This is a genomic window from Citrobacter sp. Cb031 (assembly GCF_030336725.1).
Lineage (GTDB): Bacteria > Pseudomonadota > Gammaproteobacteria > Enterobacterales > Enterobacteriaceae > Citrobacter > Citrobacter braakii.
This window is the reverse complement of sequence record NZ_JAOWDA010000008.1, coordinates 1-57,671: the sequence shown is the minus strand read 5'-3', so window position 1 is coordinate 57,671 and position 57,671 is coordinate 1. Positions and strand designations below refer to the sequence as shown.

Here is a 57,671-nt window from a genome sequence, read left to right as displayed (position 1 = left end):
CTGATTCTGGTGTTCCACCTGACGCGTCCATGGACCTTCTGGAAACTGATGTTCCACTACAGCTTCACTTCGGTGATGTCGATGGGGGTCATGTTGTTCCAGTTGTACATGGTGGTGCTGGTGCTGTGGCTGGCAAAAATCTTTGAAAAAGAGGTGATTGCTCTGCAACAGCGCTGGCTGCCGCGATTAGGGATCGTACAGAAAATGCTGACGTTGATTGCGCCGTTTCATCGCGCGCTGGAGACGTTAATGCTGGTGCTGGCGGTCCTGCTCGGGGCGTACACCGGTTTTCTGCTGTCGGCGCTGAAATCCTACCCGTTCCTGAATAACCCGATCCTGCCGGTGCTGTTCCTGTTCTCCGGGATCTCCTCCGGCGCGGCGGTGGCGCTGATCGCCATGGCGTTACGTCATCGTAGCAATCCGCACAGTACCGAAGCGCACTTTGTGCATCGCATGGAAGTCCCGGTGGTATGGCTGGAGATCTTCCTGCTGGCGGCGTTTTTCGTCGGTCTGGCGCTGGGCGATGACGGCAAAATGCGCGCGCTGGCGGCGGCACTGGGCGGTGGATTCTGGACCTGGTGGTTCTGGCTGGGCGTGGCCGGGCTTGGGCTGATACTGCCGATGCTGCTAAAACCTTGGGCCAACCGCAGTTCGACGTTTCATGGCGTGCTGGCAGTGTGCGGTGCCAGCCTGACCGGCGTACTGCTGCTGCGCTTTTTTATTCTCTATGCGGGTCAGCTAACCGTTGCGTAAGGTGATATCTGGACGTTCTCCTTCCTGAAGCCGGTTTTCTGGCACTGTTGTTAAGCCTTGGGGTCAACGTGTTGACCCCGCTTGCCGTGTTGGTGGGTGTCCGCCAGCGCTGGCAAGGCGTAATGCGCCTGGCAAGCGTGGGCATGTGGACGCAGTTTTCGCTGCTGCTGCTGGCCTTTGCCATTCTGATATTCTGCTTTTTGACCAGCGACTTTTCGGTGGTCTACGTTGCTCAGCATAGCTACAGCCTGCTGCCGTGGGGATTAAAACTGGCGGCGGTGTGGGGCGGGCATGAAGGATCGCTGCTGCTGTGGGTGCTGTTTCTTTCCGGCTGGAGCGCGCTGTTCGCCTTGCGCTATCGGCGTGATTCCGACCTGCTGTTTCCGTTAACGCTCAGCGTCCTCGCACTGATAACGGCCCTGCTGCTGCTGTTTGTGGTGGTATGGTCCGATCCGTTCGTGCGTATCTTCCCGCCAGCCATTGAAGGGCGCGACCTTAACCCGATGCTGCAACATCTCGGGTTAATCCTCCATCCGCCGCTGCTGTACCTGGGTTACGGTGGCTTGATGGTGGCGGCAGGTGTGGCGCTGGCCTCGCTGCTGCGCGGTGACTTTAATGCGCAGAGCGCCGGGGTGTGCTGGCGCTGGGCGCTGCCTGGCTGGTGTGCGCTGACGCTGGGGATTATCCTCGGCTCCTGGTGGGCCTACTGTGAGTTGGGCTGGGGCGGCTGGTGGTTCTGGGACCCGGTAGAAAATGCCTCCTTATTACCCTGGCTTTCCGCCAGTGCGCTGCTGCATAGTCTGTTCATCACGCGCCAACGTGGGATCTTCCGCCACTGGTCGCTGCTGCTGGCGATCGTCACGCTGATTTTATCGCTGCTGGGGACGCTGATTGTGCGTTCCGGCATTCTCGTTTCCGTGCACGCTTTTGCGCTGGATAACGTCCGCGCCACGCCGCTGTTTGCGCTGTTTACCGTATTGAGCCTGGCATCGCTCGGGCTATACGCCTGGCGGGGACAGCAAGTCCGCCAGAATGCGCGTTTTGGCGGCTGGTCGCGCGAGATGCTGATTCTGGTCGCGCTATTACTTTTTTGCGCGGTGCTGCTGATTGTGCTGATTGGCACCCTTTACCCGATGATTTACGGGTTGTTCGGCTGGGGGCGGCTCTCCGTGGGCGCACCGTACTTTAACCGTGCTACGCTGCCCTTTGGCCTGCTGATGCTGCTGGTTATCGTGCTGGCGACGATCAGAAGCCGCAAAGTGCCTGTGCGTTGCCAGCTTCCGGCACTGCTGGCGCATGCCGGGGTGCTGGTGTTTGCGGCTGGGATCGTCTTTTCCAGCGGTAGTCGTCAGGAGATAAGCCTGAATCTCAGCCCCGGGCAGCAGGTGGAACTGGCGGGCTATATTTTTCGTTTTGAGCGTCTCGACCTGGAAGCAAAAGGTAACTACACCAGTGAAAAAGCGCAGATCACGCTGTGGCAGAATGAGAAACGCATTGGCAGCCTGCAGCCTGAAAGACGCTTCTATGCCGCGCGCCGTCAACAGATGATGGAGCCGGGGATCCGCTGGAATCTGATGCATGACTGGTATGCGGTAATCGGCGAAAAAACCGGACCGGACCGTTATGCCATGCGCTTGTACGTACAGACCGGCGTGCGCTGGATTTGGGGCGGGGGACTGTTAATGGTCTTTGGTGCGCTGCTGAGCGGATGGCGAGGGAGAAAGCGCGATGCATAAACTAATCAACGCGTTGCCGGATGGCGGCGAACGGGGTGTGAAAACGGTAGGTCGGATAAGCGCAGCGCCATCCGGCAGAACATGTTTACTCTTAGCTATCATTTTGTTTTTCATCGCCTTCGCGACACATGCCCAGGTTGTGGACACATGGACTTTTGCCAACCCGCAACAACAGGAAAAAGCGTTGTCTATTGCCAGTCAACTGCGCTGTCCACAGTGTCAAAACCAAAACTTGCTGGAATCCAATGCGCCGGTAGCAGTCAGTATGCGCCACCAGGTTTATAGCATGGTGGCGGAAGGGAAAAGTGAAGCCGAGATAACGACGTGGATGACCGATCGCTACGGTGATTTTGTGCGCTACAACCCGCCGTTGAATGAGCAAACGCTGCTGCTGTGGGCGTTGCCGTGCCTGCTGTTATTGCTGGTGGGCGTGGTGGTCTGGCGGGTGAGAAGGCGTCAGCGCGTAGAGGAGGATGTGCAATGAGCCAGTCCAACCATTCCCCTGCGCCGTTACGCCCACTCCCCGTGAAGTGGCTGACCGCTGCGACGGTGCTGATGGTTGTGGCCTGCATCGGAGGTTACCTGTTGACGCCAAAATGGCAGGCGGTGCGTCAGGAACAGACGCGGTTGGCGGACCCATTACATGCGTTCACCGATGAAAATGTTCAGGAAAAACAGCTGCTTTTACTGCAATCGCAAATTCGTGCTAATCCACAGGACGGTGTGAAATGGGCGCAACTTGGTGAGTACTATCTTTGGCAAAACGCGTATCATAATGCGCTGCTTGCCTACGAGCAGGCGCTGCGTGTAGGGGGTGAAAATGCTGAGATCTATTCAGCGCTGGCAACGGTATTGTATTACCAGGCCGGGCAGCATATGACACCGCCCACTCGCGAGATGATTGATAAGGCTCTGGCGCTGGACCCGACAGAGGTCACTGCGCTGATGCTGTTAGCCTCAGATGCGTTTATGCAGGCAGACTACGCCCAGGCCATTTCAGTGTGGCAAAAAGTTATGGATTTAAACTCGCCGAGGGTGAACCGGGCACAGCTCATAGACTCTATTAATATGGCGAAGTTGTTGCAGAATCGGCAAAAATAAATTTGTTTCTTTTGTGATTTGTATCATTTGGCCTGTTTAAAAAACAGGCGAACGAACAAATGAGCAAAAAAAACTCACGCCATGACTTCTTCATTTTTGAACATATTAAAATTCTTTTATAACAAAAAGTTATTCATCATTACCCCGACAAAATTGCATTTTTATGCATAAATTCAGCTGAAGGCTCTGTTCCTGGAGGGTTGCGCGAGACAGTACGCAAATGATAATGATAATAAGCGTTAAAAAACTCCATAAACGAACGCAACACAATTCATACCCTTTCAGTATGTACTATTACCACACACCGCATGTGGAATAGCGCTCCATCGAGGAAGTCCGTTGTTATGAAAAATTTGAAAGTCAGCCTGGCATGGCAGATTCTGATCGCTATGGTGCTGGGCATTCTGCTGGGGAGTTACCTGCATTACCATAGTGACAGCCGTGAATGGCTGGTTGTAAACCTGCTGTCACCGGCGGGCGATATCTTTATCCATCTGATCAAAATGATTGTGGTGCCCATTGTTATCTCTACGCTGGTTGTCGGTATCGCCGGGGTCGGTGATGCAAAACAGCTGGGCCGTATTGGCGCCAAAACTATTATCTATTTCGAAGTAATCACCACCGTGGCGATTATCCTGGGTATCACGCTGGCGAATGTGTTCCAGCCAGGTACCGGGGTGGATATGTCGCAACTGGCGACCGTGGATATTTCGAAATATCAAAGCACGACCGCAGAAGTACAGAGCCACGCGCATGGCCTGATGGGGACTATTTTGTCACTGGTGCCAACCAACATCGTCGCATCGATGGCAAAAGGCGATATGCTGCCGATTATCTTCTTCTCGGTGCTGTTCGGTTTAGGTCTGTCTTCACTGCCGGCAACTCACCGCGAGCCGTTGGTTACCGTATTCCGCTCTATTTCCGAAACCATGTTTAAAGTCACTCACATGGTTATGCGCTACGCGCCAGTCGGCGTTTTCGCGCTGATTGCCGTTACCGTCGCGAACTTCGGTTTTGCCTCCTTGTGGCCGCTGGCGAAGCTGGTGCTGTTGGTGCATTTCGCCATTCTGTTCTTCGCGCTGGTGGTGCTGGGGATCGTGGCGCGCATCTGCGGTTTGAGCATCTGGATCCTGATCCGCATTCTGAAAGACGAGCTGATTCTGGCTTACTCTACCGCCAGCTCCGAGAGCGTGCTGCCGCGCATTATTGAGAAGATGGAAGCCTATGGCGCGCCAGCTTCAATCACCAGCTTTGTGGTGCCGACCGGCTACTCATTCAACCTTGATGGTTCAACTCTGTACCAGAGTATCGCCGCTATCTTTATCGCGCAGCTGTACGGTATCGACCTGTCGCTGTGGCAGGAAATCGTGCTGGTGCTGACGCTGATGGTGACCTCAAAAGGGATTGCGGGTGTGCCGGGCGTATCATTCGTGGTGCTGCTGGCTACGCTGGGCAGCGTGGGGATCCCACTGGAAGGCCTGGCGTTTATCGCCGGTGTTGACCGTATCCTCGACATGGCGCGTACCGCGCTGAACGTGGTGGGTAATGCGCTGGCGGTACTGGTTATCGCCAAGTGGGAACACAAATTTGACCGCAAGAAAGCGCTGGCCTATGAGCGCGACGTGCTGGGTAGATTTGATAAGACCGCTAATCAGTAATTCATGACAGCTTGCCGGATAAGCGTAGCGCCATCCGGCAATGCAAATCATTACCCGTTTGTTAACTTATCAAACTCTTCGCAGCCGGTATCGAATCCTTCCATACAGCTCAGATTCAGCCAGTGCAGCGCCTTCTGTTTATTCTTCACGATAAAACCCTGTTCACCGTTTAAGAACATCATCCCTGCCCAGTATTCGGAATAACCGGTGCGGGAAATGGCTGAGCTTCGTTTGAAATACCATGTCGCTTTCTCATCATCAGCGGGTATGCCCACACCGTTGGCGTAAATCAGGCCGAGCAGCATTTGCGCGTCGACGGCGGAGTCATTTTCCAGGTCTTCGGAGGCGTTTTGCAGCAAGGTAATGGCTTTAGGGTAATCGGTACGTCCAGCCTGGGTGTTGACCAGAATCCGCGCCAGGGTAAGTTCTCCCGCTTTACTGCCCGCTTTGGCTGCTTTTTCCGCCAGCGTTTTAGCCTGGGGGTAATCCAGACTGACCGGATTCGTAATTTTGATTTGCGCCAGTAGCGCGCAGGCGTCGGCATCGCCGTTGTCGGCGGCTTTTTGCGCCCAATACTCGGCTTTGCTCAAATCGCCCGAACTGAACCAGGTATCGGCAAGAAAGTACTGTGCGCGACGATCCCCTGCCTCAGCGGCCTGTAAGTACTGGCTTCCTGGCTCAGTATCACTGGCATGGGCAAAGAATGTCATAAAGAACATCAATGCAATGAGTTGTTTCATTTTGAGTTTTATTTAGGGTACGGAATGAACAGTATAAAGAGATCGTATGGATAAAAAAACAGCCTCCGGGCGGAGGCTGTTGCAGAACAGTTACGTAAACGGACTAACCCATCGCGCTTTCGCGCAGGCTGGCTTTCAGCTTGGTGTACTCATCAATGACATACTGCTCGGCAGCGCGCTGATCGGCAATGCGTTCAACGTTAACGGCACAGTACTTGTACTCCGGCGTTTTGGTAATCGGGCTTAAGTTCTCGGTTACCAGCTCATTACATGCGCCAATCCACCACTGGTAGGTCATGTAAATCGCGCCTTTGTTTGGACGATCGCTGACTGCTGCACGGGTAATGACCCGGCCTTTACGCGAGTTAACCCATACCAGCTCTTCATCCTGGATGCCCAGGCGTGCTGCGTCGGCGGTGTTGATCTGGGCATAGCCCGGTTCATCCGCCAGCGCGGCCAGCGCCGCACAGTTACCGGTCATTGAACGGCAAGAGTAGTGGCCGACTTCACGCACCGTAGACAGCACCATCGGGTACTCCTCAGTGAGTTTGTCGATTGGCGCTACCCAGTCGCAGGTAAAGAACTGCGCCAGACCGTTCGGGGTATCGAACTTCTCTTTGAAGAGATAAGACGTACCCTGGTCGGCTTCTGAGGTGTCGCGGCAAGGCCACTGGATATAGCCCAGTTCACCCATTTTCTCGTAAGTGGCACCGTAGAAATCCGGGCACAGATGACGCAACTCATCCCAGATTTCCTGGGTGTTGTTGTAGTGCATCGGGTAGCCCATACGGGTGGCGATTTCACTGATAATCTGCCAGTCCGTTTTCAGATCCCACTTCGGCTCAACGGCTTTAAAGAAGCGCTGGAAGCCACGGTCAGCCGCGGAGAAGACGCCTTCATGCTCGCCCCATGACGTAGACGGTAAAATAACGTCTGCGGCAGCGGCAGTTTTGGTCATGAAGATATCCTGCACGATGACCAGTTCCAGATCCTCAAAGCCTTTGCGCACTGCGGAGAGTTCAGCATCGGTCTGTAATGGATCTTCACCCATAATGTACGCCGCGCGGACTTCGCCATGCGCCGCACGGTGCGGCAGTTCACTGATGCGATAGCCGGTATGTGCAGGCAGACTTTCCACGCCCCAGGCTTTAGCGAACTTCTCGCGGTTAGCCGGATCTTTCACATACTGATAGCCCGGATAGGTATCCGGTAGCGCGCCCATGTCGCATGCGCCCTGAACGTTGTTCTGGCCACGAACCGGGTTAACGCCCACGCTTGGCTTACCGAGGTTGCCGGTCAGCATTGCGAGGCTGGTCAGTGAACGCACGGTTTCCACACCCTGATAGAACTGGGTAACACCCATGCCCCACAGGATGGCCGCGCTTTTTGCCGTGGCGTACATACGGGCAGCCTGACGAATATCCTGTGCGCTAACGCCAGTGACATCTTCGACGGACTCCGGCGTGTAGCCTTCGACAATCTTGCTGTACTCTTCGAATCCTTCGGTACGGGAGGCGACGAACGCCTGGTCGTACAGTTTTTCTTCGATGATGACATGACCCATAGCGTTGAGCAGCGCGATGTTCGAGCCGTTTTTCAACGAGATGTGCATATCGGCAATACGCGCGGTTTCAATTTTGCGCGGATCGCAGACGATAATTTTCGCCCCGTTACGTTTAGCGTTAATCACGTGATTCGCCACGATCGGGTGGGAATCCGCCGGGTTGTACCCGAAGATGAACACTAAATCTGTGTTATCAATTTCATTGATAGCATTACTCATTGCGCCGTTACCGACCGATTGGTGCAGACCTGCAACCGAAGGGCCGTGTCAGACGCGAGCGCAGCAGTCAACGTTATTGGTACCAATAACGGCGCGCGCGAATTTTTGCATTACATAGTTGGTTTCGTTACCCGTACCGCGAGATGAACCGGTCGTCTGAATAGCGTCCGGGCCATACTTCGCTTTGATGGCGCTCAGACGAGTGGCGACGTAATCAAGCGCTTCATCCCAGGAAACGGATTCCAGTTTGCCGCCACGCTGGCGACGGATCATTGGGGTTTTCAGACGAGGGGTCAGGATCTGGGTATCATTGATAAAATCCCAGCCATAGTAGCCCTTCAGACACAAGGTACCCTGGTTGGTTTTCCCCTGCGCCGCTTCAGCCCGGACGATTTTGCCGTTATCGACCACCAGGTTGATTTTGCAACCTGATGCGCAATATGGGCAAACCGTGACGACTTTTTTCATCGGTCTCGCTCCAGTTAATCAAATCACGCATACGCGCTTGTCGCTTGAGTTATGCATCTTTTATGCCATGTTTTTATCAGGGGCATTAGTCGATATTACGGGCGAATTTTGCGCAAAACCCTGACGAAAAACAGGCTGTCGTCATATTTGACGTGACGAATCTCCAATACGTGACGGCCCGGCAGTGTGACCGAGGTTATGTTTCCCACACATCCTTGTGCCTTATCGCTGTCACTCTGTGCAGAATCAATCACACTCATTTAAGTTGGCCAGAAATGGGGAAAAACAATGAAGCCAGCCATACTGGTTGTGGATGATGACATCGCTGTCTGCACACTTTTACAGGATGTGCTGAGCGAACACGTCTTTGCAGTGACCGCATGTCACACCGGGCAGGAGGCGCTGCGCTGCATTGAGACTCAGCCGGAAATCGCTCTGGTATTGCTGGACATGATGTTGCCTGATATTAACGGTCTGATGGTGCTGCAGCAGGTGCAAAAGATGAGACCCGGATTACCGGTGGTGATGCTGACCGGGCTTGGCAGCGAGTCGGATGTGGTTGTCGGGTTGGAAATGGGCGCTGACGACTACATCGGTAAACCGTTCAATGCGCGGGTGCTGGTGGCGCGGGTAAAGGCGGTACTCAGACGCGTCGGCGTGTTAACGGCAGAAAGTGGCAGCCCGCAAACCACGGGGCTTTCTTTTAACGGTTGGCATCTCGATACCGCCGGTTGCCAGTTACATAATCCTCAGCAACTGAAGGTGGAGTTGACGCAGGGGGAATACAGCCTGCTGCTGGCGCTGGCCCAAAACGCCCGCCGGGTACTTAGCCGAGAACAGCTGCTGGAACTGACGCGCAGCGACAGCGTTGAGGTGTTTGACCGCACCATTGACGTGCTAATCATGCGGTTACGGCGAAAAATAGAGCACAACCCGCATCAGCCGATGCTGATCAAAACCCTGCGCGGACTGGGCTATGTGTTTGCCGCCGACGTTCAGCATCATGATAAGGCGGCGTAAACGTCTTATCCGGCTTACAAGGACGCTATATCGGCTTTTAACTCTGCCAACGTTTTCGCGCCGTCTATCGCGTTGGCGCACAGCAAACTGGCCCGTGCGCAGGCGTGTGCCAGCCTGACGCTGTCCGTCAGCGACCAGCGTTCATGACAGCCATACAAAAATCCGGCGCAAAACGCATCTCCCGCCCCGACGCTGCCAACGATCTCCTCCGGCGCCAGGTACTGTGACGGGATCCAGACGCCCGGCAGATCCGGCGCTTCACCCCAGGCGCCTTCCGGACAGTGGATAACCACCCGCTGGCGAACGCCCGCATTCAGCAGTTCGCGCGCAGCGGTGGCGATGTGCGCAATATGCAGCTCCCCGTTGGGCTGGCGGATCTCCAGCCCGCTGAATTCCCCGGCTTCCAGCTCGTTAATTACCAGATAGTCGAGATGGCGCAGAGCTGGCATCACCAACGGCTGATAGCGCGGGTCGCCCTTGCGTGAAACCAGATCCAGTGATGTTTCAAAGCCGTTGTTGCGCATTTGCGCCAGCAGCCGTGCGCTACGCGTGCCGTACTCCTCATCCGGCATGTCCAGACTGTCGAGCAGCAGCAGATAGCCAAGATGGAAGATTTTCATCGAGGTATCCAGTTGCTCAAAAGCGGGTAGATCCAGCAGCCGGTTGGCGCCGGGGGAGTGGAAAAAGGTGCGCTGACCGCTGGGATCGGTCATCACCTGTGACATCGACGTGGGGGCGAAAGTCGTGCGCTGCACATGTTGGCGATTAACATGATACTGCTCCAGCATCGCCATGATGTAGTCGCCGTCGCTATCCTGACCGATTAACCCCACCGCCTGCAGCGGCAGTCCGGTGTGCATTTTCGCCAGCGTCAGCAGTACGTTCAGCGGCGCACCGCCCGTCGCGCGTTCGCTACGGATGATTTCCGCCAGCCAGCCGCGTTCCGGCCACTGCACAATTTGATGCACATGATCGACCAGCATGTTGCCTGCGGCGATAACGCCTCTGCGTTCCATCAGACCCGTCCCGCGCTGCCAAAAATACGCATCTGTTCTGAAACGGTATCGGTAATGGCCTCTTCAATGGCGAGCAGCAGTTCGGCGAATTCGTCGTACAGGGGCTGACGATTCGCTATTCTTGTCTCTACCGCTGACAGCGCCGCCTGCGACATGCCGGTATAGAAGTTGATTTTGTGAATGCCGAGTTCAATTGCGCGCTTGAAATCGTCGTTGCTGATGCCGGAACCGCCGTGCAGTACCAGCGGGATCGCCGCCTGCTGGCGAAGGGCGTCCAGACGCGGAAAGTCGAGCACCGGTTCGCCTTTATATTTGCCGTGTGCATTACCAATGGCGACCGCCAGCGCGTCAATCCCGGTTCTGTCGACGAAATCACGTGCCATCATCGGGTCGGTAAATAGCGACTCGTCGGCATGACCATACAACGCGCCGCCCTCATCGCCTCCCACCGCGCCCAGTTCGGCTTCCACCGATACGCCGACGGCGTGACACATCTTCACCACTTCGCGGGTTTGACGAATATTTTCTTCATACTCCAGCGTGGAGCCATCAAACATCACTGAACTGAAACCTAAGCGCAGTGCCCGAACCACCGACTCAAAGTGCAGGCCGTGGTCAAGGTTCAGCACTACCGGAATGTCATGCCGCGCGGCTTCGAACTTGACCGCTTCGACCAGAGAATCCAACGAGATATATTTAAAATGCACCTCGGCGATGTTGATGATAAACGGCGAACGTTCCTGCTTTGCTGCGGCAAACAGCGCGCGCAGGAAGTGTGAGTCCAGAACGTTAAACGCCCCTAAGGCATAGCGGTGCTCGCGGGCATGGGCAAGGCCATCGGCGAGAGATATCAACGGCATAATGCGCTCCTTGGTTAGCGGAACAGGCGATACTCATTACACAGCACCAGCTGCGCCGGTTCGTCTTCTTCAATGTCGTTATAGCGGGCGATCGGTTGCAGAAAGTGGTTATCGTGGTCGTCGTCATTAACAGAAGAAACCTCGCCGACCAGCACGTCGCCAAAACCTTCTTCCGCCCAGAAGCTGTGATACAGGCCCGGTGGCAGGCAGATGCTTTCACCCGGCGTCAGGCGCAGTTGACTGCCTGCCGCATGGGTTTGCCGACAGCCGTCAATCACCACGCTCACGTCGCTGTCCTCCGTTTGTTCTCGGAGCCCCGCATTCCACAGTTCCACAATTAAATTACCGCCGCCGCGATTGATAATGTCTTCGCGTTTGCGCCAGTGAAAATGCATCGGCGTCACCTGCGCATCGCGAACATGCATGATTTTCTCGGCGTAGCATTTCTCGTAAGGCATTCCTTTGGGCGAGCCATTACGCAGGGTAAACAGCGTTAACCCTTGCGCGGCGAAATTGTTGCCGCCAAACGCGGTGACATCCCAACCGAGCTTAAGGTCGAAAACTTCGCTCCAGGCTGCGGGATCAAGCTTGCGCCATTGGGTCGGCGGGAAACTGGCGAAAGGGGGGAGATGCACGTCGTGCAGAGAGAAAAACTGGCGCGTGTGGCCCAGTATCTCGTTGATAGCGGAACGTTTCATCGGCAGAATCCTCCTTAATATCATGCCGGATGGCGCTGCGCTTATCCGGTCTACAAAATCATACCGATCTTGTAGGTCGGATAAGGCATTTTTGCCGCCATCCGGCGTTGTTGTGGCGGGTTATTTCACCGTCCAACCCTTATAGCTGCCGACGTTGTTTTTATCGATCATCGTCACCGGGATCAGTACGGGCTCTTTCGGGGCGGGTTTCCCCTGCAATATGTCATAGCCGATTTCGACCGCTTTGGCAGCCATCACCTGCGGATCTTGTGCAGGCGTCGCCACAAATAGTGAGTTTTCCCGCTTCAACGCTTCTTCAGCGTCTGGCGATCCGTCTACGCCGACAATAAAGAATTCGCTACGTTGTGCCTGTTTTGCTGCCAGATCGGCACCGATCGCCGTAGGATCGTTAATGGCGAATACGCCGTCGATCTTCGGATTCGCCGCCAGCAGCGCGGTCATGATCTCCAGTCCGCCTTCGCGACTGCCTTTGGCGTTTTGGTTATACGACAGCACCTTGATATCCGGGTGGCGTTTAAACTCGGTCTGGCAGCCTTCCACGCGGTTCTGGACGGCGGAAACCGGCGGCCCGTTGATAATGACGACGTTGCCTTTCCCTTTCAGACGGTCGGTAATGTATTTACAGGCCATTTCACCCGCCTGGGTGTTATCGGAGGTAATGGTCGCATCTGCGCCTTCCGCCGCTACGTCAACGGCAACCACTACAATCCCTGCGTCTTTCGCGCGTTTTACCGCTGGGCCGATGCCTTTGGAGTCGGCGGCGTTAAGAATAATCATGTCGACCTTGGCGGCAATAAAGTTGTCGATTTGCGACACCTGTTGTCCCAGATCGTAGCCGCTGGAAACCAGCGTCACTTTAACGCTATCACCCGCCAGTTTGCGTGCTTCCAGTTCCGCGCCTTTGGTGATCTGCACGAAGAACGGGTTGGCCAGATCGCCCACCGTAACGCCGATCGATTTCAGTTCTTTTGCCTGCACAAACGGAGCTGCAGCAAGCAGTGCGCCAGCACAGAGCGCGGTGACTAAGGGCTTCAATCTCATGCTGTATTCCTCGAAGTAAGATGTTGTTGTTATGCACTTTGATGGTGTCGGGTACGGTATTTGTCGATCAGTACCGCTATGATGATCACCGCCCCTTTGATCACCAGTTGCCAGAAATAGGAGACGCCCATCAGCGTCATGCCGTTATTGAGCGTGGCGATAATCAACGCCCCTACCAGCGTGCCGGTGATGGTACCGATCCCCCCAACAAAGCTGGTACCGCCGAGGATCACCGCCGCGATGGCGTCCAGCTCGTAACCCATGCCTAAGTTGCCGTTGGCGCTGTATAGCCGCGAGGCGCTCATCACCCCGCCAAGACCTGAGAGCACACCGCTCATGCCGTAGACGAACAGCAGCACCAGCCACACTTTGATACCGGTTAAACGAGCGGCCTGCATATTGCCGCCGACCGCATAAATATGAACGCCGAGTGTGGTGCGCCTAAGAATGAACCAGCACATCACCACCACCGCCAGCGCAATGACCACTAGCCACGGAACCGGACCAAGATAGTTGTTACCGATCCACTCAAAGCTGATATTGGAATTGATCACCGTCGTGCCGTCGGCCAGCAGATAGGCCGCGCCGCGCAGCGCCGTATACGTTCCAAGCGTGACGATAAACGGTGGCAGTCCGGCAAAAGCAACCAGCGCGCCGTTAAACAACCCCAGCACCAGACCGAGCATCAACGCCGCCGGAATCGACAGCATGGCAAATTCAGGGATCAGCGAAACGACCATAGCCGCGACGGCGGTGGTGCCGAGAATCGAGCCAACCGAGAGGTCGATCCCGCCGGTCAAAATAATGAAAGTCATGCCAGCCGCCAGCACGATGTTGATCGACGCCTGGCGGGTTATATTCAACAGGTTGCTTTCGGTAAAAAAGTTTGGCGCGATAAAGCCAAATACCGCCACTATCAGGATGAGAATCGGCAAGATGCCGACCGTTTGCATCAGATCGCTCATCAGCAATTTTTTCGCGGAGGCGGATTTCGCCACCTGCTGGGGAGTGGTTGGATTATTCATGGGACACCGCCTGATGATGGGAGTCGTTCACGCCGGTTGCCAGCGTCATAATATTTTCCTGGGTAATACTTTGCCCGTTCAGCTCACCGGCAATGCTGCCTTCCCGCATGACGTACACGCGATCGCTCATACCGACAACTTCCGGCAATTCGCTGGAGATCATCAGGATCGCCACGCCTTTGCGCGCCATGTCGTTCATGATCCGGTAGATCTCGCTTTTGGCGCCAACGTCCACGCCGCGCGTGGGTTCATCGAGGATCAAAATGCGTGGGCCGATCGCGACCCAGCGTGAAATCAGCAGCTTTTGCTGATTACCGCCGGACAGCCCGCCCGCGCGTACCTGGGCGTGCGGAACGCGGATGTTGAGCAACTGGATGGCGTCATCGGAAATAGCCTGCGCCTTTTTGCGATCGAGCATGCCCCAGTTGGCGTCACGTTCCAGCGTCGCCATGGTGATGTTCTCTGCTGCCGCCAACTCTAAAAACAATCCCTGCTCTTTGCGGTTTTCCGTCAGAAAGCCAATGCCGTGGTCAATCGCCTCGCGAGGGGAGTGGATCACCACCGGTTCACCGTCTACTTCAATCATGCCGCCGATGGCTTTACGCACGCCAAAAATCAACTGAGCCAGTTCAGAACGCCCGGCGCCGACTAACCCGGCAAGGCCGACGATCTCCCCGGAGCGCACCAGTAAACTGCACGGCTGGACTTTATGGCCGTCGGTCAGGTGGTGGACGTTGAGGCGCGCTTTACCTAAGGGAATATCGCGCTCTTTGTTGAATAAATCGCTTAACGGTCGGCCCACCATCATGCGCACCAGCTCAGAGGCGTTGAGTTTGTCGCGGGTCAGGCTGCCTACATATTGCCCGTCGCGCAGGACGCTGACGCGGTCCGAGAGTTCATACACCTCCGCCATGCGGTGGCTAATGTAGATAATCGCCATCCCCTCATCGCGTAGGCGCATGATCAGTTCAAACAAGCGGTGGGTTTCACGTGAGGAGAGGGCGGCAGTGGGTTCATCCATCACCAGAATGCGGCTGTTACGGTGCAGGGCGCGGGCGATTTCCACCTGCTGCTGTTCGGCGATGGTCAACGTCATCACGCGATCGCTGGCCTTAAACTGGGCGCCGAGTCGGTCGATGACTTTCTGCGACTGCATCACCATCTCTTTACGCTGGACCAGACCGCCGCGCGACAGCTCGCTGCCAAGAAAGATATTTTCCGCCACCGTCAGGTTCGGCGCGAGCTGCATCTCCTGGTAAATCAGCGTGATGCCTGCGCTGAGCGCGTCTTTTGGCCCGCGAATGTGAAACGGCTGACCGTCGATCAGGATCTCACCGCTGGTGGCGGTATACGCGCCCGCGAGGATCTTCATCAGGGTGCTTTTCCCCGCGCCGTTCTCCCCCATCAAGGCATGAATCTCACCCGGCCAGACCGTTAAATCGACCCCTTTCAGCGCGTAAAATTTACCAAACGCTTTGGCAATGTTGCGCATCTCCAGAACCGGTGTCCTGCTCATAGCGGATCTCCTGTGGGGTGGCCGATATCAGCAGTCCATCACAGGAATGTAAATGCAAAATGTCAGAAGCCGTTCATATTTGTCATATTGCGATTTTTCTTCACGGAGCGTGATATGCCGCAACCAGGACGTCACTTTTTCGCCAGTGCGCGCGGACGATTGCTGTTCTTCAATCTGCTGGTGGTGACGGTCACGCTGATGGTAAGCGGTGTGGCGGTGCTGGGGTTTCAGCATGCCAGTCAAATCCAGGAACAGGTGCAGCAGCAAACCGTTGACGACATGACCGGCAGCATGAACCTGGCCCGGGATACGGCGAACGTGGCGACGGCGGCGGTGCGGCTGTCGCAGGTGGTCGGCGCGCTGGAATACAAAGGTGAAGCGGAGCGGCTGCAGGAGACGCAACGGGCGCTGAAGCATTCGCTGGAACAGCTGGCTACCGCGCCGTTGGCGCAGCAGGAGCCGGCGCTGGTCGAGCGTATTATCCAGCGCAGCCAGGAGCTACAAAGCAGCGTGGAAGGTATGCTGCAGCGCGGGCAACGGCGACATCTGGAACGTAACGCCCTGCTCAGTTCGCTGTATCAGAATCAAAGTTATTTACGCCATCTGCAAAAGCTGACCGGCGCGCAGGATGACGTGCTGCTGGGGCAGATAGACCGCTTAATTGTTGCCGCCATTGAAACACCCACGCCGCGTTCGGTGGTGAAACAACTGGACGGCGTGATGCCCGCGCTGCCTGTGCAAAATAGCAATCCGCTGATTACTAACATCCTCACCGACTTCAACCAGGAGTTGCATAAGCTGGAGCCACTCTCTTCCGCGCTTGAGCAGAGCGATTTGGCGATCAACTGGTATATGTTTCATATCAAAGCGCTGGTGGCGATCCTCAACAGCGATATCAACCGGTATGCTTCGCAGGTGGCGCTGATCTCCGAACAGCGGGTGGCGCAAAGTCATCAGGAACTGCAATCTGGCGCGTTGTTTATTTTGGTGTTTGCGCTGTTGGCGGTGGTGATCACCGGTTTTGCCGGCTGGTATATCTACCGTAACCTCGGTTCTAACCTGACGGCCATTTCGCGGGCGATGACCCGGCTGGCGCACGGTGAATCGGACGTTAGCGTCCCGGCCTTGCAGCGGCGCGATGAGCTGGGCGAGCTGGCCCGCGCCTTTAGCGTCTTCGCCCGTAATACGGCATCGCTGGAGCACACCACCCGACTGCTAAAAGAAAAAACCAGCCAGATGGAAATCGACCGCACCGAGCGCCAGGGGCTGGAGGAAGCGCTGTTGCACAGTCAGAAACTGAAGGCGGTAGGGCAACTGACGGGCGGATTAGCGCATGATTTCAATAACCTGCTGGCGGTCATTATTGGCAGCCTGGATCTGGTGAACCCAGACTCTCCTGACGCGCCACGGGTCAATCGGGCGCTAAAAGCCGCCGAGCGCGGGGCGCTCCTTACCCAGCGGCTGCTGGCCTTTTCGCGCAAACAGTCGTTGCATCCCCATGCGGTGGAGCTGAAAACGCTGCTGGAAAATTTGGGCGAACTGATGCGCCACTCTCTTCCGGCTACGTTGACGCTGGAGATTGAAGCCCAGTCTCCCGCCTGGCCCGCGTGGATTGATGTCAGCCAACTGGAGAACGCCATTATCAATCTGGTGATGAATGCCCGTGACGCCATGGACGGGCAGGCGGGCACGATTAAAATCCGTACCTGGAATCAGCGGGTCACGCGCAGCGATGGGCGTAAGCAGGATATGGTGATGCTGGAAGTTGCCGACCAGGGAAGCGGGATGTCGCAGGAGGTGAAAGCTCAGGTCTTCGAGCCGTTTTTCACCACCAAACAGACCGGCAGCGGTAGCGGGCTGGGGTTGTCGATGGTCTACGGTTTCGTGCGCCAGTCCGGTGGCCGCGTGGAGATTGAAAGCGCCCCTGGGCAGGGAACGACGGTCAGATTGCAGCTTCCTCGCGCGGTTGTGCCGGTGCAGACACCGGTGGAGACAATCGCACAGCACACCCCGACTCGCGGTGAAAAACTGGTGCTGGTTCTCGAAGATGAAGCCGATGTGCGCCAGACGTTATGTGAGCAATTACACCTGCTGGGCTACCTGACGTTAGAGGCCGCCAACGGCGAACAGGCTATGCATATGCTGGCGGCTTCATCCGAGATTGATATTTTTATCAGCGACTTAATGCTGCCCGGCGGTTTAAGCGGTGTGGATGTGATTAATCATGCGCTGGCACATTATCCACAACTGAACATCCTGCTGATTAGCGGCCAGGATTTACGTCCGGCGCATAACCCGGCGCTGCCGGATGTGGCGTTATTGCGTAAGCCCTTCACCCGGGGAGAACTGGCGCAGGCGCTGCGGCATTCGCGTAATTGAGATTCCTCCGCTACCCGCGCAAATACGCTTTGATTACCGTGGGGCGAGTTTCTTGATGAGGCTGGTTTTATGCAACGCTCCGCGACATTCTTACTTTTCACTCTGCTGATGATGACCACCGTATCGGCGCAGGCCGATATTATCGATGACGCCATCGGCAATATTCAGCAGGCGATTAACGACGCCTACAAACCGGACAGCGGGCGGGACTATGACGACTCTCGTGATGAAAGCTGGCAGCGACAGATGAGTGACGATCGTCGCAGGCAGTATGATAATCGCCGCCGCCAGTTTGAAGACCGACGCCGCCAACTGGATGACCGCCAGCGCCAGCTCGATCAGGAACGGCGTCAGTTAGAAGACGAAGAGCGCAGAATGGAAGAAGATTACGATCGTTAGCGCAATCTTTCGCTGGCAAGGTTATAGGGGGCAGAGACCTGTTAACAAGCCTTTAAGTGCGATGTAAACCTACCTCAGCACAATCTCCATTCCGTCATACCCGGCTTCAAGCCCTGTCGGTAGCGGATTCTCCATCATCCACAAATCAAACTGATGACTGATATGCGTCAGGATCACCCGTGGGCAGCGGATAACCTCGTTCAAGGCGATAACGGTATTTACATCGCTGTGATTGCGCGGCGGCTCGGCGCGCGGGGCGTGGCTGCAGTCGATGATAATCACCTGAGGCTGGTTATTGTGGAGAAACTTCAGCGTCTTGTCGGGAAGTCCGGCGGTATCGGAGAGCCACGCCACGCGGCTGTGCGCGGTCTCCAGCAGATAGCCAAACGTCAGCTTTGAATGGTTGAGCGGGAGTGGTGTCACCTGCAACCCTTGCAGGTTAAACACTACGAATGGCGCGACGGTATGGCTAAAATCGAGGATGCCAGGGTGCTTAAACAGATCGTCGCATCCCTGTTCATCCGGCGGACCGTACACCGGGATAGTCGCCCCCACGCCCCAGCGCAGCGGAAACAGCCCCTGCACGTGATCCATATGGTAGTGGGTGAGCAGAAACTGCTGGAAGCTGCCTGCTGGCCAGTCGTCCATCAGATGCGGGATCCCCGCGTCCAGCAGCGTCACCGCATTGTTAAATTTGACCACCCCGCTACAAGGGCGTCGACGGTATTGCGCCTGTAAGCGTGCTCGTTGGCAAGCCGCACAGTCACAGCCAAATGCCGGCACCAGTTGCGCGCCGCCGGTTCCCGTCAGCGTAATGGTCAGACTCATGGCTCCCCCTACAACGGTTTGGTGAAGCGAAAATGGCTCATGGTATAGCCTTCGCGCTGGTAAAAGCGGTGCGCGTCAAGGCGTTGGGTACTTGTCGAAAGCTCGGTTATTTCTGCGCCCGCTTCGCGCGCGGTGGCTTCGGCCCAGGCCAGTAACTGACTACCCACTTTTAGTCCTCGCGCCTGTGGCATCACCACCAGTTCCTGAATCTCGCCAATCCAGTTGGCGTGGTGCAGATGAAACTGCAGGTGCAGACCGATCAAGCCGACGACCTGTCCGTCGAGCAGCGCCAGCTGGTAGTGCATATTGGGATCTTGCAGATTTGCGGCGTAGCCGGCGCTAAAGGCCTGCAGGTCGAATTGGCCCTGTTTCAACTCACAGATAAGCGCGTAAACCGCATCGGTATCGTATAGCGTGGCGCGGCGTAATTCACAGACAGACATGTTTCTTCTCCTTGCGTCCCATCAGTGTGAGCAGTGTATCGACAGACTGTAGCAAACTTCCATCATTGTTCAGGACGTGGCAGTCATACGGCGTGTAGCGTGCCGCACGTTCAAGGCGGGCAGCGATTTCCATTTCGCTCTCCCGTCCACGTGCCTGCAGGCGCTGGCGTAAAATGGCCGGGGAAACCTGTAAGCAAATGGGAAGTAAAGAAGCGCCGTAACGGGCCTGCGCCTGAGACAGATGCGCGCGCGAGCCATTGACCACCACATCAAAACCGGCGTGCAGCCAGAGGTCAATCTCTACGCCGACGCCGTAATAGAAGCCGTTGGCGTGCCAGCTCAGCGCCAGCAGGTTCTGCCTGGCGCGGGTAAAAAACTCTGGTTCGCTGAGGGCAATATGGTTTTCATTCCCTGCGTTGGCGGCGCGGGTGATGTAACGGTGCGCCACCAGCAGTTGCGCAGGTTCCTGCTGGCGAAGTTCTGCCAGTAGACTGTCCTTACCGGAGCCGGACGGCCCCATCAGCCAGATCAGTTTCCCCATAGTCAGAATACCCTTTTGCCCTGACGCCAGACGTGGTCAATATGGATGTGATCGCCTTTGCGATGCGCCAGCACCAGATCCGCGCGTTTACCTTCGGCTACAACGCCACGATCGTCGAGATTTAATGCCCGCGCCGGATTGCGGGTCACCAGACGAATGGCCTGCGGCAGCGTAAAGCGGTTGGCGTCATCGTCTGCCACGCGAAATGCCGCATCGAGCAGGCTGGCGGGGTAGTAGTCGGAGGAGAGAATATCCAGCAGCCCCAGCTCAGCCAGCTTATGCGCCGCCACGTTGCCGGAGTGAGAACCGCCGCGCACGATGTTGGGCGCGCCCATCAGCACGTTCATGCCATGCTGGCGCGAGGCCTCTGCGGCGGCAAAAGTAGTAGGAAATTCGGCGATCACGCTGCCAAGTTGATGCGATTCCAGCACATGATCGCAGGTAGCATCGTCATGGCTCGCCAGCGCTATCTGGCGCTCACGACACATCTGAGCAATCGCTGTGCGGTTGGGTTGCGACCAACGTGCAGCCAGAGCTAACTGTTCTTCTTCGTAGCGGACCATTTGCTCGTCGGTAAGTGAATACTTGCCCTGATAGTACTCGCGGTACTTCTCGCGATTGGCAAACTGACGCTGGCCGGGGGAGTGGTCCATCAGCGATACCAGCGTCACCGGCTCACGACTGACCAGTTTTTCAAACAGCGGTAGGGTGGTGTGATGCGGCAGCTCGCAGCGCAAATGCAGGCGGTGCTCGGCGCGATTGACCCCGCGCTTTTGCGTCTCTTCCACCGCGTTGATCATCTTCTCCAGATTTTCCAGACGGTCACCGCCGTCGCGCACATCGCCAATCGCCACCGCGTCCAGCACGGTGGTAATGCCGCTGGCGACCATCAGCGCGTCGTGGCTGCTCATCGCCGAGTGGGCGGGCCAGTCTACCTTCGGGCGCGGGGTGAAAAACTTGTCGAGATTGTCGGTATGCAGCTCGATAAGCCCTGGCAGCAGCCAGCCGCCTTCTCCGTCCATCGCTTGGGCCAGTTGGCTCTGACTTTCGGCAAAGGCGCGGATCGTTCCGCCCTCAATTTCCAGCGATCCTTGCACCACTTCATCTTCCAGCACCAGCTTTACATTATTGATAATCATGCTGTTGTTCCCATCAGGTGCAGGCGATCCGCGACGCGGTCGCGCACGGTTTGATCGTGAAAAATGCCGACAATTGCCGCGCCGCGGGCTTTCGCTTCTTCAATCAATGCGACGACGGCGGCGCTGTTTTTGGCGTCCAGCGAGGCGGTGGGCTCATCGAGGAGTAGAATCGGGTAATCGACGATAAACCCTCGGGCGATATTGACGCGCTGCTGTTCGCCCCCGGAAAACGTCGACGGCGCCAGATGCCACAGCCGCTCCGGTACGTTCAGGCGGGTAAGCAGGTTAGCCGCTTTGGCTGCGCACTCCTCGCGCGACACGCCGAGATCCAGCAGCGGCTGCATCACCACATCCAGCGCAGAAATCCTTGGGATCACGCGCAAGAACTGGCTGACCCAGCCGATGGTTGAACGGCGAACTTCCAGCACTTTACGCGCCGGAGCCTGCACCAGATCGACCCATTCGCCGCTGTGGCGGATGTGGATGTGTCCTTCATCCGGCAGGTAGTTGGCGTACAGCGAACGCAGCAACGTGGATTTGCCGCTGCCAGAGTGACCGTGCAGCACCACGCATTCGCCGTTTTTAACTTCCAGCGTGGCGTCTTGCAGCACCGGCAGACGCACGCCGTTTTGCTGATGCAGTACAAAGGTTTTACTGACGTTTTCAACGCGGATCGCGTTCATTTTTAGCCTCTTTAAGCATTTTTGCGTTCGATTGCCTGATGGCGCTTCGCTTATCAGGCCTACAACCGATGCCGATCCGTTGGCCGGTCGCGAAGCGCCACCCGGCAAGACAAAATCAGTTTTGCAAAACAGACGACACCAGCAACTGGGTATACGGATGATGCGGGTCGTCGAGTACGCGGTCGGTTAACCCACTTTCCACCACCTGACCCTGCTTCATCACCAGCAAACGGTCGGCCAGCAGGCGCGCTACGCCCAGATCGTGGGTGACAATAACCACTGCCAGATCCAGTTCCACCACCAGGCCGCGCAGCAGGTCCAGCAGTTTGGCCTGTACGGAAACGTCCAGACCGCCGGTGGGCTCGTCCATAAACACCAGTTTGGGATGGGTGACGAGGTTGCGGGCGATCTGCAGGCGCTGCTGCATGCCGCCGGAAAAGGTGGTTGGCAGGTCGTCGATACGCGAGGCCGGGATCTCCACTTCCTCCAGCCAACGCTGCGCGGTGGCACGAATGTCGCCGTAGTGGCGCGCCCCGGTGGCCATCAGGCGTTCGCCGATATTGCCGCCAGCGGAGACCTGACGGCGCAGGCCATCCAGCGGATGCTGATGCACCACGCCCCATTCGGTGCGCAGCAGACGGCGACGGTCGGCCTCGTTCATGCCGTACAGCGAACGGTTCTGATACAAAATCTCACCGCTCTGCGGCGTCAGCCGTGAAGAGATCGATTTCAGCAGCGTGGTTTTGCCTGAACCGGACTCGCCGACGATACCCAGCACTTCGCCAGGCCACAGGTCAAAAGAGACATCGCTGAAGCCCTTGCCCGGCGCGTAGAGATGGGTCAGGTTGTTGACTGAAAGCAGCGGTTGCGTCATTTGCTGAGGGCCTCACTCTGTTGGCGGCAGTAGTCGGTGTCGGAGCAGACAAACATGCGTTTGCCGGTGTCATCGAGCACCACTTCATCGAGATAGCTGTGGGTTGAGCCACAGATGGCGCAAGGCTCATCCCAGCTCTGCACGGTAAACGGGTGATCGTCGAAATCGAGGCTTTCCACGCGGGTGTAAGGTGGAACGGCATAGATGCGTTTTTCGCGGCCTGCGCCAAACAGTTGCAGGGCCGGCATCATGTCCATCTTCGGATTGTCGAATTTTGGAATTGGCGACGGGTCCATGACGTAGCGGTCGTTAACCTTCACCGGATAGGCGTAAGTGGTGGCGATATGGCCGAAGCGGGCGATATCTTCATACAGTTTCACCTGCATGATGCCGTACTCTTCCAGCGCGTGCATGGTGCGGGTTTCCGTTTCGCGCGGCTCGATAAAGCGTAACGGCTCGGGGATCGGGACCTGGAAGATAATGATCTGGTCTTCCACCAGCGGCGTTTCCGGGATGCGGTGGCGGGTCTGGATCAGCGTCGCGTCTTCCGTGCGCTCGGTGGTGTTCACCCCGGTCACGCGTTTAAAGAAGTTGCGAATCGACACGGCGTTAGTGGTGTCATCTGCGCCCTGGTCAATTACCTTCAGCACGTCCGGTTCGCCAATCACGCTGGCGGTGAGCTGAATACCGCCGGTTCCCCAGCCGTAGGGCATCGGCATTTCACGTCCGCCAAACGGCACCTGGTAACCGGGGATCGCCACCGCTTTCAGAATCGCGCGGCGAATCATGCGTTTGGTCTGCTCATCAAGATACGCAAAGTTGTAGCCGGAGAGGTTAGTGGTCACGGGTGGCCTCCTGTTGCAGGCGTTTGAGCAGTTCCAGCTCGGCCTGGAAATCGACGTAATGGGGAAGTTTGAGGTGCGAAACAAAACCCGCCGCCTCGACGTTATCCGCATGCGCCAGCACGAACTCTTCGTCCTGCGCCGGTCCCGTGACCGCTTCATCGTATTCGGCTGCCTGTAGGGCGCGGTCCACCAGCGCCATCGCCATCGCTTTACGTTCGCTCATGCCGAACACCAGCCCGTAGCCGCGGGTAAAATGAGGGGATTCGTTTTCTGGCGCGACAAAACCGTTGACCATTTCACACTCGGTCATCAGCAGTTCACCGACGTTCACCGCAAATCCCAGCTCTTCCGGTACGGTTTCCAGTGCCACATAGCCGCTGCGAATTTCGGCGGCAAACGGGTGATTGCGCCCGTAGCCGCGTTGGGTGGAGTAGGCCAGCGCCAGCAGATATCCCTCATCGCCGCGCATCAGTTGTTGCAGGCGTGAAGCGCGTGAACAGGGGTAAACCGGTGGCGTGCGGGTGATGTCGTCGGGCGTGGCACCATTATCCTCTTCACGCTTTGCCAGTCCCTGGTTGGCCAGCAGGGAAAAGACGTGCGGAGAGGCGTCCTGCGCGTCGTCTGCGCTGCGCAGGGGGGGCGTTTCGCCATTGGCCAGCAGGGTAAAATCCAGCAGGCGATGGGTGTAGTCATAAGTGGGACCTAACAACTGCCCGCCGGGAATATCCTTGTAGACCGCAGAGATTCGGCGCTCAAGGCGCATTTCTGCACTGTTAACCGGTTCGCTGACCGCCACCTTTGCCAGCGTAGTGCGGTAGGCGCGGAGCAAAAAGATGGCTTCGACGTTATCGCCGCTGGCCTGCTTCAGCGCCAGCGCGGCCAGTTCGCGGTCGGCGATGCCGCCTTCGGTCATCACCCGGTCGACGGCCAGGTTCATCTGTTGTTCGATTTGCGCCACGCTCAGTTCAGCAATGGTCTCATTGCCCCGGCGTCGGTTTTCCTGCAGGGCGTGGGCGTTGGCTATCGCCTTTTCGCCCCCTTTGACGGCGACGTACATCAGCACACCTCCACATGGGTAGTTCGCGGAATAGCCAGCAGGCGTTCGCCGCAGGTGAGGATCAGGTCGACCCCCAGCGGGAACGGATGCGGGCGTTCGGTGAGTTCGTGAATCAGGCATTCCGGTAGCTGTGGCGCGATCATGCGCTCTTCAGCGATACCGGCGCCGGTCAGACGCAGCATGCGTCCACCGCTTAAGCCAGAGACCTGCACAATCAGCGTGGCGCTGGTTTCTGGCGCGACGGCGGAACCGGCGGAGAGGGCGTTAAGCTGTTCGCTGCTGATGCGTTCGTCGGCGACGGCAAAGGCCGCCAACTGCGGCTGATCTACCAGCGGCGCGTTGGTGTGAAAACGCAGATTCTGCCGGGCGATATCGTTATCCATCGACGGCGCCAGCCATACCGGCGTGTCGCCATCGACCAGGGTCAGTAGCACGCTGGTGGTTGCCAGGCCCAGTGGCTGCCAGCCGTGTTTCAGTTGATGCAGGGCGACGATCACGCCCGGCTCACTCATGGCCTTCAGCAGGCGACGAAAGCTCTGCTGAGCATCCTGAACGGGTAAATTAAAAGCGGTTTGTAAGGTCATGCGTTATCTCCGCGTACCAGCGTGAAGAAGTCGACCCGGCTGGCGTTGATTTCGGCACGGCGTGCGCTAATCAGCGCATCGCGTTCCGCTTCCAGCGGGGCAATTAAGGTTTCCATTAGGCTCTGGAAATGCGTTTGTTCCTGCAGCAGTGCGTCAATGACCGCACACTGCTCGGCGTGTTGTTTGTTGCGGCCCAGCAGGTAGCTGTAGCCCAGCGTGCCGCTCTTCAGGCGTACCACTGCGCGGGTAAGCGTGGTATCACCGGCAAAGAAGCGGTTGCCGGTGCCGCCCATGCGAGCCTGGAGCTGCATCAGTCCGCTTTCCGGTGCGCGGATAAGTTCATAGTCTGGCGTCAGTTTGAGCGCGTGGATGCGGGCGTTCAGGGCATCGGCATTGCTGTAAGCCAGCGCGCGCATCCAGCGCTGGCGGGTCGCGGTATCGAAATGCATTCAGTGCTCCATAGTGAATTCGATCATGTCGGCGCGGGTCAGGCTGACGGAGTATTCCGCCGCGTGTTCTTCGCCTTCACGGTGGTTCAGGGTGCGCACGCACAGCAGCGGCGCCATATTGGGGATTTCCAGCACTTTGCTCTCTTTAGCCTGTGCGCGGCGGGCGCTGATGCGCGTTTGTGTGCGCAGGAGCGTCAGACCGGACTGTTCGCGCAGGTAGTCGTGCAGTGAGCCGTTGTTAAAGCCCTGCAGCAGCGGCCATAGCGTGAGGTCGGAAAAATAGTGGTCGATCTGGCACAGTGCGATACCGTTTACCCGGCGCAGGGTGCGCAGATGAATCATGTTATCGCCCTCGTTAATGCTGAGCGCATCGGCAATGTGACTGGAGGCCGGGCGCAGCACCGCCAGCAGTTTTTCGCTGGTGGGGTGGCTGCCCTGGTCCAGCAGGTTCTGGCTAAAGCGCGCCTGGGCATTAAGCGGGTAATCGAATGGGCGCATCAGCACCAGTACACCAACGCCCTGGCGACGCTGGACCCAACCACGCTCAACCAACTGGTCAATAGCGCGGCGCAGGGTGTGGCGGTTTACCTCGTAGCGCGCGGCAAGCTGATGCTCGGCGGGCAGATAGTCACCGCAGCGATAATGATGACGAAGCTCCTGCTCAAGTCTCGCGGCAATTTCCTGATAACGCGTTGGATAACTGGTCGGATGTGTAGACAAGTGCATAGCAATCAATGCCTCGCTAATCAGATAAAGTGCTTACGCAAACGCTGGGAAAGGAAATCCAGCAGGCTGACGGTGACGATGATTAACACCATCAGGGCGCAGGTTTGCTGGAACTGAAAGCCGCGAATCGCCTCCCATAAAGTCACGCCAATACCGCCCGCCCCCACCATTCCGACTACCGTGGCCGAGCGAACGTTGGATTCAAAGCGATATAGCGAGTAGGAGATAAGCAGCGGCATGACCTGTGGCAGAACGCCGTACAGAATCTCTTCAATTTTGTTGGCCCCGGTGGCGCGAATGCCTTCTACCGGACCCGGCTCAATGGCTTCTACCGCTTCCGAAAGCAGCTTGGAGAGCACCCCGGTGGTGTGGATAAACAGCGCCATTACCCCGGCGAACGGACCTAAACCCACGGCGACCACGAACAGCATGGCGAAGACCATTTCATTGATGGCGCGGCAGGCGTCCATCAGGCGACGCATCGGCTGGTAAATCCACCACGGTACGAGGTTATCGGCGCACATCAGGCCAAAGGGAATCGACAGCACAACGGCGAGGGCGGTACCCCAGACGGCAATTTGCAGGGTGACGGCCATTTCACCGAGATAGTCCTGCCACTGACTGAAGTCTGGTGGAAAGAAGTCGGCGGCGAAGGTCGCCATATTGCCGGAATCCTGGATCAGCGTGAGCGGAGCCATTTCGGCACCTTTCCACGAGACCACCAGCACGGCGAGAAGAATGGCCCAGCTCAGCAGTGAGAACCAGCTACGTTTGGGCGGGGCGACGGTGATGGTTTGCATGTTTAGCTCCGTGCGTAGGTTTATCGCCGGATGGCAGCGCTTGCGCCTTATCCGGCCTACAGAACATCGTCTGCCCGGTAAGCGAAACGCCACCGGGCATCAGGTTTACTGCACCGCTTTAGTCACGCTGGTCATGGCGCCCAGGGCGGCGGTCAAACGGTCAAGGTCGTCGAGCTGCGCTTTCAGCGCCGAGGTTTTGCTGGTTTTCTCTTCCTCGTTCAACCCTTTGTTGCCCTTCACGCCCTGCATCTCTTTAAACAGTGCCAGTTGGCGAATCGGTACCAGTTGCAGGTCGCTGGAGGCACGGAACGGTGCCCATCCCAGGCGTTCCAGGACGGTTTTTTGTTCCGGCGTTTTGCCGTAATTCATAAAGAAGTCGTACACCTTGTCCTTGGTGGTTTCGGAGAGGTTTTTGCGCCAGACGATCGGATCGCCCGGGATCAGCGGTGACTTCCAGATAACCTTCAGCTCTTTCAATTTTTCCGGCGCGGAGGTTTTCAGCTTGTCGAGGTTTTCGGTGTTGTTGGTGGCGACATCGACCTGTTTGTTGGCGACGGCCAGCGCGTTGGTTTCGTGTCCGGCGTTAACGGTGCGTTTGAAGTCGCTGGCGGAGATGTTGTTTTTGGCGAAGACGTAGTAACCGGGGACGAGGAAGCCTGACGTTGAGTTGGGATCGCCGTTGCCGAATGTCAGATCCTTACGTTTGGCGATCAGATCGTTCAGGTTGTTGATCGGACTGTCTTTGTTAACGATCAACACGCTCCAGTATCCCGGGGAGCCGTCGGCAGCGACGGTTTGGGCAAACACTTGTCCGTTAGCGCGATCCACTGCTTCCATTGCCGAGAGGTTGCCGTACCAGGCGATATCAACTTTGTTAAAACGCATTCCCTGAATGATCCCGGCGTAGTCCGGAGCGAAGAAGGCGTTCACTTTCACGCCCAACGATTTTTCCATGTCCTTCAGGAATGGTTCCCACTGTGGCTTCAGGTTTTGCTGTGATTCGGTCGAAATAATGCCAAAGTTCAGCGCTTTTTCTTGCTCTTCGGCCTGCGCCGGGCTGAACAAGGTGCTGATGCTGAACATGCTGGTAAAGGCCAGCGCGGCAACGGTCTTATAGCTCATGTTGTTTCCTTAATTAGTCTTTGTTCCAGGCTATTTCACTTGCCAGCCTGGCTGCGCCAATAACGCCTGGTTTTTTAGAACTATGCAGCCTGCGCGTTCTGTTCGACGCGGTTCATGCTGCGGTAGAGATGGTCAAAACGATCGTTATCAAAATGCTGGCTGCTGCCATCAAAGAAGACGTTGCCCTGACGAAGCGCGACAATGCGTTCGCAGTAGCGCAGGGCGTAATCCACCTGATGCAGCGTGACGACCACGGTGATGCCGTCGGTCTGGTTAATGTCGCGTAGGGTGTCCATCACGATGCGTGCGGATTCCGGGTCCAGCGAGGCTATCGGCTCGTCGGCAAGGATCACTTTGGCTTGCTGCATCAGCGCGCGGGCAATCGCCACGCGCTGCTGTTGCCCGCCCGAAAGCGTGGAAACGCGCTGGTATGCAAAGTGCGCCATGCCAACGCGGGTCAGCGCCTGTAATGCACGCTGTTTCTGTTCCTGGCTAAACCAGCTAAAACAGGTGCGCCAAAACGGCGTGCTGCCGAGTGCGCCAATAAGGACGTTTTCCAGTACCGTCAGGCGGTTAACCAGATTGAACTGCTGGAAGATGTAGCCGGTGTGGGCGCGGCTTTTGCGGATATCGCGCGCCAGGCGGCCTTCATGTTGAACGGTGCGACCCAGCAGTTCGACGTGGCTACCCGGGGATTTATCACCGACGATCAAACCGCTTAAATGACGTAAAAGGGTGGATTTGCCGGAGCCAGATGGCCCAAGCAGAGCCACCATCTCACCGGAACAGATGTTCAGATCAACCGCATTGAGCGCCTGATGTTGATTGAAGGACTTGGAGAGTTTTTCGACGCGAATAATCGTTTGCATGATGCGGCCTCCCTTAAAAAGTGGCCCCATCGTGGCGGATCAATGTGACGTTTTCGTTAAGGGATGGTTACTTGGTGATGAAGAGTTGAGCGATTTTTGATGACAGTACGGGAGGGCTGGCCTCCCGTTGGATTACTCTGTAGGTTGCTGCTGTTTGACGACGTTGATCATCCACGGTACGCCATACCGATCGCTCACTTTACCGAAACCATGAGCCCAGAAGGTTTCCTGCCAGTCCATTTCGATTTTTCCGTTTGCTGCCAGGTTATCAAACCAGCGTTTGCCTTCGTCGACGTTTTGCGTGTCGAGTACCAGCGTAAAGCCAGAGTAGTGGGCATTTCCGTCGGGGGCGCTATCGCTCATCATGATGTCGCTGCCCGCAACGCGCAGGTTGGCGTGGGCAATGGCGGTATCGGGGAATTTCATGCCTGAAGGGCAACCCTCTTCGCTGTTCTGCGCCGGTTTGGGCATTTCACCGAAGTTGATTTTGTAGAGTAGCTCAGCGCCTAATGTTTTTTGGTAGTAGGCGATAGCATCAGCGCAGTTGCCTGCGAAGGAGATATAGGGACTTAACGGCATAATCTTTACCTCAGGTAAAAGAAACCAGTTAAGTGTAGTTATCGTCTGCAAAAATAAGCCAGGCGGGAAGTATGAGCTTCCCGCCTGGCAGATGAGCTGGCATCGGCCTGATTGACGTAGCGCCATCAGGCAATTTGCATCAGTTCTTTTTCACAAACTCAGATTTCAGCTTCATTGGGCCAAAGCCATCGATTTTGCAATCGATGTTGTGGTCGCCTTCAACCAGACGGATGTTCTTCACTTTGGTCCCGATCTTCAACATGGAAGAGCTACCTTTTACCTTCAGGTCTTTCACTACGGTAACGCTGTCGCCGTCAGCCAGCAGGTTGCCGTTGGCATCTTTAACGATCAGTTCGTCGCTGTCCTGAGCCGGTTCAGCATCGTTCCATTCGTGAGCGCATTCCGGGCAGATGAACATGCCGTTATCTTCGTAAGTGTATTCGGAGTTGCATTGTGGGCAGTGTGGTAATGACATGTGGATTTCCTCAAAAGTCAGCAGGGGCAAATGCGCCCAAAAATGGCAGATTGCCGAAAAAGGCCGCAATTATACATAAAATCCCTGCTTTTGTCGGGACTACTGCGTGATTATGCAAAATGATCTGCTGTAAAGACCCTTTGCTTTTACCTCAATGAAAGTATGGCGGAATATTTTTTAAGGGAAATTGCTACGCTTAGGTATTTAAGATAAGGTGAGGCGAAATATCTGATATTCATAGGTAACGTTGCTTACGGATGCCTAAGCCATTGTGATTGAATAGCATTGACCCCCTTAATTTTAGTAGGGGGATTACGCGGGTATTTTTTAAAACTGAACTACGCTGTTTATCTTTCTTACTTATTACATAAGTGAGAGGCATCCGGCCAGCGGTTATACGCCAAATTTATTTTAATAATATCAGTTGGTTGTTTTGATTTTAATTATTTCTACACGTAATTATAAAAGCCAAAAAATCTATAAATAAAACGATTGGGCTAAATAAAAGTAATGCCATTTGCGTTAAGGAAGAATTTTCCATGCACACACAGACAATATATGAATTAAGTCAGGAAGCGGAACGCTTGCTGATGCTCTCGCTTGAACATCTCAGGCAATTGCAAAAATTGCCTATGACGTCGTTGGATGATGTCGCGCTAAAACAAGGAGAGCATAGCAGACAGGTGGTTCAGCCTCTGCATTTCAGCGCGCGTGGCATGGATGTCCAGCAGGCAACGCTCAATAATGAACTGCGTAAGATTACGCGTCTGGAAATGGTGCTGGCGATTGTCGGTACCATGAAAGCGGGAAAATCGACGACGATTAACGCGATTGTAGGGACCGAAGTTTTACCTAATCGTAATCGTCCCATGACGGCGCTACCAACGTTAATTCGCCATACGCCGGGGCAGAAAGAGCCGGTGTTGCATTTTTCACATGTCACGCCTATCGATGCCTTAATGAAGGTTTTACAGCAGCGCGTGCGCGAGTGCGATCGCCAGCGTCTTACGCAGACCCTGGAAATTGATAAGGATATGAATGTCCTGCTGCAGCATATTGAAAACGGCGTGGCATTTGAGCGGTATTATCTTGGCGCACAGCCTATTTTCCATTGCCTTAAAAGTCTGAATGACCTGGTGCGTTTGTCAAAAGCGCTGGAGGTGGATTTCCCTTTTGCCGCCTATGCCGCGATTGAGCATATTCCGGTAATCGAGGTCGAATTTGTCCATTTGGCCGGTCAGGCGAGCTATCCGGGGCAATTAACCCTGCTGGATACGCCGGGGCCGAATGAGGCCGGGCAACCGCACTTACAGAAGATGCTGAATGAACAGTTGGCGCGGGCTTCTGCGGTACTGGTGGTGATGGATTACACCCAACTGAAATCGATTTCCGATGAAGAAGTACGCCACGCGATCATGGCGGTCGGCAAGTCAGTGCCGCTGTATGCGCTGGTGAACAAATTCGATCAGAAAGACCGCAACAGTGACGATGAAGAGCAGGTGCGGGCGTTAATTTCCGGCACGCTGATGCAAGGCGGGATTGCCCCGGAGCGAATCTATCCGGTTTCTTCGATGTGGGGGTATCTGGCGAACAGGGCGCGTCATGAGCTGATGACTCGCGGGCGGCTGCCGGATCACCAGGTGCAACGTTGGGTACAGGATTTTGCCGAAGCGGCGCTTGGCCGACGCTGGTGCACCAACGATCTTGAGGATACGGAGCACATCCGCCATGCAGCCGATCTGTTGTGGGAGGATTCACTGTTTGAGCAGCCGATCCAGAAAGTGATTCATGCCGCTTACGCCAATGCTTCGCTGTATGCGCTACGCTCAGCGTCGCATAAGTTATTGAACTATGCGCAAAGCGCGCACGAATATCTGGAGTTTCGCGCCCATGGGTTAACGGTTGCCTATGAAAAACTGCGGCTGAACATCACGCATATTGAAGAGGATATGCAGCAGTTAGAAGTGAGTCAGGGGCGGGTGAGTGATGAAGTCAGTCATGAGGTCGAGCTGGCGCTGGAGGCTGCCGCGGCCTATCTCAATGAGCAACAGACTGAGATTCTGTGCGGCATCAACACGTTCTTTATCAAAGAAAATGTCCTGATGATGTCACAACATGGCCAGGGGGCTGGCGTTTCCTCGGCAGAAATGGCCGGAGAAATGCTGGTGTTGCACGATGAAGGGCAGGCGAAAATCGTGCTGGATAAAATGCGCTCGTCCTGTGAAGTTGTCTTGCTGGCAGCGCAGGAAAGCATCAGTCGGGATTTAGCTCTGCGCTTTGAACAGCTTGAGTCGACGCTGTCCCGGGCGCTAAATGACGCCATGCGCCCCATTGAGCAGCGGGTGAAAGAGGAGCTGAACCACGCTGGTTTTCGTGCGCGGATCCGTTTTCCGGCGTTTCATGCGGCGATGTTTAACTTCAACACCCGCCAGTTGTTTAACGAGGCCATTGAGCAGGATATTCCGGCGGAAAATGCGCCGTCAACTGGCGGTGTGGTGCGTGATACCTTCTCTCGCTGGTTGAATCAGCCCAACTGGGGATGGAATGAGTACGTCGAAACAAAAACGCGTTATCTCATTGATATGGGTGCACTGCATAAGAACCTTGTGCACTATGTCACCCAGTTTTGCCAACAAATTCGTAAAGCTTTAGCTGCGCAGGTCGATATTTCCGTTACGGCAGGCATGGCCACGTTTTTTGCTGATTTTTCACTGTGTTTGACGCAATTACAGGCGAGCCTACGTGAGAGTTTGACCCTGCGCCAGCAAAATGAATCTGCGGTGAATGCCTTGAACGAACAACTGCAGCATCGCATTACGACTGCGGCATGGCTTTATGAAGATTCCCGCTTGCTGCGCGACGATATCAATACCCTTTTTGCAACCGAGCACACATGACTAACGTGTTACTGGAAGGCCCCGGGCGGACGCTGGAGTGTGTCTACCCGAAGTTTATGGTCGATCTGGTTCAGGGAGATGAAACCAAACGTTCCGGCGGTTTTCTGCAACAGCAGCAGCGGCTGCGTGCGCGCCTGACGCAGGAGGTGCTATCCCAGACGCAACTGCGAGCATGGGTGTTGGCAGGCGTGTCCAGCGAGCATCTGGTGATGCGTCTAAAACTGGTGGAAAAACTGGCGGGCATGATCGATCCGGGCCATCTGGCGCTGGTACGGATCGCCGAAGGGTTGATGTTTTTACAACAAACCGAACACCCGCGTGGACTCTCCACGCCTGGTCTTCTGCAGCAGATAAATTCACTCGCTGACTGGTTTAGCCAGCGCGGCGCTTATAAAGAGAAGGCGGTGACGCAACGCGGCCTGACGGTGCAAGCGGGCGAACATAGCGAGCAAATTTTTACCCGCTGGCGGGCTGGCGCGTATGACGGCTGGTCGTTACCTGGACGCTGTTTTGTGGCGTTAGAGGAGCTGCGCTGGGGAGCCTTTGGTGACGCCTGCCGGTTAGCAAATGCCGATGTGGTGTCAATGCTAAAAGACAACCTGCGAACGATGGCTGCTCAGGCGCTGGCAGACAGCGTGAATGCGGCCCCGGCCACGCGTCATTACTATCATCATTGGCTCAGCACGCCGGTGGTTGGCGGCTCGGGTGAGCACAACGATATGTTGAGCTGGCTCGGAGACTGGTGCGATGCGCAGCGTCATCCGGTGAGCTGGTCGGTGACGCAGCGTTGGCAAAATGTGGCGTTGGGCATGCCGAGATTGTGTTCGGCGAAGCGGCTGGTTGATGCGATGGTTGAGGAGATTTTTGCACCGTCCCCGCTCATCAATTGAGCAGGAACGGTGAGTGGGATAAAGGCAGGTTTAGTGGTGCAGTGAGTCTGCCGGGGTAGCCACCGTCTCATTGACGACCGGGTTTTTATTAAAACGTTTGGCATACAGCGCGGTGATAATCGGCACCAGAATCGCGGTGACTATCACGCTGGCGGCAACCAGCGCCGTAGCGGATGCGGCAACCGGTTCAAATGCCGGGTTAATCTGGGCGATAATCACCGGGTTTGCCACTGCAGCGCCTGCCGCAGAAGAGGCTGCTACGCCTGCCGTACCGTTCCCGCCACCAATAACGCGGTCAGCAATAATCAGCGGAATACCGGTGATGACGATAACCGCGACGCCCAGCAGAATGCCCAGCAGACCCGTATCAACGATGACGCTCAGATTAATCGTGTTGCCCAGCGCGAAGCCGAAGAACGGGATCAGCACCGGCGTGGCTTTGCTGAAGAAGGAACGCAGATCGTGATCCAGGTTACCCAACGCAAAACCAATCAGGAACGGTAATACCGCGCCGACAAAATGGTGTGGTTCGAAGGAAGCCAGACCCGCGGAGCCGAGGATCACCATGGTCATTAACGGACCGGATTCCAGAGACATCAACACAAATGCGCCAGACTCTTCTTTGGTTCCGTACTGGTTCATCAGGCTGGCGTACAAACCGCCGTTGGTCATGTCCATCGCAGAAACAATCGCCAGTACCGAAAGACCGGCAAAGAACCCGGTTTGAATACCGGTATCAGGAATAAATGAAGCAGCAATCATTGCCACTACCCATGCCACGGCTATTTTAGTTAATACCAGTGTGCCGGATTTGCGTAATACCGTGCCGGTTGCTCGTAAATCAATAGATGCACCGATACAAAAAAACCACACTGCCAGAATCGGCACCGTTCCGCTGATCATTCCTTTGGTAAACGAACCGAAATACGCGCCGGTATCCGGAGCTAACGTATTTAACACTGCGCCTAATAACAGAGGAATCAACATCATTCCGCCAGGGATGCGTTCAATCGTGGCTTTAATTTTCATAAGCGTCCTCATCTCTTGTCGCAGGTAATACACGCGAAAGAAAATAAAAATTAATAAATTCAAATGGTTACTTGTGTTTCTTAACAAAGAAAACAGCTATCTCTTTGTTTTATAAAATCTAACGCGGCATACGTTGAGCGTGTTGCTGCTCCCAGGGATATTGCGTCTGGAATTAGTTTGCATTCATGGGAACATTGATTCAATCAAAATAAAACGATGTTTTAGTTATCTTCATCACATATTCCGAGCAAAAGTTCCTGAGTGCTCTGATTATTAAAAAAGCTGTGATCTTTTTGTGAAGAGATTAGGTGGGTTTTTGCCTAGCAGAATAATAGTGACTGTTGTGATTGTTGGTGCAACAAAGTGATTTATTCTTGTATTTAATTGCCAGAAAATCGCAAGCATTACATGTAAAAAAGTTGACTAAGAATGACCTGATTTACGCATGTTGACGAAATGGAAATCTATATGTGAAGTTGATCACAAATTTAAACACTGTTAGGGTAAAGAGGTCATTAACCGCCCAATCAGGCGTCAACAGGTTCGGTTGTACTGCTCGTTTCTCGTCAGTGTAAGTAAACCTGCTACGCTTGTTACAGGGAATGCGTCTGTGCATTCCCCGCTCAGTGATGACCTTGACGCAGGGGCGTTGAGGGACTCGATCTGTAGCGTGACAGGGCTAAGTCTATGAGGACGAGTATGCTAAAAAGGAAAAAAATAAAACCAATTACGCTGCGCGACGTTACCATCATTGATGACGGTAAACTGCGAAAAGCCATTACCGCGGCGTCGTTAGGTAATGCGATGGAGTGGTTTGATTTTGGTGTTTATGGGTTTGTTGCTTACGCATTAGGTAAAGTGTTCTTCCCGGGGGCTGACCCCAGCGTACAGATGGTTGCTGCTCTTGCCACCTTCTCTGTTCCCTTTCTGATTCGACCGCTTGGCGGATTGTTCTTCGGTATGCTTGGCGATAAATACGGTCGTCAGAAGATCCTCGCTATCACCATTGTGATTATGTCGATAAGTACCTTCTGTATCGGTCTCATTCCCTCGTATGCCTCGATTGGTATCTGGGCGCCGATTCTGCTGTTGCTGTGTAAAATGGCGCAGGGGTTCTCGGTCGGCGGAGAGTATACCGGGGCGTCGATTTTTGTCGCAGAGTACTCGCCAGACCGTAAGCGCGGATTTATGGGCAGCTGGCTGGACTTCGGCTCGATTGCCGGGTTTGTGCTGGGTGCGGGCGTGGTAGTCCTGATCTCAACTATCGTCGGCGAAGAAAACTTCCTTGAGTGGGGCTGGCGTATTCCGTTCTTCCTGGCGCTACCGTTAGGGCTTATTGGCCTGTACCTGCGTCATGCACTGGAAGAGACTCCGGCGTTCCAGCAGCACGTGGATAAACTGGAGCAGGGCGATCGTCAGGGACTGCAGGACGGTCCGAAGGTGTCGTTTAAAGAGATTGCGACCAGGCACTGGCGCAGCCTGCTGGCATGTATTGGTCTGGTGATTGCCACCAACGTCACCTACTACATGCTGCTCACCTATATGCCGAGCTACCTGTCGCATAACCTGCATTACTCTGAAGACCACGGCGTGCTGATTATTATCGCCATCATGATTGGTATGCTGTTTGTGCAGCCGGTGATGGGTCTGCTCAGCGACCGCTTCGGGCGCCGTCCGTTTGTGATTATGGGTAGTATTGCGCTGTTTGTGCTGGCTATTCCGGCATTTATTCTGATTAACAGTAACGTCATCGGCCTGATTTTCGCCGGGTTGCTGATGCTGGCGGTGATCCTCAACTGCTTTACCGGGGTGATGGCGTCAACGTTACCAGCGATGTTCCCGACGCATATTCGCTACAGTGCCCTGGCCGCAGCGTTTAATATCTCGGTATTGGTCGCCGGTCTGACACCGACGTTGGCCGCATGGCTGGTGGAAAGCTCGCAGAATCTGATGATGCCTGCTTATTATCTGATGGTGATTGCGGTGATAGGTTTAATTACCGGCGTGACCATGAAAGAGACGGCTAATCAGCCGCTGAAGGGGGCTACGCCTGCCGCTTCGGATATTCATGAAGCGAAAGAGCTCCTCGGCGAGCACTACGATAATATTGAGCATAAAATCGAAGATATCGATCAGGAAATTGCTGAGCTGCAGCTTAAGCGTACGCGCCTGGTGCAGCAGCATCCGCGGATTGATGAGTAATCATGTGATTTATCATATCAACTTAAGGTTGGCTTAATCTGTGTCAGGCAAACTCTCCTCCAGAGTATTGGAGGAGAGTGTCATGAAAAACCGCATTTATGAAAGTTTGACCACCGTGTGCAGCGTGCTGATCGTCAGCAGCTTTTTGTACGTTTGGGTGAGTTCTTACTGACCTTTCGCTAATTCCACCCAAGCGCGAGTGCCGGTGGTTCCCTGACGATTTTGCAAATAGAAATGCCCGTGATGTAATTGGGTGATACGACTGACAATGCTCAGCCCCAGCCCAATCCCGCCAAAACGGCTGTCCATACGCACAAACGCTTTACTCAGCTCCCCGCATTTACTCTCATCAATGCCTGGGCCTTCATCTTCGACGGCGATAACGGCATCATGCTCTGTATTCAGGCTAATCGTAATATGGGTGCCTTCCGGGCTGTAACGATGCGCGTTCTCCACCAGATTTCGCAGCAGCATTCGTAATAGCGTCGCATCGCCACGTACGACAACGTCCGCCGTGCTTTGCGGTAGGAGCAGCGTCTGCTGACGCTGGTCCAGCATGGTGCTGAGTTCATCGTAGGAGGGCAAAATCACGTCCTCCAGCAGTTTGACTTGCTGGTAGCTCCCGGCCGAGAACGACTGTCCAACGCGGGCGAGTTGCAGCAGTTGCGACACGCTGTCCATCATTTGGTCAAGGCGGGCAATTAACGGTGAAACGTCGACCTTATGGGTTTTGGACAGTAATTCCAGATGCAGGCGAACGCCTGACAGTGGGGTGCGCAGTTCGTGGGCGACATCGGCGGTAAATAAGCGTTCGTTTTCAATGGTGCTCGTCAGCCGCGTCACCAGCTCGTTGAGCGCTGAGACGACCGCCTGGATCTCAACGGTTGAACTGTGAACTTCAATCGGAGCAAGGTTATCGGCTGCCCGCGTTTCTAACTCTTTTTGCAGATCCGCCAGCGGGCGAGTAATACGTCGCACTGCCTGGTAGCAAATCAGCAGCGTCAGGCTGACCATAAAGATACCGGGGACGATCAGGCTGGCGATGGCCTCGCGGATTTCATGCAGGATGTGGCGATCGTTGTTACGATTTTCGCGTAACGCCTGTTCGAATAGCTGTATTTGTTCGGTGCTTTCGTGCCACAGCCAGAAGGTGCTAATCAACTGGAAGACCAGCAGAATAAGACCGATGGTCAGCATCAGGCGATGACGAAGAGGGAGCGGTTTTTTTAGATATTGCAGTAGCTTCACTTAGCTTTCCTCAGTGGCAACCAGCATATAGCCAAATCCCCTGACTGTGCGGATACGTGATTTACCCACTTTGTCCCGCAGGTTGTGAATGTGCACTTCCAGCGTATTGGTCGACGGTTCGTTATCCCAGCTGTAGATGTCGTTATACAGGATCTCCCGGTGTACCGGGCTGCCCGCTTTAAGCATCAGGCGCGACAGGAGTGCGTATTCTTTCGGCGTTAAGATAACTTCTTGTCCATCCATCCACACCTGGCGACGACCGATATTCAGCGTCAGGTTACTGACAATGAGTTCACTTTCACCCTGATTGTTATGACGACGCAGCAGCGCCCGGATGCGGGCATGCAGTTCTTCCAGTGCGAACGGTTTGACCAGATAGTCATCGGCGCCAACGTCCAGCCCGCTGACCCGGTCTTTCACCGTATCGCGGGCGGTGAGGATAAGCACCGGCACGGTGTATTTTTTCTGTCTGATGCGGTTCAGGAAGTGCAGGCCGTCTTCATCCGGTAAGCCCAGGTCCAGAACCACCAGACTGTAATGGCCGGTCTCCAGACACTGCTCCGCGGCACGGGCCGTTGATACGCCGTCGCAGGCATAGCCTTCTGTTTGCGCGGCGAGTATCAGTCCCTGTAATAACAACGTATCGTCTTCAACAATCAGAATTTTCATTCGTTTAGCCTCCCCGGCAGGGTTGCAGAATATCATCTGCTGCCTGATATTTCTGTGTTTGCACGCCTGTTAATCCCAGCAGGGTTGAGAAGAGATTATCCTGTGAGAAGTCCTCTGAGCCTGCCCGTTTTTGCAAACATGTCTGAGAGACTTGATAGCGTTGCTGATAATCTTCTGAGAGCCACAGCAGCATCGGCACATGTTTTTGCGTATCTGGCGCAATCGAATACGGCAGGCCGTGTAAATAGATGCCATTTTCCCCTAAGGATTCACCGTGATCGGAAAGGTAGACCAGGCTGGTGGTGAAATTGTCCTGATGCTCTTTCAGTATATTGATTGCTTTATCAACAATATAGTCGACGTAAAGAATGGTGTTGTCATAGGTATTGACCAACTGTTGCTGTGAACACGTCTGGATTTCGTTGGTGTCACAGGTTGGCGTAAATTTCTTGAACTGCGCAGGATAGCGGTTGTAATAGGTCGGACCGTGGCTGCCGATGGTGTGCAGCACAATCACGCCGTCGCCTTGCAGGTTATTAATGTACTCTTCCAGCCCGTGGAACAGCACGTCATCGTAGCATTCCCCGTCAATACACTGCCCTGGCAGGTTCAGCTTAGTCATATTCTGGTGCGGTACCCGGTCGCATGCCCCTTTGCAGCCGCCGTCGTTATCGTTCCACAGAACGTTAATTCCCGCCCGCTGAATAATGTCGAGCACGCCTTCCTGATGCTGCGCCAGTTCTTCATCGTAGTGCGCACGTGGCATACCCGAGAACATGCAGGGGACAGATACTGCCGTTGCCGTTCCGCAGGATGTGGTGCGGGGGAAATAGACCACATCATCTTTTTCCAGCAACGGGTTGGTCTGGCGCGAATAGCCTGACAGCGAGAAGTTATCGCCGCGTGAGGTCTCGCCGAGCACCACAATCGTCAGGTTCTTACGCTTTTCTTTCACCATCAACGGATTGCGATGGGCGTCTTCGCCAATGCGTACCAGCGGCAGGTGGGCCAGCCTCTGGTGTGAATACCAGGAAGAGGTCGCCACAATGCTGTTGGATGGGCTGAGGGATTTCACCAGTTCTTTATTGTTGCGAAACAGTGAGGCGTAATCTTTGTAGAAGAACGCGGCGACCAGCACGATCAGCAGCGCGGAGATCAGAATATTCGCGCCACGGAACAGTACGCTGCGCATGGCCGGGGCGATCGGTTTGATTCTTACCCAGCAGGCAATGAGCGCGGCGAGAATGCCGCTTACTCCGAGCGTGATGAGCATTTGCGGCGTCAGCAAAGCAAAGGTTTCGGCGGGTGTGGTGTCCATCATATTGGCGATCATCGAGCGGTCAATGATGATGCCGTAGGTCATGATGAAATATTGGGCCGATGCGCCAACCAGAATGAAAACGCAGGCCACCAGGCGATTAAGCCACAGGAATGAGGCCAGCGTCAGCACAATGTTCATGACGCTGAAAGCGACGACCGGCATCGACAAAAACACCAGCAGGTTGCGCACAGAATCCAGGGGCAGTTCTTGCAGCACTTGTTTATAGAACGCAATGTTCAGGAAAGTCGCAAGATAAAATGAGATCAGGAGAAGCCAGCTGATTAGCCCGAGAGTGGGTCTTTTAAACAGGTGCTTTAACATTAAGGGGGGTTCCATCGACTAAGTGCTACAAATCCTCTCAAAGTAAAATTAAGCCAACCTTAAGTTCTTAATGTTGATTTCAGGAATCGCGGGGGGCGGCGTTGGCCCGATGGCCTTACACCATCGGGCAACGACGACTGTTTGCGTTAGTTATTGTTTACCGGAGCATCCAATGGATATGGGTTTTTATGGATCCGATTGTAGTTCAGTGCATACAGCGCGGTGATGATCATCAGTGTGACGAATGACCACATCACCTCTTTGGCACCGGAACCGACAACGGCCCAAATACAGTAAACAAAAGCGATAAAGGTCACCAGTAAGTACATCGGACGCGCTTTACCAAAGTGACCATGGCCGAGCAGCAGCAGCGCGGCGCAGGTGTACAGATACGGCACCAGCGTGAAAATAACGGAGACCGAAGAGACCAGACCAAACTCTTTCGCAGCGTTTGGCGACATGCTGCTGAACTGGAAGATGGTCATCAGAACGCCGACGATAATTAACCCGGCTACCGGCGTACCGGCTTTGTTAACGCGGGCAAAAATCGGTGGGAACAGGCCGTCATCGGCTGCCGCTTTGGCGGTTTGCCCGGCAAGCAGCGTCCAGCCGCCCAAGGAACCAAGGCACCCGGCCGCGGCACAGAAGGAGACAATCGCCCCAGCGGTGTCTCCCAGCGCCATGCGTGCGGCATCACCGAACGGGGAGGCTGAAACACGCAGCGCCGCGTTAGGGATCATACCCATAATCGCCGTGGTGGAGAGCACATAGCAAACGGCGGCAATCAGCACGCCGCCCATGGTGGCGATAGGCACGTTACGTTTGGGATTTTTAACCACACCTGCCGCGACGGAGGCGCTTTCCACGCCGATAAATGACCACAAGGTTACGTTCAGAGTGCTTTGAATCGCACCGAAGGTGTTCATACCGCTGACGTTCCATGCCGCCATATAGGTTTCACCCCGGAACCAGAACCAGCCGAAGACGGCAATACCGACAATTGGCACCAGCGCCAGTACCGTTGCGACGGCCTGTACACGGGTGATCATTTTCGGTCCGACAATGTTCAGCAACACGAAGATCCACAGCACCACGACGCAGGTCAGCGTCAGGACCAGCGGATCTTTTAAGATGGGGAAGAAGTAGCTCAGGTAACCGACGCCAATAACCACCATGGCAATGTTACCAATCCAGCAAGCCAGCCAGTACAGGACGTTGGTCTGGTAGCCCAAAAAAGGACCGAAACAGCGGCGGGCATAAGCGTAAGAACCACCGGGACTGGAGTCTAAGGACGACATTTTCGCGTACACCATCGACAGCGCCAAAGCACCGATAATAGTGACCAACCATCCGTAGATTGCAATCCCGCCAGTTGACGCAAGGTTTGCGGGTAGCAGGAATACACCGGAACCCATAATATTCCCCGACACCATAAGGGTGACGGGGATTAAGCCCACTTTGTGAGCATCAGCATCCGTCGACATATTTAGTAACTCCTGATAAGGATAAATGACGTCTTATCATACCTCTTCAGAAGACTATTTTATGATGGCGGACTGGGGGTATCGCTAATGCTGATATTATTATGGCTTATCGCTAACTGATTAAAAATCAGGCAGCGGATGGCTCCCTATGTTGACTGACGTAATGCAGAGGCGTCATCCCATAGAACTCTTTGAATACGGAAATAAAGTACGAGGTACTGTTATATCCGCACAGTTGAGAGACCTGGGAAATGTTTTTGCCGTCCATCAATAATTGATTGACGGCATAACGCATGCGACACGTGGTAATTATTTGGCTGTAACTTGTATTTTCACTTTTGAGCTTTTTCTTTAACAAACTGGGGCTCAGGCATAAGCAACTGGCAACCATGCTTAAATTCCAGTCTTTATGTATATCGCTCTCAATAATGTGATAAACGCTGTCGCTGATACGACTGCGTAGTATATGCATGAGCAGAGAAATAAACTTTTTGCTGCCGAGAAAGCGTGATAATACCGTGAACAGTAGCGAGCGCGTGCGCACACTTTCACCTTCGTCCATTGTGTCCATTACGCTATATTGGGCAGCCACCCGGAAGACATCCGGCGTCAGACAGACGGCGGTCATCACTGGGTTGGCACTGCGTTGCCAGAGTGGGATCTGTGAAAGGTCTTTATTTAAAAAACGTAGATAGTCTTTAATGATATCACGGCTGATATGTACGACCAGTGCGTTATTAAGTGATGAGAAATCGATAATATTATTATCGCATGCTACCAGCGCCATATGATTAGCTTTTAAGCTGATGGCTTCTTTACCGTTAATCCTTAACCAAACATCCTTCTCCGTTAATACAACAACACAAGCTGCTCTGCTGCAAACCCTCATACCCAAACTCCAGGAATATGAACATAAAACACCGTAGCTCACCATCAGATGAACCATATCGGCTAAATTGAAATTGTATGATGAATCCAGGACCGCATTAAAATAACGTGTCTGAAATTAATTACAATGTTTGGTGGGAATTTTCTTATGTACACTTTTTTTTACGCAAGTGGAAACGTGATATTTGCGTATAAAAAAAGCGCGGGGTGGTCCCGCGCAAAAAGGTATGACAATGTTATTGTTTTGCAGCAATACTCAGGAATTACTCAAGCATGACATGTCTACCTTAAAAATCGGACTATCTATAAAATGACATTATGCTTTCACGCACATGACGTGATATACACCGTCAATAATTTCCGTTCCTTCGGTTTCATGTTCAAATCCAGGGAAGTGGTGGTCCCAGGACTGCAACGAACGTAGATAACTAATCTGCGGGCTATTGGCGTCGCCAAAGTTTTCCCCGGACAGCAGCATTGGAATTCCCGGTGGGTAAGGAATTACGGAATTCGCAGCTATACGACCCGGCAGATTTTCAATGGCCACCATCTCAACGTTATCGCTGACTATCGCGTTATAGGCCTCACGCGGGGTGATTTCAGCAACGGGCAGGCCAGAGTAGGCCGCGTTGAGTCGGCTGCCAGGGTTGTTCTCTTTCAGCCAGGCAAACATGGTGTCGCCCAGATCGTGAATGCCCATGTTGGCGTAAGTGTCAGGATGTTCCTCAACCAGTTCTGGCATCACCTGCGCCAGCGGTGTATTGGCATCGTAATGGTGTTTGAATGAGCACAGGGTATTGATCAGCGTGCCCCATTTCCCACGGGTAATCCCCATTGAGAACAGGAACATAATCTGGAAATCGGTGGTACGGGTCGGCACGATACCGTGGCGGCCAAGCCAGGCGGTGACCAGCGCTGCCGGTACGCCGCTCTCTTCCAGTTCGCCATCATCGCCCATCCCCGGTGCCAGAATACTGACTTTGATTGGGTCCAGCATGCTCCAGTTATCCGGCAGGTCTTTAAACCCGTGCCAGGATTCACCCGGACGCATCACCCAGCAGTTCTGGTCAGTGGTCAGGAGTTGGGTTGGCGCATCGGCAAAGTCATAGGTTTTGCCGGTTTGCGGGTCAGTCACCACTTCTTTGTTCCACGGTTTGAAGAACCAGTCGCCTTCGGCGGAAAATTCTTTGTACAAACGCGCCATAGCCTGACGGAAATCGACCGCTTCGTCGATCACTTCCTGAGTGAGCGACAGACCGCTGTTGCCGTCCATCATGGAGACCGCCACGTCGTTTGATGCGCAGATGGCATACAGCGGAGAGGTGGTGGCGTGCATCATGTACGCTTGGTTAAAGCGGGAGAAGTTCACGGCCCCACGACCTTCACGGACGTGAATGTAAGACGCCTGAGAGAGCGCGTTCAGCAGTTTGTGGGTCGAGTGGGTCGCAAAAACGGTAGGACCGTTATGATCGCCCGGCGCGCCACGCATAGCGTAGTGATCGGCATAAATTGGGTTAAAGCGGGCATAGCCGTACCAGGCCTCATCGAAGTGGATGCGATCGCTGGTTTGCGCGAGCAGGTCCTGGGCCTCTTTGGCGTTGTAGCAAACACCGTCATAAGTACAGTTGGTCACAACGCTGTAAGACGGTTTTTGCCCGGCCTTGCCCTTGGTCAGCGGGCTTTCGCTGATTTTTTTCTGCAATGTTTCAGGTTGCATTTCTTGCGGGTAGATAGGGCCGATAATGCCGTACCGGTTGCGACTTGGCACCATGTACACCGGTTTTGCGCCGGTGAGGATCAACCCCTGCTCGATAGATTTGTGGCAGTTACGATCCAGCACCACGACGTCGTTGTCGGTCATACAAGCCTGCATGATGGTGCGGTTAGAGCCGGAAGTCCCGACCACTACGGACCAGGATCGGTCAGCGCCAAACACGCGGGCGGCATATTTTTCGCTCTCGCCAAATGCGCCGGTATGATCCAGCAGTGAGCCGAGCGATGCGCGTTCAATACCCATGTCGCTACGGAATAAGTTTTCACCGTAGTAATCATGATAAAAACGACCCGCCGGCGTTTTGGTAAATCCGACACCGCCCTGGTGACCAGGCGCCGCCCAGGAGTATTCATGGATGTCGCCGTATTTCATCAGCGCGCTGAACAGTGGCGGCAGAAGCTGCTGGCGGTAACGGGTCATCGCCGCAACGGCACGTCCGGCGATAAAGTCTGCGGTATCTTCCATAATCCAGGCGAATTCATCGACAAGCTCCAGCAGGTCGCGATCCAGCGATGCGGTGGCTTTTTCGCGATCGCCCAGCAGGAAAACGGGAACGTTTTGCTGGCGCTCGTGGAGCTTGCCGATCAATTGCCTGACGTTCAGGTGCTCGTCTTGTTGTTCCATTTGATAGCTAAACATCAGGCAATCAATGGCTTCATTAGCGGCGAGGATTGCGTAACCATCGTCGAATGAGGTGGACTTAATGACGGTAACATTTTGGCGGCTTAATGCGTCAGCCAGACGTTCGACAGCGCTACCGACCCAGGTGTCCTGATGCAGAAACTCACTTTCAACAATTAATACTTTCATCATCTTTTACCCGGTTGTGGAAAGGTTGCAATTTATGGATTGCAGACACACCGTATGAATGTGACGCAGGCAAGTATTATCCTGACAAAATGGGCTGTAAAGCGGGTGATAAATAGTCTGATTTGTGTTTAATTTGTTTTTAAACAAATGCTTATGTTTGCTTATTGGCGATTTTTCACCGCTGTTTATCGACAGGGGGAATATTTTTTTGGCTGATACTGATATCGGCGAACGATAGGGATCGTAGGCTGGAGTAACGCCGGTGGTTTCTGGGCTGCTCAGCCAGCCATTGTTTGCCGGCGCTGCTGGCTCAGTTTGCGGTACTGCTGTGGCGACATGCCGACAAACTTGCTGAAGGTGTCATAAAAACGGCTGCTGGATCGGAATCCCGCGGTCAACGCGACGTCAAGAATGGTTTTATCGGTATCGCTAAGCAATGCGCGGACGTGATTGATCCGCATTGCGGTGATGTACTGCTTCATGGTGAGTTGCATCACGCGCTGGAAAATCCCCATCGCGTAGTTGGCGTTGAGCTTCACGTGTTCCGCGACGTCGTTGATAGTGAGCACCTGATCGTAGTTATCGGCAATAAAACTCAGCATCTGGCTTACGTAAAACTGGGCGTGCCGCGAAACGCTGTTTTTGTGCGTCCGCGAAGTTTTATTGACCAGGATTGGCTGCCAGCCGGAAAGGCTAAACCGCTTGAGCATCAGACCAATTTCATCAATGGCGAGCTGGCGAATTTGCTCGTTCGGGTTGCTCAGCTCCTGTTGCCAGCGTTGAACTTCAAAGGTGCTTAGCTGCTGCGACGCCAGCGATTTGATGACCATGCCATGGGTAACGTGGTTGATCAGTTCGCGATCCAGCGGCCAGGAAAGGAAAAGGTGCATCGGTAAATTGAAGATAGCCATGCTTTGGCAACTGCCCGGACGCGTGAGCTGATGCGGCGTACAGGCCCAGAAAAGCGTAATGTGTCCCTGTTTTATCTGCACCACTTCGTTGTTGATGAGGTACTCAACGTCGCCATCAAACGGCACATTAATCTCCACCTGCCCATGCCAGTGGCTGGCAGGCATAGCATGCGGTGAGCGCAGCTCAATATCCATCCGTTGATATTCTGAGTACAGCGACAATGGGCTGCGGGTTTGCTCTTCATCGCTGCTACACATGTGCGGATCGGGGGGAAGAGGCGATGTCGGTAATGTACTCATGGTTGCTCCATTTCCTGAATTATCAGAATCATGTCATTTGCTGCGCATTAAGGCTGAGAATCAGGACACAAAATCGGACCGATATCATTGAGCATAGTGAGATTTTGGGGCCGCATACTCTGCTTTTTGTGCAATTTTGTCCCATAAACTCAGATCCAGTATGGGACAAAGAGGCGATCTGAGTTTATGGGAATGCTCGCCAGGGAAGTCGGAAGTTTTCATCAATGCGCTGTGCCACCATGACTGTGTTCACTAATGTTCTGGAGAGTCATGATGTCTGCACCCAAAATTACCTTTATCGGCGCCGGTTCCACGATTTTCGTCAAAAATATCCTCGGGGACGTCTTTCATCGCGATGCGCTGAAATCTGCGCATATCGCCTTGATGGACGTCAATCCTACTCGGCTGGAAGAGTCACACATTGTGGTGCGTAAGTTGATGGACTCAGCGGGCGCGTCCGGGCGTATCACCTGCTATACCGATCAAAAAGCGGCATTGCAGGATGCTGATTTTGTGGTGGTCGCTTTCCAGATTGGTGGCTATGAACCTTGTACCGTTACCGATTTTGCGGTGTGTAAACGTCATGGTCTGGAGCAGACGATTGCCGATACGCTGGGGCCAGGCGGCATTATGCGCGCGCTGCGCACTATCCCGCATTTATGGCAGATTTGTGAGGATATGACCGAAGTCTGCCCGCAGGCCACCATGCTTAACTACGTTAACCCGATGGCGATGAACACCTGGGCAATGTATGCGCGCTATCCGCATATTAAGCAGGTTGGATTGTGTCACTCGGTGCAAGGGACTGCGGAGGAGCTGGCCCGCGATTTGAACATCGACCCGGCCTCTTTGCGCTATCGCTGCGCCGGGATCAACCATATGGCGTTTTATCTGGAACTTGAGCGTAAAACGGCTGACGGTGCTTATGTAAATCTCTATCCGGAGCTGCTGGCGGCCTATGAATCTGGTCAGGCGCCGAAACCGAATCTTCACGGTAATACCCGTTGTCAGAACATTGTGCGCTATGAAATGTTCAAAAAGCTGGGCTATTTCGTCACTGAGTCGTCGGAGCATTTCGCGGAATATACGCCGTGGTTTATCAAACCAGGGCGTGAGGATCTGATTGAGCGCTATAAGGTTCCACTGGATGAGTATCCAAAACGCTGTGTGGAACAGCTGGCGAACTGGAACAAAGAGCTGGAAGAGTACAAAACGGCGGCGCGGATCGAGATTAAACCGTCACGTGAATATGCCAGCACTATCATGAACGCTATCTGGACCGGTGAACCGAGCGTAGTGTATGGCAACGTTCGCAATGACCATCTGATCGATAACCTGCCGCAAGGCTGTTGCGTGGAGGTGGCTTGCCTGGTCGATGCGAATGGTATCCAGCCAACGAAGGTGGGTACTCTCCCGTCACATTTGGCGGCCATGATGCAAACCAATATCAATGTTCAGACCCTGCTAACGGAAGCCATTCTGACGGAAAATCGCGATCGCGTTTATCACGCGGCGATGATGGATCCGCATACCGCTGCGGTATTGGGGATTGAGGAGATTTATGCGCTGGTGGACGATCTGATCGCATCTCATGGCGACTGGCTGCCGGCCTGGTTACACCGTTAACACACCATTACGCCGGACAGAGCATCCGGCGTTTAACCTCTGACGTTTCCTCTAACAGAAGGCGGGCACTGGTAACGGCGACCCGATACCCTATGAGCATCTCTCTGAAAACAAAACTCAGTTACGGATTTGGAGCGTTTGGTAAGGATTTCGCCATCGGTATTGTGTACATGTACCTGATGTATTACTACACCGACGTGGTGGGATTATCGGTGGGGCTGGTCGGAACGTTGTTCCTGGCGGCAAGGGTCTGGGATGCGGTAAACGATCCCATCATGGGCTGGATTGTGAACGCCACCCGGTCGCGGTGGGGAAAATTTAAACCCTGGATCTTACTCGGTACGCTGGCGAACTCATTGGTGCTGTTTTTGCTTTTTAGCGCACATTTGTTTGAGGGTACTGCGCAAGTCGTATTTGTGTGCGTGACGTATATATTATGGGGAATGACCTACACCATTATGGATATTCCATTCTGGTCGCTGGTACCAACTATTACGCTGGATAAACGCGAGCGTGAACAACTGGTGCCGTTCCCTCGTTTCTTCGCAAGCCTGGCTGGGTTTGTCACCGCGGGGGTAACGCTGCCCTTTGTGAGCTATGTTGGCGGGGCCGATCGCGGCTTTGGTTTCCAGATGTTTACGCTGGTGCTGATTGCATTCTTTATCGTTTCTACCGTTGTTACGCTGCGTAATGTGCATGAGGTTTATTCGTCAGATAGCGAGGCAACGGCGGACAGCAGTCGTCTTGGGCTGAAAGCGATCGTTGGGCTCATCTATAAAAACGACCAGTTATCCTGCCTGCTAGGCATGGCGCTGGCTTACAATATTGCCGCCAATATCATTGCTGGCTTTGCCATTTACTATTTTACTTATGTGATTGGCGATGCAAGCCTCTTCCCGTACTACATGTCTTACGCAGGAGCGGCAAACCTGCTGACGCTGATTTTCTTTCCTCGATTGGTAAAAGCGTTGTCACGACGAATCTTGTGGGCTGGGGCATCAGTGCTGCCGGTGCTCAGCTGTATCGTTTTGCTGGTGATGGCGTTAGCCGGTTTTCATAACATCTTACTCATTGTTATTGCTGGTATTTTACTGAATATTGGTTCAGCGCTTTTCTGGGTGTTGCAGGTCATTATGGTGGCGGATACCGTTGATTACGGCGAATACAAACTGAATGTACGTTGTGAAAGTATCGCTTATTCAGTGCAGACGATGGTGGTAAAAGGAGGGTCTGCATTTGCCGCTTTCTTTATCGCAGTGATACTTGGGGTGATTAATTACGCGCCGAATGTCGCGCAGTCTGCAGAAACCATTGTTGGTATGCAATTCATTATGATCGCGCTACCAGCACTCTTTTTTGTGGTGACCTTAGTCCTTTACTTCCGCTTTTACCGACTGAACGGCGACACGCTGCGCAGGGTCCAGATTCATTTGTTGGATAAGTACCGTAAGGTGCCGCAGCAGCATGAGCAACCGGATATCCCGGCTATTGCGATAGTCACCCCAGGTGATGTGAAGGCGTAGCTATGGAATGGCATTCGTGGATTGGGTATTTGGCGGCTAGCCTGACGACGCTCTCATTCTTACCGCAAGCGATTAAGGTCATTACCACCCGCAACACGCAGGGTATCTCCGGTTTAATGTATGTAATGTTTGTGTGTGGGCTGGTGTTGTGGCTGATTTATGGATTATTGATTGAAGATACTGCCGTCAGCATGGCGAACTTTCTGACACTCCTGTTCGCCTTGCCGATTCTGGTTATCAAGTCTCGCAATGGGTAGGGCAGATTGCCGGATAAGCGTCAGCGCTATCCGGCAGTTTTTAACTGTCTGTTATGCCAGTCCGCCAACACGAGCACCGTGGTTAGCGCACCGAGCAGGGCGCAGAACATATCCGACTGGGTATCCCACGGGTCGCCCTGCGTCCCGAGAAAATCATCCGCTCCCTGACCCATCGCCAGCGCCGCCCACCATTCGATCAGCTCATACATCGCGCTAATCGCCAGCGCCACGCAGCAGACCAAAAATGCCAGCATTTTGCGGCCACGAACTATATTACCGCGCACTAAAATCTCTCTTGCCGTCAGGGCGGGCACCAGACCCTGGAAGAAGTGACCCAGCTTGTCATAGGGGTTACGACTGAGATCCAGCCACTCCTGAACCTGAAAACCGACAGGGACTTTAGCGTAGGTATACATACCGCCGACCATCAGAATGATGGCGTGCAAGAAAATGAGCGTGTAGAGCAATGGCGTCAGCGGGTAGCGCTTCACGGTCGCCAGCAACAGTGGGACGACAATAATGACCGGAGTAACTTCCATCAGCCAGGTGATTTTCTCCGTGGCAGAGACACCGGTGTAGATAAGTATTAGCGCCAGGAGCAGCGCGCCAGAGTGCAAGATTGTGGAGTTCAGTGTGCGGAGCATGGCGAATTCACAAGTAATGGAAAAGGTTACTATTCCCTGTGAGCGGCAAAAATTCAACGCCAGTAAATGGGGGGATAAAGTTGGCCCGGGGGGATCACTGGACTGACGCCAAAAATCTGTTGTCAGTCCAGTGCCGGGCCGAATGGGTTACTTCGCGCAGTTAGCGCATTGTTTGCTGACGATTTGCTGGAAGAAATCGTTGCCTTTGTCATCGACCAGAATGAAAGCCGGGAAATCTTCGACTTCGATTTTCCAGATTGCTTCCATACCCAGCTCCGGGTATTCCACGCATTCCAGATGTTTAATACTCTGCTGCGCAAGTACCGCTGCCGGGCCACCAATGCTGCCTAAATAGAAGCCGCCGTGTTTGTGGCAGGCGTCTGTCACCTGCTGGCTACGGTTACCTTTTGCCAGCATGATCATGCTGCCGCCGTGAGACTGTAGCAGGTCAACATAGGAGTCCATACGACCCGCAGTGGTTGGCCCTAAAGAGCCGGACGGATAACCCGCAGGTGTTTTGGCCGGGCCCGCGTAGTAGATAGGGTGATCTTTCACGTACTGCGGCAGACCTTCGCCGGACTCAATACGTTCTTTTAGCTTCGCGTGGGCAATATCGCGACCGACAATGATGGTGCCGCTCAGCGACAGACGGGTAGAAACCGGATACTGAGAGAGCTGAGCGAGGATCTCTTTCATTGGGCGGTTAAGGTCAACTTTAACCACTTCACCTTCGCCTGCCTGGCGCAGCGACTCCGGAATGTACTGGGCTGGGTTATGTTCCAGTTTTTCGATCCAGATCCCTTCGCGGTTAATCTTGGCCTTGATGTTACGGTCTGCGGAGCAAGACACACCCATACCAACCGGGCAGGATGCGCCGTGGCGAGGCAGGCGGATCACGCGGATATCGTGCGCGAAGTATTTCCCGCCAAACTGGGCGCCGAGGCCGAGTTTCTGCGCTTCTTCCAGCAGTTCCTGTTCCAGTTGCAGATCGCGGAACGCCTGGCCGTGCGCATTACCTTCAGTCGGCAGTGCGTCATAGTAGTGTGTGCTGGCCAGCTTCACCGTTTTCAGGGTGCTTTCCGCTGACGTGCCGCCAATGACGAATGCAATGTGGTACGGCGGGCATGCTGCGGTACCCAGCGTGCGCATTTTCTCTACCAGGAAGTTTTTCAGTTTGCCGGGCGTCAGCAGCGCTTTGGTTTCCTGATACAGATAGGTTTTGTTCGCTGAACCGCCACCTTTGGCCACGCACAGGAATTTGTATTCGTCACCGTCCACGCTGTACAGGTCGATTTGTGCGGGCAGGTTGGTGCCGGTATTCACTTCTTTGTACATATCCAGCGCCGCGTTTTGCGAGTAGCGCAGGTTATCTTCAATATAGGTATTAAATACGCCCTTGGAGAGTGCCGCTTCGTCGCCGCCACCGGTCCAGACGCGCTGACCTTTTTTACCCATGATAATTGCCGTACCGGTGTCCTGGCAGGTTGGCAATACGCCTTTAGCAGCGATTTCGGAGTTTCTCAGGAACTGCAGCGCTACGTATTTATCGTTTTCGCTGGCTTCGGGATCATGGAGAATTGAGGCGACTTGCTGTTGGTGTTCAGGGCGGAGCATGAAGGAGGCATCGTGGAAGGCTTGTTGGGCCAGTAGCGTAAGTGCTTCAGGGGCTACTTTCAGGATTGTTTCGCCTTCAAACTCGCCGACGCTGACGTGATCGGAGGTCAGCAGGTAGTACTCAGTTTTGTCTTCCCCCAGTGGGAAAGCCGCCTGATAAGTGAATTCAACTTTTGACATTTGCTTCCAGCCTTTTCATTTTTCTCAGGAATTTTAAAATTCTCTGTGTCTTGACGGTGGCGTGCCGTTCCAAAGCGGACGGCACGCGCACTGTAATTACAGGAAACCGTACATTGCAGCGAAGATCCAACCAAAGACACAGGATACGCTCACGCCGATCAACCCAGGTAGAATGAAGCTGTGGTTGATAACGAAACGGCCAATGTGGGTGGTGCCGGAACGGTCAAACTGAATAGCCGCCAGATCGCTCGGGTAAGTCGGCAGAATGTAGTAACCGTAACATGCCGGAGCGGAAGCAACGATGTACGCTGGATCAACCCCAATTGCCAGTGCGACCGGAACAATCGCCGCCAGCGCCGCAGCCTGGGAGTTTACAAATTTGGAAACCAACAGCAGAACAATTGCATAGGCCCACGGATACTCTTTCACCATATTGCCCAGCACACCTTCGATTTCCGTCATGTGCGCGCCGAACATTGTTTCGGCCATCCAGGCAATACCGTACACCGCCACAATCGCGATCATACCGGAACGGAAGACTTCGTTTTTAGATATTGAAGCGGGATTGGTCTTCGTCAGGATAATAATCAGCGCACCGGTCAGCAGCATGAACATCTGGATAACCAGTACCATTGACAGCGGTTTGCCGCTGAAGGTAGGGCGCAGCTCAGAGAACGCGCCGAGCACGGCAACAACGGCGATAGCGGCAAGGAAGATCCACATGGCCAGCCAGTTGCTTTTCGGCAGCTTTTTGTCTAACAGTGTGGCGGTATCGCCATAAACGTAGTTGTGGTTTTCAGGAACGGAAATAAACTTCTGGAACTCTTCATCTTTATCCAGATCTTTACCGCGGAACCAACTGAAGATACCGATCGCCAGGATACCCAACAGGGTAGACGGGATAGTGATGCTAAGCAGGTCGAGGAATTCAAGATGCTTGCCTTCAAACGTTACGTTACCCAGCATTGCGACCAGTGATACAACGGCCACGGACACCGGGCTGGCGATAATCCCCATCTGCGCACCGATAGAACTCGCCGCCATCGGACGTTCCGGGCGAATATTGTTCTTAATGGCAACGTCATAAATGATTGGCAGGATGGTGTAGACCACGTGGCCTGTACCGCAGAGAATCGTCAGGGTGCAGGTAACGAACGGGGCGACGATGGAAACGTATTTTGGGTTACGGCGCAGCAGCTTTTCAGCGATTTGCAGCATAACGTCAAGGCCGCCGGAGGCTTGCAAGGTTGCCGATGCGGCCACCACGGCAATAATAACCAGCATTACATCTACAGGTGGTTTACCCGGCTGGAGATGGAAAACGAAAACCAGAATGACCAGGCCGATACCGCCTAATAAACCCAGCGCGATACCGCCCTTTCTGGCACCATAAAACAAACATATTAATATTATAAGAAGTTGTATACTAAATAACATTTTATTTACCCTCGCGAAAAAACCAGTCAATTTTTTGAAAAATGGATCTGTGCCACATTCTTTTTTGCCGGAATAGGCATCAAAAAATGGTCAGTATTCGATATGTCCGTATTTGCGATTAATGTTCAAATGTCTTGCTAGAATGTTTTTTTAACGTTATGGCGATATTTAGCTTTTTTCTGTGGCTTTGATCAGAGGAGAGAATCCTCAGGCGATGGGAAGCAGAGCTGGACATGGAGAGCTGCGGTTGACGCTGTAATTTATCTGTTTTGCGTTTTCCGCTATTTCGTGAACCACCGACAGAATGGGTGAGTAGGTTATTTGTGTGATCACGCTCACGCCATTTCATAATGTGATGAGGTTGGCGTGCGGATACTTTTATTTGCTCACAAAAATGTACGGTGTCCATGGTACGTAGCATGGTCTCCATTGCTACCAGTCTAGATTTTGTATGTCTGGTTAATTTCAGACTAATCCTTTATGGGTAAAAATACACACTCTGCGAGCCAGATAATACTTAATTAACTTTTGTTAGCGATTTTGAAATTAAAAACAGTGTGACGTTAATCAATATTAAAATAATACATTTAACATGCTGGATACAAATATATTTGATCTAACGCAAATTTATAATTCTGCAGCATGATTCAGAAAAGTAGGGATTTTTCATTATTTTAATAATTGTTACTTTCAAATAACAAATAATCCCGAATTGTTTTTATTGGCAATATTGTTTTAGTAATGAGTAATGTTCAGCCTGAACGCGGTAACGATAAACCGGTCTACCGGTTACGCCATAATGGATGCTGGTAAATAGGATGTGACAATTGACGAGCCAGATAAGATATTTACGGCAAGAAACGCGCGAGATATTGACCTCGTTGGCCAGTTCATCGGTGGAGAATTCCTGATCCTGATGCTCATCAATCCACTGGCACAGCGTGCGTAACGTTTGTGGCGTTAATCCTTTAGGTAAGCGCCGCGCTTCCTGTTCATTGGAGGAGCTGCCGTGAATCAACTGGTCAAGCTCAGACTGTTCATAGTACTGATGCTTTTCCATCTCGGTTTTCTTTTGTAGCCAGCCGGTCAGCGCCTCTTCAAAACGGGACGCCTGGAACGGTTTGATCAGGTAGTCAACGACACCATAGTGGAGAGAGTCTTTGATGGTCGTCGCGTCAGCGGCGGAAGAGATGACAATGACATCACACTTGCAACCTTCGCTGTGCAATACAGGCAACAGATCCAGACCGTTTTCTTTTTGCATATAAATATCAAGCAAAATCAAATCGATATGATTGCCGCTATGAAAGATTATCTCTTTTGCTTTCTCCAGCGTGGAGGCTGTGCCGCAGCAATGAAAACCGGAGAGTTGCGCGACATAACGGCGGTTTAATTCCGCTACCATTGCATCGTCATCGACAATTAAGACATTGATCATCTGCTGGCCCTCTCACCATTCCACGGTAACTGTACAAAAAATTGGGTGAAGATCCCAGGTTCTGACTCGACGGAAATATTGCCGCCAACGTTTTCAACCTGTTGTTTAACAAGCGCTAAACCAACGCCCCGTTCGGTTCCTTTTGACGAAACGCCCTTCTCAAAGATGTGCTCAATGTGTTCGGGGGCAATCCCCGGACCATCGTCATTCACTTCGCAATGCAACCAGCCGTGTCGATAATGCAAGGATACGCTGATCTCGCCACCAGGTTCTTGACCTAGCGCCTCCAGGGCGTTTTCAATCAAATTCCCCAGAACGGTAATCAGCACAGCCACCTGATCTTCGTTGCTGTTTTCCGGCAACTGGCTTTCATTGCTGATCACCAGGCTATGGCCTAAATCAGATGTGCGATTAATCTTACTGAGTAAAAATCCTGCGATCACCGGGGATTTTATTTTTCCTAACAGTGAGCCAATCTCTTCCTGATAACTGTTCGCGGTCTTCAGGATGTAATTTTCAAGCTGCTTATAACTTTTCAGATGCAATAATCCCAGAATCACGTGCAATTTATTCATGAATTCGTGGGATCGTTCACGAAGTGCGTCGGCATAGTTGACCATGCCGTCCAGTCGTTGCATTAGTTTTCGGACTTCAGTCTTATCTCTGAATGTTGAAATGGCCCCGATGATTTTACCGTTGCTGAGTACCGGAACCGTGTTAATTAAGAGTAGCCGATCCTTCACCATGATCTCTTCATCGCGACGCGGCGTTCCGTCATGCAGTACCTGTGAAAAATCGACCACTTTTGACCATGCGTGGCTGAGCGTGGAGAGCTGGGCATCGTCTTGCGATTTGTGGTAATCCAGCAACTCTTGTGCCGCCTGGTTTATCAGCGTCACTTCACCGCACTCGTCAACGGCAATGACGCCTTCCTTTATAGAGTGCAGCATCGCCTGGCGTTGTTCGAACAGATTGGAGATTTCATACGGCTCCAGACCAAACAGAATACGCTTGAGGACTTTGACAAATACCCATGTGCCGAGCAGCCCAACCAGCACGCCAAATAAGATGGACCAAAAGATGCTGCCACGGCTGTTATTGATCTGCTCAGTCACCCTGCTTAGCTCAAGGCCGATCGACACGACGCCTATCTGCCGGTGATGCTCGTCATAAATAGGGGTAAATACGCGCAGGGCTTGCGCCAGAAATCCGCGATTAATGGCGACATTCTCTTTCCCTTGCAGGGCCAGCAAAATGTCATCGCCTTTAAACGGCTGACCGATTCGCTGCGCTTCGGGATGGGAGTAACGAATGCTTTGCATATCGGTGACGACGATGAACAAAAAATCGTTGCTCTTATTCACCGCTTGGGCAATCGCCTGAATACCGCTTTCCTCAGGCTTTTTCATTAGCCCCTGGCGGATCTCCGGGGAGTTTGCCAGCGTTCGTGCGACCGCAAGCGCTTTACCCGCTAATGCATCGCGCGTCATGTTGCTGATTTGCGAGAAATAAATCAGATGAACGACAAGCAGTACGGAGAAGAGTACCGCACTGACCATGAGGATCACGGTAGTGCCGAGCTTCATCGGGCGTTTGCGTATAGCAGTACGTTGCAGAGAGTTTCTCATCACTGTCCTGGAATCACGGTTTGTATGGGTATTATCGCCTGATGGGATGCGTAATTCAAAGGTGGTAGGGATGATGGGGCATGGCCTGCCTGGGCTTTTCTTCTATATATAACGTAGAGCGAATCTCTTTTTATATAGAGATTTCCTTATCTGCTTTCACTTCTTTCAGGGAGGCTGACCACTATTTTGCTTACGATTGTGGATAACTCTGTGTGTAAATGGGTATAAGGCGGGGTTTTGCTGTGGAATGCAGCGGTCAGTCATTTTTCTGTAATTTAAGGGTTGCGGGCCGCGGGAAACTCCCTATAATGCGCCTCCATCGACACGGCGGATGTGAATCACTTCACACAAA

Annotated in this window: 51 protein-coding genes and 1 pseudogene (1 of these 52 running past the window's edge); 14 read left to right on the top strand and 38 right to left on the bottom strand. The window is 53.9% G+C overall.

Translation table 11 applies throughout. The features are described 5' to 3' along the window. From nrfD to gltP, 4 genes and pseudogenes are all read left to right on the top strand, one after another. Positions 1–753: the 3' portion of a cytochrome c nitrite reductase subunit NrfD gene (gene nrfD, locus OGV93_RS00925; RefSeq protein WP_016155452.1), read on the top strand. It extends 204 nt beyond the left edge of the window; the window shows 753 of its 957 coding nt (coding positions 205–957); its start codon lies off the left edge, out of view; the stop codon is at positions 751–753. Positions 754–761: 8 nt separating this feature from the next. Beyond that, positions 762–2,973 (top strand): annotated as a pseudogene (nrfF, locus tag OGV93_RS00920) (heme lyase NrfEFG subunit NrfF). Further along, positions 2,970–3,590, top strand: a complete 621-nt coding sequence (gene nrfG / locus OGV93_RS00915) for a heme lyase NrfEFG subunit NrfG (protein WP_047416048.1) — start codon at positions 2,970–2,972, stop codon at positions 3,588–3,590. Before nrfF ends, nrfG begins: the two are co-directional and overlap by 4 nt. A 344-nt stretch (positions 3,591–3,934) precedes the next feature. Then, positions 3,935–5,248: a glutamate/aspartate:proton symporter GltP gene (gene gltP / locus OGV93_RS00910; RefSeq protein WP_016155378.1), complete on the top strand. Its 1,314-nt coding sequence runs from the start codon at positions 3,935–3,937 to the stop codon at positions 5,246–5,248. 50 nt (positions 5,249–5,298) lie between these two features. On the opposite strand, the gene yjcO is transcribed toward gltP, so the two are convergent. Together yjcO and fdhF are read right to left on the bottom strand one after the other, a co-directional pair. After that, complete coding sequence (gene yjcO, locus OGV93_RS00905) at positions 5,299–5,988, bottom strand: Sel1 family TPR-like repeat protein YjcO (protein WP_016155379.1); 690 nt, start codon at positions 5,986–5,988, stop codon at positions 5,299–5,301. A 103-nt stretch (positions 5,989–6,091) separates the two neighbouring features. After that, positions 6,092–8,239: a formate dehydrogenase subunit alpha gene (gene fdhF / locus OGV93_RS00900; protein WP_287109305.1), complete on the bottom strand. Its 2,148-nt coding sequence runs from the start codon at positions 8,237–8,239 to the stop codon at positions 6,092–6,094. Between the two features lie 288 nt (positions 8,240–8,527). Between fdhF and OGV93_RS00895 the strand changes: the two genes are divergently transcribed. Beyond that, positions 8,528–9,259, top strand: coding sequence for a response regulator (locus OGV93_RS00895; protein ID WP_103928835.1), 732 nt, complete (start codon positions 8,528–8,530; stop codon positions 9,257–9,259). A gap of 14 nt (positions 9,260–9,273) precedes the next feature. Here OGV93_RS00895 and OGV93_RS00890 read toward each other — a convergent pair whose 3' ends face one another. The 6 genes from OGV93_RS00890 to OGV93_RS00865 all read right to left on the bottom strand — a co-directional run bounded on the left by OGV93_RS00890 (position 9,274) and on the right by OGV93_RS00865 (position 15,436). Beyond that, complete coding sequence (locus OGV93_RS00890) at positions 9,274–10,278, bottom strand: carbohydrate kinase family protein (protein WP_103928836.1); 1,005 nt, start codon at positions 10,276–10,278, stop codon at positions 9,274–9,276. Further along, positions 10,275–11,135 carry a ketose 1,6-bisphosphate aldolase gene (locus OGV93_RS00885; RefSeq protein WP_016155383.1) on the bottom strand — a complete coding sequence of 287 codons (861 nt, stop codon included), beginning with the start codon at positions 11,133–11,135 and terminating at the stop codon, positions 10,275–10,277. The genes OGV93_RS00890 and OGV93_RS00885 overlap by 4 nt, the downstream gene beginning before the upstream one ends. 14 nt (positions 11,136–11,149) lie before the next feature. After that, the gene (locus tag OGV93_RS00880) at positions 11,150–11,833 is read right to left on the bottom strand and encodes a D-lyxose/D-mannose isomerase (RefSeq protein WP_053389713.1); all 684 of its coding nucleotides are present in this window, start codon (positions 11,831–11,833) and stop codon (positions 11,150–11,152) included. 120 nt (positions 11,834–11,953) lie between these two features. Further along, entirely contained in the window at positions 11,954–12,895 is a 942-nt protein-coding gene (locus OGV93_RS00875) for an ABC transporter substrate-binding protein (RefSeq protein WP_019077849.1), read from the bottom strand. A gap of 29 nt (positions 12,896–12,924) precedes the next feature. Continuing rightward, entirely contained in the window at positions 12,925–13,920 is a 996-nt protein-coding gene (locus OGV93_RS00870; protein WP_016155386.1) for an ABC transporter permease subunit, read from the bottom strand. Next, positions 13,913–15,436 (bottom strand): sugar ABC transporter ATP-binding protein, encoded by a 1,524-nt coding sequence (locus OGV93_RS00865; protein ID WP_016155468.1) that lies wholly within the window; start codon positions 15,434–15,436, stop codon positions 13,913–13,915. Before OGV93_RS00865 ends, OGV93_RS00870 begins: the two co-directional genes overlap by 8 nt. Positions 15,437–15,550: 114 nt before the next feature. Between OGV93_RS00865 and OGV93_RS00860 the strand changes: the two genes are divergently transcribed. Both OGV93_RS00860 and yjdP read left to right on the top strand, forming a co-directional pair. Beyond that, complete coding sequence (locus tag OGV93_RS00860) at positions 15,551–17,815, top strand: hybrid sensor histidine kinase/response regulator (RefSeq protein ID WP_103767214.1); 2,265 nt, start codon at positions 15,551–15,553, stop codon at positions 17,813–17,815. A 69-nt stretch (positions 17,816–17,884) separates the two neighbouring features. After that, positions 17,885–18,214 carry a DDRRRQL repeat protein YjdP gene (gene yjdP / locus OGV93_RS00855; RefSeq protein WP_016155470.1) on the top strand — a complete coding sequence of 110 codons (330 nt, stop codon included), beginning with the start codon at positions 17,885–17,887 and terminating at the stop codon, positions 18,212–18,214. Between the two features lie 69 nt (positions 18,215–18,283). Here yjdP and phnP read toward each other — a convergent pair whose 3' ends face one another. The 16 genes from phnP to OGV93_RS00775 form a co-directional block, all read right to left on the bottom strand. Further along, entirely contained in the window at positions 18,284–19,042 is a 759-nt protein-coding gene (phnP, locus tag OGV93_RS00850) for a phosphonate metabolism protein PhnP (RefSeq protein ID WP_016155390.1), read from the bottom strand. An 8-nt stretch (positions 19,043–19,050) separates the two neighbouring features. Continuing rightward, positions 19,051–19,485 carry an aminoalkylphosphonate N-acetyltransferase gene (gene phnO / locus OGV93_RS00845; RefSeq protein WP_046274567.1) on the bottom strand — a complete coding sequence of 145 codons (435 nt, stop codon included), beginning with the start codon at positions 19,483–19,485 and terminating at the stop codon, positions 19,051–19,053. Then, a complete protein-coding gene (phnN, locus tag OGV93_RS00840) occupies positions 19,472–20,026 on the bottom strand; it encodes a ribose 1,5-bisphosphokinase (protein ID WP_287109304.1) in 555 nt (184 codons plus the stop codon). The genes phnO and phnN overlap by 14 nt, the downstream gene beginning before the upstream one ends. 2 nt (positions 20,027–20,028) lie before the next feature. Then, positions 20,029–21,165 (bottom strand): alpha-D-ribose 1-methylphosphonate 5-triphosphate diphosphatase, encoded by a 1,137-nt coding sequence (gene phnM, locus OGV93_RS00835; protein WP_103767212.1) that lies wholly within the window; start codon positions 21,163–21,165, stop codon positions 20,029–20,031. Continuing rightward, positions 21,162–21,848, bottom strand: coding sequence for a phosphonate C-P lyase system protein PhnL (phnL, locus tag OGV93_RS00830; RefSeq protein ID WP_047499592.1), 687 nt, complete (start codon positions 21,846–21,848; stop codon positions 21,162–21,164). Before phnL ends, phnM begins: the two co-directional genes overlap by 4 nt. A 115-nt stretch (positions 21,849–21,963) precedes the next feature. Beyond that, positions 21,964–22,722 (bottom strand): phosphonate C-P lyase system protein PhnK, encoded by a 759-nt coding sequence (gene phnK / locus OGV93_RS00825; RefSeq protein ID WP_003844769.1) that lies wholly within the window; start codon positions 22,720–22,722, stop codon positions 21,964–21,966. Then, positions 22,719–23,510 carry an alpha-D-ribose 1-methylphosphonate 5-phosphate C-P-lyase PhnJ gene (gene phnJ / locus OGV93_RS00820; protein ID WP_049259807.1) on the bottom strand — a complete coding sequence of 264 codons (792 nt, stop codon included), beginning with the start codon at positions 23,508–23,510 and terminating at the stop codon, positions 22,719–22,721. The genes phnK and phnJ overlap by 4 nt, the downstream gene beginning before the upstream one ends. Positions 23,511–23,556: 46 nt before the next feature. Next, on the bottom strand, positions 23,557–24,624 hold the full coding sequence (locus OGV93_RS00815) for a carbon-phosphorus lyase complex subunit (RefSeq protein ID WP_046274565.1): 1,068 nt from the start codon (positions 24,622–24,624) through the stop codon (positions 23,557–23,559). Further along, positions 24,624–25,208, bottom strand: coding sequence for a phosphonate C-P lyase system protein PhnH (gene phnH, locus OGV93_RS00810; RefSeq protein WP_003031824.1), 585 nt, complete (start codon positions 25,206–25,208; stop codon positions 24,624–24,626). The genes OGV93_RS00815 and phnH overlap by 1 nt, the downstream gene beginning before the upstream one ends. Next, complete coding sequence (gene phnG / locus OGV93_RS00805; protein ID WP_095715476.1) at positions 25,205–25,657, bottom strand: phosphonate C-P lyase system protein PhnG; 453 nt, start codon at positions 25,655–25,657, stop codon at positions 25,205–25,207. The genes phnH and phnG overlap by 4 nt, the downstream gene beginning before the upstream one ends. Next, the gene (gene phnF / locus OGV93_RS00800; RefSeq protein ID WP_287109303.1) at positions 25,658–26,383 is read right to left on the bottom strand and encodes a phosphonate metabolism transcriptional regulator PhnF; all 726 of its coding nucleotides are present in this window, start codon (positions 26,381–26,383) and stop codon (positions 25,658–25,660) included. A 20-nt stretch (positions 26,384–26,403) separates the two neighbouring features. Beyond that, on the bottom strand, positions 26,404–27,183 hold the full coding sequence (phnE, locus tag OGV93_RS00795; RefSeq protein ID WP_016155398.1) for a phosphonate ABC transporter, permease protein PhnE: 780 nt from the start codon (positions 27,181–27,183) through the stop codon (positions 26,404–26,406). 105 nt (positions 27,184–27,288) lie between these two features. Then, positions 27,289–28,305, bottom strand: a complete 1,017-nt coding sequence (gene phnD, locus OGV93_RS00790) for a phosphonate ABC transporter substrate-binding protein (protein WP_016155399.1) — start codon at positions 28,303–28,305, stop codon at positions 27,289–27,291. Between the two features lie 80 nt (positions 28,306–28,385). Then, on the bottom strand, positions 28,386–29,174 hold the full coding sequence (gene phnC, locus OGV93_RS00785; RefSeq protein WP_016155400.1) for a phosphonate ABC transporter ATP-binding protein: 789 nt from the start codon (positions 29,172–29,174) through the stop codon (positions 28,386–28,388). 132 nt (positions 29,175–29,306) lie between these two features. Further along, entirely contained in the window at positions 29,307–29,753 is a 447-nt protein-coding gene (yjdN, locus tag OGV93_RS00780) for a VOC family metalloprotein YjdN (RefSeq protein WP_016155401.1), read from the bottom strand. 139 nt (positions 29,754–29,892) lie between these two features. Further along, the gene (locus OGV93_RS00775) at positions 29,893–30,228 is read right to left on the bottom strand and encodes a zinc ribbon domain-containing protein YjdM (RefSeq protein ID WP_003031835.1); all 336 of its coding nucleotides are present in this window, start codon (positions 30,226–30,228) and stop codon (positions 29,893–29,895) included. 539 nt (positions 30,229–30,767) lie between these two features. Here OGV93_RS00775 and crfC point away from each other — a divergent pair. Further along, on the top strand, positions 30,768–33,125 hold the full coding sequence (crfC, locus tag OGV93_RS00770) for a clamp-binding protein CrfC (protein WP_094761908.1): 2,358 nt from the start codon (positions 30,768–30,770) through the stop codon (positions 33,123–33,125). Further along, positions 33,122–34,015 carry a diguanylate cyclase regulator RdcB family protein gene (locus OGV93_RS00765; RefSeq protein WP_287109302.1) on the top strand — a complete coding sequence of 298 codons (894 nt, stop codon included), beginning with the start codon at positions 33,122–33,124 and terminating at the stop codon, positions 34,013–34,015. Before crfC ends, OGV93_RS00765 begins: the two co-directional genes overlap by 4 nt. Before the next feature lie 30 nt (positions 34,016–34,045). Here OGV93_RS00765 and kdgT read toward each other — a convergent pair whose 3' ends face one another. Continuing rightward, a complete protein-coding gene (gene kdgT / locus OGV93_RS00760) occupies positions 34,046–35,044 on the bottom strand; it encodes a 2-keto-3-deoxygluconate transporter (protein WP_047357715.1) in 999 nt (332 codons plus the stop codon). A gap of 699 nt (positions 35,045–35,743) precedes the next feature. Here kdgT and proP point away from each other — a divergent pair. After that, positions 35,744–37,246 carry a glycine betaine/L-proline transporter ProP gene (gene proP / locus OGV93_RS00755; RefSeq protein ID WP_016155405.1) on the top strand — a complete coding sequence of 501 codons (1,503 nt, stop codon included), beginning with the start codon at positions 35,744–35,746 and terminating at the stop codon, positions 37,244–37,246. An 82-nt stretch (positions 37,247–37,328) separates the two neighbouring features. After that, the gene (pmrR, locus tag OGV93_RS00750; protein WP_016155406.1) at positions 37,329–37,418 is read left to right on the top strand and encodes an LpxT activity modulator PmrR; all 90 of its coding nucleotides are present in this window, start codon (positions 37,329–37,331) and stop codon (positions 37,416–37,418) included. Here the strand turns inward: pmrR and pmrB are convergent. The 7 genes from pmrB to melR all read right to left on the bottom strand — a co-directional run bounded on the left by pmrB (position 37,412) and on the right by melR (position 46,972). Continuing rightward, on the bottom strand, positions 37,412–38,485 hold the full coding sequence (gene pmrB, locus OGV93_RS00745) for a two-component system sensor histidine kinase PmrB (RefSeq protein WP_149382613.1): 1,074 nt from the start codon (positions 38,483–38,485) through the stop codon (positions 37,412–37,414). The genes pmrR and pmrB overlap by 7 nt on opposite strands. A 9-nt stretch (positions 38,486–38,494) precedes the next feature. Beyond that, the gene (gene pmrA, locus OGV93_RS00740) at positions 38,495–39,163 is read right to left on the bottom strand and encodes a two-component system response regulator PmrA (protein ID WP_016155408.1); all 669 of its coding nucleotides are present in this window, start codon (positions 39,161–39,163) and stop codon (positions 38,495–38,497) included. 4 nt (positions 39,164–39,167) lie between these two features. Then, positions 39,168–40,805 (bottom strand): phosphoethanolamine transferase EptA, encoded by a 1,638-nt coding sequence (gene eptA, locus OGV93_RS00735; protein ID WP_047499583.1) that lies wholly within the window; start codon positions 40,803–40,805, stop codon positions 39,168–39,170. 146 nt (positions 40,806–40,951) lie between these two features. Continuing rightward, the gene (gene adiC, locus OGV93_RS00730; protein ID WP_016155410.1) at positions 40,952–42,289 is read right to left on the bottom strand and encodes an arginine/agmatine antiporter; all 1,338 of its coding nucleotides are present in this window, start codon (positions 42,287–42,289) and stop codon (positions 40,952–40,954) included. Positions 42,290–42,416: 127 nt separating this feature from the next. Further along, entirely contained in the window at positions 42,417–43,178 is a 762-nt protein-coding gene (locus OGV93_RS00725; RefSeq protein ID WP_016155411.1) for an AraC family transcriptional regulator, read from the bottom strand. Between the two features lie 315 nt (positions 43,179–43,493). Then, on the bottom strand, positions 43,494–45,761 hold the full coding sequence (gene adiA, locus OGV93_RS00720; protein ID WP_016155412.1) for an arginine decarboxylase: 2,268 nt from the start codon (positions 45,759–45,761) through the stop codon (positions 43,494–43,496). A 278-nt stretch (positions 45,762–46,039) separates the two neighbouring features. Continuing rightward, entirely contained in the window at positions 46,040–46,972 is a 933-nt protein-coding gene (melR, locus tag OGV93_RS00715) for a transcriptional regulator MelR (protein ID WP_016155413.1), read from the bottom strand. A gap of 270 nt (positions 46,973–47,242) precedes the next feature. Here melR and melA point away from each other — a divergent pair, with 270 nt between their 5' ends. The 3 genes from melA (at position 47,243) to OGV93_RS00700 (ending at position 50,378) form a co-directional block, all read left to right on the top strand. Further along, positions 47,243–48,598, top strand: coding sequence for an alpha-galactosidase (melA, locus tag OGV93_RS00710; RefSeq protein WP_049259806.1), 1,356 nt, complete (start codon positions 47,243–47,245; stop codon positions 48,596–48,598). Positions 48,599–48,690: 92 nt separating this feature from the next. Beyond that, positions 48,691–50,121 (top strand): melibiose:sodium transporter MelB, encoded by a 1,431-nt coding sequence (melB, locus tag OGV93_RS00705; protein ID WP_049282259.1) that lies wholly within the window; start codon positions 48,691–48,693, stop codon positions 50,119–50,121. 2 nt (positions 50,122–50,123) lie between these two features. Further along, positions 50,124–50,378, top strand: coding sequence for a SemiSWEET transporter (locus OGV93_RS00700; protein ID WP_016155416.1), 255 nt, complete (start codon positions 50,124–50,126; stop codon positions 50,376–50,378). A gap of 26 nt (positions 50,379–50,404) precedes the next feature. Here the strand turns inward: OGV93_RS00700 and OGV93_RS00695 are convergent, their stop codons facing one another. The 6 genes from OGV93_RS00695 to OGV93_RS00670 form a co-directional block, all read right to left on the bottom strand. Further along, positions 50,405–51,022, bottom strand: coding sequence for a DUF2238 domain-containing protein (locus tag OGV93_RS00695; protein WP_287109301.1), 618 nt, complete (start codon positions 51,020–51,022; stop codon positions 50,405–50,407). A 147-nt stretch (positions 51,023–51,169) separates the two neighbouring features. After that, complete coding sequence (fumA, locus tag OGV93_RS00690; RefSeq protein ID WP_016155418.1) at positions 51,170–52,816, bottom strand: class I fumarate hydratase FumA; 1,647 nt, start codon at positions 52,814–52,816, stop codon at positions 51,170–51,172. Positions 52,817–52,912: 96 nt separating this feature from the next. Further along, positions 52,913–54,253 carry an anaerobic C4-dicarboxylate transporter DcuB gene (dcuB, locus tag OGV93_RS00685; protein WP_003031873.1) on the bottom strand — a complete coding sequence of 447 codons (1,341 nt, stop codon included), beginning with the start codon at positions 54,251–54,253 and terminating at the stop codon, positions 52,913–52,915. 118 nt (positions 54,254–54,371) lie between these two features. Next, entirely contained in the window at positions 54,372–54,674 is a 303-nt protein-coding gene (locus OGV93_RS00680; protein WP_131341598.1) for a hypothetical protein, read from the bottom strand. Between the two features lie 297 nt (positions 54,675–54,971). Further along, entirely contained in the window at positions 54,972–55,691 is a 720-nt protein-coding gene (gene dcuR / locus OGV93_RS00675) for a two-component system response regulator DcuR (RefSeq protein ID WP_016155419.1), read from the bottom strand. After that, complete coding sequence (locus tag OGV93_RS00670) at positions 55,688–57,319, bottom strand: sensor histidine kinase (protein ID WP_131380515.1); 1,632 nt, start codon at positions 57,317–57,319, stop codon at positions 55,688–55,690. Before OGV93_RS00670 ends, dcuR begins: the two co-directional genes overlap by 4 nt. Between the last annotated feature and the right edge of the window lie 352 nt (positions 57,320–57,671).

Bases quoted from the DNA above. Each gene is read 5' to 3' on its own strand.
- nrfG (WP_047416048.1), top strand. From the start codon at position 2,970: ATGAGCCAGTCCAACCATTCCCCTGCGCCGTTACGCCCACTCCCCGTG.
- gltP (WP_016155378.1), top strand. From the start codon at position 3,935: ATGAAAAATTTGAAAGTCAGCCTGGCATGGCAGATTCTGATCGCTATG.
- yjcO (WP_016155379.1), bottom strand. From the start codon at position 5,988: ATGAAACAACTCATTGCATTGATGTTCTTTATGACATTCTTTGCCCAT.
- OGV93_RS00895 (WP_103928835.1), top strand. From the start codon at position 8,528: ATGAAGCCAGCCATACTGGTTGTGGATGATGACATCGCTGTCTGCACA.
- OGV93_RS00885 (WP_016155383.1), bottom strand. From the start codon at position 11,135: ATGCCGTTGATATCTCTCGCCGATGGCCTTGCCCATGCCCGCGAGCAC.
- OGV93_RS00880 (WP_053389713.1), bottom strand. From the start codon at position 11,833: ATGAAACGTTCCGCTATCAACGAGATACTGGGCCACACGCGCCAGTTT.
- OGV93_RS00875 (WP_019077849.1), bottom strand. From the start codon at position 12,895: ATGAGATTGAAGCCCTTAGTCACCGCGCTCTGTGCTGGCGCACTGCTT.
- OGV93_RS00870 (WP_016155386.1), bottom strand. From the start codon at position 13,920: ATGAATAATCCAACCACTCCCCAGCAGGTGGCGAAATCCGCCTCCGCG.
- OGV93_RS00865 (WP_016155468.1), bottom strand. From the start codon at position 15,436: ATGAGCAGGACACCGGTTCTGGAGATGCGCAACATTGCCAAAGCGTTT.
- OGV93_RS00860 (WP_103767214.1), top strand. From the start codon at position 15,551: ATGCCGCAACCAGGACGTCACTTTTTCGCCAGTGCGCGCGGACGATTG.
- yjdP (WP_016155470.1), top strand. From the start codon at position 17,885: ATGCAACGCTCCGCGACATTCTTACTTTTCACTCTGCTGATGATGACC.
- phnP (WP_016155390.1), bottom strand. From the start codon at position 19,042: ATGAGTCTGACCATTACGCTGACGGGAACCGGCGGCGCGCAACTGGTG.
- phnO (WP_046274567.1), bottom strand. From the start codon at position 19,485: ATGTCTGTCTGTGAATTACGCCGCGCCACGCTATACGATACCGATGCG.
- phnN (WP_287109304.1), bottom strand. From the start codon at position 20,026: ATGGGGAAACTGATCTGGCTGATGGGGCCGTCCGGCTCCGGTAAGGAC.
- phnM (WP_103767212.1), bottom strand. From the start codon at position 21,165: ATGATTATCAATAATGTAAAGCTGGTGCTGGAAGATGAAGTGGTGCAA.
- phnL (WP_047499592.1), bottom strand. From the start codon at position 21,848: ATGAACGCGATCCGCGTTGAAAACGTCAGTAAAACCTTTGTACTGCAT.
- phnK (WP_003844769.1), bottom strand. From the start codon at position 22,722: ATGACGCAACCGCTGCTTTCAGTCAACAACCTGACCCATCTCTACGCG.
- phnJ (WP_049259807.1), bottom strand. From the start codon at position 23,510: ATGATTCGCCGCGCGATTCTGAAAGCGGTGGCGATCCCCGGTTACCAG.
- OGV93_RS00815 (WP_046274565.1), bottom strand. From the start codon at position 24,624: ATGTACGTCGCCGTCAAAGGGGGCGAAAAGGCGATAGCCAACGCCCAC.
- phnH (WP_003031824.1), bottom strand. From the start codon at position 25,208: ATGACCTTACAAACCGCTTTTAATTTACCCGTTCAGGATGCTCAGCAG.
- phnG (WP_095715476.1), bottom strand. From the start codon at position 25,657: ATGCATTTCGATACCGCGACCCGCCAGCGCTGGATGCGCGCGCTGGCT.
- phnF (WP_287109303.1), bottom strand. From the start codon at position 26,383: ATGCACTTGTCTACACATCCGACCAGTTATCCAACGCGTTATCAGGAA.
- phnE (WP_016155398.1), bottom strand. From the start codon at position 27,183: ATGCAAACCATCACCGTCGCCCCGCCCAAACGTAGCTGGTTCTCACTG.
- phnD (WP_016155399.1), bottom strand. From the start codon at position 28,305: ATGAGCTATAAGACCGTTGCCGCGCTGGCCTTTACCAGCATGTTCAGC.
- phnC (WP_016155400.1), bottom strand. From the start codon at position 29,174: ATGCAAACGATTATTCGCGTCGAAAAACTCTCCAAGTCCTTCAATCAA.
- yjdN (WP_016155401.1), bottom strand. From the start codon at position 29,753: ATGCCGTTAAGTCCCTATATCTCCTTCGCAGGCAACTGCGCTGATGCT.
- OGV93_RS00775 (WP_003031835.1), bottom strand. From the start codon at position 30,228: ATGTCATTACCACACTGCCCACAATGCAACTCCGAATACACTTACGAA.
- crfC (WP_094761908.1), top strand. From the start codon at position 30,768: ATGCACACACAGACAATATATGAATTAAGTCAGGAAGCGGAACGCTTG.
- OGV93_RS00765 (WP_287109302.1), top strand. From the start codon at position 33,122: ATGACTAACGTGTTACTGGAAGGCCCCGGGCGGACGCTGGAGTGTGTC.
- kdgT (WP_047357715.1), bottom strand. From the start codon at position 35,044: ATGAAAATTAAAGCCACGATTGAACGCATCCCTGGCGGAATGATGTTG.
- proP (WP_016155405.1), top strand. From the start codon at position 35,744: ATGCTAAAAAGGAAAAAAATAAAACCAATTACGCTGCGCGACGTTACC.
- pmrR (WP_016155406.1), top strand. From the start codon at position 37,329: ATGAAAAACCGCATTTATGAAAGTTTGACCACCGTGTGCAGCGTGCTG.
- pmrA (WP_016155408.1), bottom strand. From the start codon at position 39,163: ATGAAAATTCTGATTGTTGAAGACGATACGTTGTTATTACAGGGACTG.
- eptA (WP_047499583.1), bottom strand. From the start codon at position 40,805: ATGTTAAAGCACCTGTTTAAAAGACCCACTCTCGGGCTAATCAGCTGG.
- adiC (WP_016155410.1), bottom strand. From the start codon at position 42,289: ATGTCGACGGATGCTGATGCTCACAAAGTGGGCTTAATCCCCGTCACC.
- OGV93_RS00725 (WP_016155411.1), bottom strand. From the start codon at position 43,178: ATGAGGGTTTGCAGCAGAGCAGCTTGTGTTGTTGTATTAACGGAGAAG.
- adiA (WP_016155412.1), bottom strand. From the start codon at position 45,761: ATGAAAGTATTAATTGTTGAAAGTGAGTTTCTGCATCAGGACACCTGG.
- melR (WP_016155413.1), bottom strand. From the start codon at position 46,972: ATGAGTACATTACCGACATCGCCTCTTCCCCCCGATCCGCACATGTGT.
- melA (WP_049259806.1), top strand. From the start codon at position 47,243: ATGATGTCTGCACCCAAAATTACCTTTATCGGCGCCGGTTCCACGATT.
- melB (WP_049282259.1), top strand. From the start codon at position 48,691: ATGAGCATCTCTCTGAAAACAAAACTCAGTTACGGATTTGGAGCGTTT.
- OGV93_RS00700 (WP_016155416.1), top strand. From the start codon at position 50,124: ATGGAATGGCATTCGTGGATTGGGTATTTGGCGGCTAGCCTGACGACG.
- OGV93_RS00695 (WP_287109301.1), bottom strand. From the start codon at position 51,022: ATGCTCCGCACACTGAACTCCACAATCTTGCACTCTGGCGCGCTGCTC.
- fumA (WP_016155418.1), bottom strand. From the start codon at position 52,816: ATGTCAAAAGTTGAATTCACTTATCAGGCGGCTTTCCCACTGGGGGAA.
- dcuB (WP_003031873.1), bottom strand. From the start codon at position 54,253: ATGTTATTTAGTATACAACTTCTTATAATATTAATATGTTTGTTTTAT.
- OGV93_RS00680 (WP_131341598.1), bottom strand. From the start codon at position 54,674: ATGCTACGTACCATGGACACCGTACATTTTTGTGAGCAAATAAAAGTA.
- dcuR (WP_016155419.1), bottom strand. From the start codon at position 55,691: ATGATCAATGTCTTAATTGTCGATGACGATGCAATGGTAGCGGAATTA.
- OGV93_RS00670 (WP_131380515.1), bottom strand. From the start codon at position 57,319: ATGAGAAACTCTCTGCAACGTACTGCTATACGCAAACGCCCGATGAAG.